Raw genomic sequence first — 55,048 nt, 5'->3', positions numbered from 1 at the left:
TGTCCGGCAAGCGCATCGTCGCCTATCCGGCCGCGATCCTTCGCAGCCTTGAGCGCCATGAGCATCAGCACGGCAAGCTGGCAGGTGAAGGCTTTCGTGGAGGCCACGCCGATTTCGGCGCCGGCAAGGATCGGCAGGGCCAGGTCGCTTTCCCGCGCGATCGAGCTCTCGGCCACGTTCACCACCGACACGATCCTCGCCTTGTCGCGGCAGTAGCGCAGTGCGGCCAGGGTGTCGGCTGTCTCGCCCGACTGGCTGACGAAGACCGCGAGCGTCCGTTCACTGAGCGGCGGCTCGCGGTAGCGGAACTCCGAGGCGATGTCGCACTCGGCCGGCAGGCGCGCCAGCTCCTCGAACCAGTAGCGCGCCGTCTGGCAGGCATAGAACGCGGTGCCGCAGGCGACGAGGACCACCCGGTCCACGTCGGTGAAGTCGATCTGAGGCATCGCGATGCCGTCGTCCTGCAGGTAGTGGTCGAGCGCCTCGCGGAGAACGGCGGGCTGCTCTGCAATCTCCTTGGCCATGAAGTGCCGGTGGCCGCCCTTCTCGATCCGACTGGCGTCGATCAGGACGCGGCGGACCGGGCGGTTTACGCGGTTGCCGTTCCGGTCGCGGATCTCGGCGCCGCCACGGTTCAGCACTGCGACGTCGCCCTCCTCCAGATAAGTGATCCGGTCGGTCAGTGGCGCGAGCGCGATTGCGTCGGAGCCAAGGAACATCTCTCCATCGCCCCAGCCAATCGCGAGGGGTGAGCCCTGTCGCGCCGCTACGATCAGGTCGTCCTCTCCCTCGAAGAGAAAGGCGAGCGCGAACGCGCCCTTGAGCCGCGCCAGCGCCGCAATCGCCGCCTCGTCCGGCTGCAGCCCCTGCGCCATGAGGTCCTGCGTCACCAGCGCCACGGTCTCGGTATCGGTCTGCGTGACCGTCTCGTAGCCCTTCTCGCGCATCTCGGCGCGGAGCTCGCGGAAGTTCTCGATGATGCCGTTGTGCACGACGGCGACTGGCCCCGCGCGATGCGGGTGGGCGTTCACCAAGGTTGGTCCGCCATGCGTCGCCCAGCGGGTGTGGCCTATTCCCGACTTCCCCGACAGCGGGTCGTGCACCAGCAGGTCGGACAGCTCCACCAGCTTGCCGACGGCGCGGCGTCGGTCGAGGCGGCCAGCATCCACGGTGGCGATGCCGGCGCTGTCGTAGCCGCGATACTCGAGCCGCTTCAGCGCCTCGACGAGCAGCGGCGCCGCCTCATGGTTGCCGAGCACTCCGACGATGCCGCACATCTCAGCTCTCCCTCGCGGCCCGAAGCCGCGCAAAGAAGCGGCGGGCGAAGTCCGGCTTGTTCAGCTGGCGTGCGCGACCGACGGCCATCGCGCCATCAGGGACGTCCGACGTCACGACGGAGCCCGTAGCGGTCATCGCGCCGTCGCCGACGCGCACCGGCGCGACCAGCATGGTATCCGAGCCGATGAAAACGTCCGCGCCGATCTCGGTGCGGTGCTTAAGCACGCCGTCGTAGTTGCAGGTGACCGTCCCCGCGCCGACGTTGGTGCGAGCGCCGATCGACGCGTCGCCGATATAGGTCAGGTGGTTCACCTTGGCGCCGTCGCCGATCTCGGCGTTCTTGATCTCGACGAAGTTGCCGACCCGCACGTCGTTCGACAGCTCCGCTCCCGGCCGCAGGCGGGCGTAGGGACCGACGATCGCGCCCGAGCCGACATGGCACCCTTCGAGGTGGCTGAAGGCGCGGATCGTTGCACCGGTCTCGACCGTGACGCCGGGTCCGAAGACGACATGTGGCTCGACCACCACGTCGCGCCCGATCACCGTGTCGTGCGAAAGGAACACCGTCTCGGGCGCCACCAGCGTCACGCCATCTTCCAGCGCCGTGGCCCGCGCCCGGTCCTGAAAAGCCGCCTCGGCCACGGCAAGATCACTGCGGCTGTTCACGCCCATCGTCTCCGCCTCGTCGCAGAAGACGGCCGTGGCGGTGAGGCCGCGGCGGCGGGCGGCGGCGACGATGTCGGTCAGGTAGTATTCGCCCGCCGCGTTGTCGTTGCCGACGTCGTCGATCAGGTCAAAGAGGACGCTCGCGTCGGCGGCGACGACGCCGCTGTTGCATAGCGTGATGGCGCGCTCGGTCTCGCTCGCGTCCTTCCACTCCACGATCCGCTCGAGCTGGTCTTCCTCGAGGATCAGACGCCCGTAGCGACCCGGATCGGCGGCGTGGAAGCCCAGCACGACCACATGGGCGCCGGCGCGACGCGCCTTGGTCATCCGTTCGAGTGTCTCCGGCCGGATGAACGGGGTATCGCCGTAGAGCACGATGGCGTCGCCGGTCGCGCCCGAGAGCGCCTCCCGCGCCTGGAGGACGGCGTGAGCGGTCCCGAGCTGCTCATCCTGTGTCACCACCTGGGGCGCAGGGTCGAGGTCGGCGACTGCCTTCTTCACCGCGTCGGCGCCATGACCCGCCACCAGCACCACACGCTCTGGCGCGAGCACGTCGCCCGCGCGGAGCGCGTGGACGAAGAGCGGCGCGCCTGCGACCGTGTGCAGCACCTTCGGCAGATCCGACTTCATGCGGGTGCCTTGACCGGCGGCCAGGACGATGAGGTGTGTCGGCATCCGAGAGACTGCTCCTTGTTGAGGAGGTGTTCTACCCGTAGGGCTCGGCCGCGCAAGCGGGCCGCCGTCACGAGTGGTTTCTCAGCGTTACAGGGAGGCGATGCGGATGCGGACGGTGATTTTCGATCTGGACGGCACGCTGGTGGACACGTCCGGCGATCTGATCGCCGCCGCGAACTTCTGCTTCCGCGAACTGGGGGCCGGCGACATGCTGGACCCGGCGCATGATGCGGCGACGGCTTTCCGTGGTGGTCGCGCGATGCTGCGCCTCGGATTCGAGCGCAGCGGGCGGGAGTGGACCGAGGCTGATGTCGACAGCTTCGTGCCGATCCTGCTCAAGTCCTACGAGGCGGAGATCTTGGTCCACAGCCGCCTCTATCCGGGCGTGGTCGCTGCGGTCGAGGCACTGAAACGAGCAGGCTACGCAACCGGCGTCTGCACCAACAAGCCGCAGAACCTGGCGGAGCTCCTGCTTGCGCGGCTCGACGTCCGGCGCCTCTTCGACGGTCTCGTCGGCGCCGACACGCTGCCTGTCCGCAAGCCCGATCCCGATGCTCTTCGCGAAACCGTGCGACGCTGCGGCGGCGACATCAATCGGACGGTCCTGATCGGCGACACCGACACGGACCGCAACACTGCAAAGGCAGCCGGAGTGCCCGCGATACTCGTGACCTTTGGCCCGCAGGGCGACGGAGTCGCTGCTCTCGGGCCCGAAGCCCTGCTGGCGCACTACGACGACCTGGAGCGGCTGGTCGGCGGCCTGATCGGCTGACCTACATGAAGCCCAGTTCGAGTCGCGCCTCGTCGGACATCATGTCCATGCCCCAGGGCGGATCCCACGTCAGCTCGACGTCCACCGTCTTGACGCCCGGCAGCGGCTCGACCGCCTCGGCGACCCAGCCGGGCATCTCGCCCGCGACCGGACAGCCGGGCGCCGTCAGGGTCATGACGATGACAACCTCGCCCTGCTGCGAGATGTCGACCGTATAGACGAGGCCGAGATCATATATGTTCACAGGAATCTCGGGGTCGTAGACGGTTCGGCACGCCTCAACCACGTTCTCGTAGAGCGGGTGTTCGGTGGTGGAGGGGCGGATGAGCGGCTGCCCTTCCAGTTTCTCTGAAGTTTCGATTTTCATGCGACAGCGCCTCGCTGCGTCCCGGATTTGTTGAGGAGGTTAATAAGGAATTGATGGCGGCGGGTAAACCCGGCTCAGGGCCTCGCCGCGCGACCCCGCCGGCTCGGCACCGGCCTGGCACGTCGCTCTATGTCGTCGTAGAGCCGGGCGGCGATGTTGCGTGCGGTCGTCTTCTCGACGCCTTCGAGCCCCGGCGACGAGTTCACCTCGAGCACCTTCGGACCGTCAGCGGAGCGGAGCATGTCCACTCCGGCCATGCCTAGACCAAAGGCGCGGGCAGCGCGAACAGCCGTCTCGCGCTCGACCCGGCTGATCCGCACGGGCTCGGCGGTACCGCCCTGATGCAGGTTCGATCGGAAGTCGCCGGCCGCCGCGACCCGGCGCATCGAGGCCGCCACCTTGCCACCGATCACGAGGCAGCGAATGTCTTCACCCGCCGCCTCCTTCACGAAATGCTGAACGAGGAAGTTGGCTCTGAGGCCGCGGAACGCCGAGATGACCGACTGCGCGGCCTTGCGTGTCTCCGCCAGAACCACGCCCTTGCCTTGCGTCGATTCGAGTAACTTGACGATCAGCGGCGCGCCTCCGACCAGGTGGATCAGGTTGTCGGTGTCCTTGGGGCTGTTGGCGAAGGCGGTGACCGGCATTCCGATCCGGTGGCGGGCGAGGATCTGGTGCGCCTGCAGCTTGTCGCGGCTGGCGGTGATGCCGTCCGAGCCGTTGACGCAGTAGGTGCCCAGCGTCTCGAACTGCCGGATGACAGCGGTTCCGTATGCTGTGACGCTGGCGCCGATGCGCGGGATCACGGCATCGTAGCTGGGCAGGCGCTTGCCGTCGTAGTGCACCTCGGGCGTAAGCGCGTCGATGATCATGTAGCAGCGCGTCGTGTCGATCACCTCGACGACATGGCCGCGCCGCTCGCCCTCGGCCACGATGCGGCGGGTCGAGTAGTTGTGGGCCTCGCGGCTGAGCACGGCGATGCGAAGCGCCCGTTCAGGGGCGACGTCGCGGACATCGGCGGAGTGGTAGACGTCATAGTCCAGCGGCTCCTGGCAGAAGCTCTCGCCCGGAGCGATCACCATGTCCTCGCCCAGCGCCTGCCGGCCGAGGAGCATCCGGTACGACATCGCGCCGCGATCGGTCAGCGTCACCTCGATGGGCCACCGTCGGTTGCCCACAGCGAGGTCGGTGACGATGACATACCGCAACTCGGTCTCACCGTTGGAGCTGGTAACCTCGCGGCGGTCGCGCACCTCGGCCGAGCATGGGATCACCACGTCGTCTCTGCCCGGGATCGGCTGGACCATGAAGCGGACGCGCGGACGCGAAGCGGGGCCGAAGGGCTCGATCTCGAAGGCGTGCAGCGCCGAGGTGCGCGCGCCGGTATCGACCTTGGCCTTGAGCGCCGGCAGGCCGAGGCCGGGCAGGCCGACCCATTCCTCCCAGCCGAGGCGAAAGGGGCTCAACTCGTCCATTTCGGCTCCTTGTCCGTGGCGGCGTTGTGGCCCAGAAGGGCGCGGGCCACGCTCAAGAGGACATATGGCCGAAGGTTTCAAGTTCGAACTCGCCGCGACCGACGGCAAGGCTAGGACCGGGATGATCTGCACGCCGCGAGGCGAGATACGGACGCCGGCCTTCATGCCGGTGGGCACGGCGGGGACCGTTAAGGCCATGTTGCCGGAGAGCGTCCGGGCGACCGGTGCGGACATCCTGCTGGGTAACACCTATCACCTGATGCTGCGCCCGACGGCCGAACGGGTGGAGCGGCTGGGCGGGCTGCACCGCTTCATGAACTGGCACCGGCCGATCCTGACGGACTCCGGCGGCTTTCAGGTGATGAGCCTCTCCGACCTGCGCAACCTCGACGAACGGGGCGTGCGGTTCCGCAGCCACGTCGACGGTAGCCTCCACGAGATCACGCCCGAGCGGTCGATGGAGATCCAGCGGATGCTGGGATCGGACATCGTCATGTGCTTCGACGAATGCACGTCGTGGCCAGCGGAGGAGTCGGCGGCGCGGGCGTCGATGGAGCTGTCGATGCGCTGGGCCGCGCGGTCGCGCGAGGCGTTCGGTGACCGGCCCGGACATGCGCTTTTCGGCATCCAGCAGGGCAGCCTCTATCACGATCAACGTGCCGAGAGTGCCGAGGCGCTGCGCGCGATCGGCTTCGACGGCTACGCCGTGGGCGGCCTGGCGGTCGGGGAGGGGCAGGAGGCGATGTTCTCGGTCCTGGACTACGCCCCGGACATGCTGCCGGCGGACCGGCCGCGCTACCTCATGGGGGTCGGCAAGCCGGACGACATCGTGGGGGCGGTGAAGCGCGGCATCGACATGATGGACTGCGTCCTGCCATCTCGCTCGGGGCGCACGGGGCAGGCCTTCACGCGGCGCGGCGTGGTCAACCTGAAAAACGCGCGGCACCGCGACGATCCGAGGCCCCTCGACGAGCAATGCAATTGCCCTGCCTGCCGGAACTACAGCCGCGCCTATCTGCACCACGTCTTTCGCGCCGGCGAGATGATTTCCGGAATGCTTCTGACGTCGCACAACATGCACTACTATCAGGAGCTGATGCAGGCGATGCGAGCGGCGATCTCCCGAGGCGCCTTCGACGCCTTCGAGACCGAGTTTCAAGCGATTCGCGCGGAAGGCGACCTGGAGCCGGTCTAGCAGGGTGCTGACGAAGGCGCCCCCGTGACACGTCGTTCCGGGTGGCGCGGCTTGGAGAGTGCCGGGGGTGGCGTCGGCAGTCTTGCGCGGGCGCCTCTCCGCTTCATGCGGCCAGGAGTCGGGGCAACCGCGCTAGGTTGTACGCCACGATGGTGAGCGTGAACCGGGCGCGGACCCGTTCCACGCCTCGAAGCATCGTCTGCGCCATGTCGCCGACGGTCTTTGCCCAGCCAAGGGCTCCTCGATCTTCTTCCGGCGCTTCTGCGAGGCGGCGTAACCGGCATGGCGCGTGGTGCGCCCGTCGATAGCCGAATGGCGCGCCTTCCGGGCAACGTGCGCGGTCACGCACATCCGGCGCAGGCCGGCGACGAAGTCGGCGCTGTCGAAGCCCTTGTCGGCGTCGAACGTGAGGCGCCGGGTGGAGCCCGGCGAAGGCCGGTCGATCATGTCGATCGCGCACGCCGTTCGGCGCGGCCGTTCGCCGGTGTCAGGTCGGCCTGCACGACCACGCCGTTCCGGCTCTCCATCAGGGTGTGGCCCATGAAGCAGAGCATCGCGCCCGCGCCGGGCGACTTCTTGAACAGCCGAGCGTCGGATTGGTTGTCGAGGCATGTGTCGCGTTGGACCGCTTCTCGCCTCGGAAGTCGACTTCGGCGTTGCGGGATCGAAGGGCGGCGCGGGTCATCGGCGGGTTCTCGGAGCTGGGCGGTTCGGAGGCGTCTTCGGGGCGAGCAGAGGGCGGTTCGTCAGGACCGCCGCCGGGCTAGTCGGGCGGGCTGCCCTCGGACCTCGGCTGGAAGCTCTGCATCGAGGCCCAGGCCTTGATCAGCGTGCCGTCGACTGAGAAGTGCTTGTCTGACAGGAGCGGCGCGACCTGTGCGTGAGCCAGGATTGCGGCCGGGACCTTGCGAGCGATGTCGGTGGTCACAAGCCGGTCGCGGTTCTTCGAGAACACCGTCGGCACCCACACCGCGTCGTCGATCCCCAACCCCACGAACCAGCGGAACAGCAGGTTGTACTGCATCTGCTCCATCAGCTGCCGCTCGGAGCGTACCGAGAACAGCATCTGGATCAGGCTGGCCCGCAACAGCCGCTCCGGCGCAATCGAAGGCCGACCCTCCCTGGCAAAGAGCCGGTCGAACTCTGCATCCATGCGGCCAGCGCGTCGTTGACGATCTCGCGGACCTTCCGCAGCGGGTGCCGCGACGGGATGCGCTCCTCCAGGTCCACGTAGCTGAACAGCGCGCCCGTCGTCTCGTCCGTCCCGCGCATAACCGCCCCCAGCCGCCAAGGTCCGGTGAATCATGTCTTTCATGGCGCGTAGAGGACCGAGTTCTTCAGCACCCTGCTAGTGGACGGCGGGCGCCGATGGCCCTATCTCTTGCGGCGTCGGACGTCCCGCGCCACATTCTTACCGAGGCGCTTGCGGTTGAAGGGCGGAGGGCAAGTTCCCACCTGATGAAGCCGAGAATGGAGGTGGACGTGGCCGCCCGGGCGTGGGGCCGGAGCCATCTCGCTGTTAAGGATAAGGCATGACCGAGCAAACCCCGCAGACACATCCCGTCCTGCCCCTGCGTGACATCGTGGTGTTCCCGCACATGATCGTGCCGCTCTTCGTCGGACGCGAGAAGTCGGTGCGCGCGCTGGAGGAGGTGATGTCGGACGACCGGCAGATCCTGCTTTCGAGCCAGATCGACCCGAGCGTCGACGATCCGACGCCAGACGGGATCTTCGGCGTCGGCGTACTGGCCAACGTGCTGCAGCTGCTCAAGTTGCCCGACGGCACAGTCAAGGTGCTGGTCGAGGGGCGCTCGCGCGTGAGGATCGATGGCTACGTCGAGAACGACCGCTTCTTCGAGGCGCGCGCCACCCCTCTCCACGAGACGGAGGGTGACGAGGCGACAATTCGGGCGCTGATCAAGTCGGTCGCGACCGAGTTCGAGCGCTATGCCAAGATCAAGAAGAACATCCCCGAGGAGGCGCTGTCGGCCGTCTCGGAGGCGCGCGATGCCAACAAGCTGGCCGACACCGTCGCCGGTCACCTCGGCGTGGACGTGGCGCAGAAGCAGGAGCTGCTGGAGACGCTGAGCGTGGCCGAGCGGCTGGAGAAGGTCTATGGCCTGATGCAGGGCGAGATGTCGGTCCTGCAGGTCGAGAAGAAGATCAAGACCCGCGTGAAGTCGCAGATGGAGCGCACCCAGCGCGAGTACTATTTGAACGAGCAGATGAAGGCCATCCAGAAGGAGCTCGGCGACGGCGAGGATGGCCAGAACGAGGTTCAGGAGCTCGAGAAGCGAATCTCCGAGACCAAGCTCTCGAAGGAGGCGCGCGAGAAGGCCGAGGCCGAGGTCAAGAAGCTGAAGTCGATGTCGCCGATGTCGGCCGAGGCGACGGTCGTCAGGAACTACCTCGACTGGATGCTGTCGATCCCGTGGGGCGTGAAGTCCCGCGTCAAGAAGGACCTGACCCGCGCCCAGAAGGTGCTGGATGACGACCACTACAGCCTCGAGAAGGTCAAGGAGCGGATCGTCGAGTACCTGGCGGTGCAGCAGCGCTCGAAGAAGCTGCGCGGCCCGATCCTCTGCCTCGTCGGCCCTCCGGGCGTCGGCAAGACCTCGCTCGGCAAGTCGGTGGCGAAGGCGACAGGGCGCGAGTTTATCCGCATCTCACTCGGCGGCGTCCGGGACGAGTCGGAGATCCGCGGCCACCGGCGGACCTACATCGGCTCGATGCCGGGCAAGATCGTCCAGTCGCTGAAGAAGGCGAAGACCACGAACCCGCTGATCCTCTTGGACGAGATCGATAAGATGGGGCAGGACTTCCGCGGCGATCCGGCCTCGGCGATGCTGGAGGTGCTCGACCCGGAGCAGAACTCGACCTTCGTCGACCACTATCTCGAGGTGGAGTACGACCTGTCGAACGTGATGTTCATCACCACGGCGAACTCGTACAATATGCCTTCGCCGCTCCTCGACCGGATGGAGATCATCACCCTCGCCGGCTACACCGAGGACGAGAAGACCGAAATAGCCAAGCGGCACCTGATCCCGAAGCAGGTGAAGAACCACGGCCTGAAGCCGCGAGAGTTCGATCTTTCGGACGAGGCCCTGCAGGAGATGATCCGCACCTACACCCGCGAGGCCGGCGTGCGGAACCTCGAGCGCGAGATTGCCAAGCTCTGCCGCAAGGCGGTGACGCAGATCGTGCGCCGGGACACCGATAAGGTCGTCATCACGGCCGAGAACCTCGGCGAGTTCCTCGGCGTAAAGAAGTTCCGCTACGGTCTTGCCGAGAAGGAGGACCAGATCGGCGCCGTCACGGGGCTCGCTTGGACGCAAGTTGGTGGCGACCTTCTGTCGATTGAGGCACTGCGGCTGCCGGGGAAAGGCCGGATGAAGACCACCGGCAAGCTCGGGGACGTGATGAAGGAGTCGATCGACGCGGCCTCGTCGTTCGTGCGCTCGATTGCGCCGTCAATCGGGGTGAAGCCGACGCAGTTCGACAAGATGGACATCCACGTCCACGTGCCAGAAGGTGCAACGCCCAAGGACGGGCCGTCGGCGGGCGTGGCGATGGTGACCTCCATAGTGTCGGTGCTGACGCAGATTCCGGTCCGCAAGGACATCGCGATGACTGGTGAGGTTACTCTCCGCGGCAACGTGCTGGCCATTGGCGGGCTCAAGGAGAAGCTGCTGGCTGCGCTGAGGGGCGGCATCAAGACCGTGCTGATCCCCGAGGAGAATGCCAAGGACCTGCCGGAGATCCCGGAGAACGTGAAGGCGGGGCTGAAAATCATCCCGGTCGACCACGTTCGCGACGTGCTGGACCACGCGCTGGTCCGACAGCCGGAGCCGATTGACTGGGACGAGGCGGCCGAAGAGGCCGCGGCCGCCAAGGCGTCGATGAAATCGTCCGAGGAGGGCTCGGCGACGACGGCGCACTAAGCCGGTTCGGCCTGGCCGAAAAAAAACAGCGCCGGCATTTGCCGGCGCTGTTTCGTTTTGCGCATTCAAAAGCCGGAGCAGGCCGACGTCCCGTCGCCGTCTTACTCGTCGGACTGGTCGACCTCGGTCGCCGGGACCTCATCGGCCTCCGGCTCATCCTCGTCCGCGGTCTGGCTCGCCAGGCCGGAAGGCGCAGAAAGGTTGGCGATGACGAAGTCTCGCTCGATCACCGCGCGGGCGCCTTGGGGAAGCGCGATCTTCGAGATCGTCAGCGTATCGCCGATCTGCATGCCTTCGACGGAAGCGGTGAGGTGGTCGGGAATGTCGCCCGCCGTCACCACCAGTTCGACCTCGGGCCGGACCATCGTCAAGACGCCGCCCTTGCGCAGACCGGGCGCCTTGTCGCGGTCGACGATCTCGACCGGGATGAAGAGGTTGATCTTGGACGTGCGGCGCAGACGCATGAAGTCGACATGCGTCGGCAGGTCCTTGACCACGTCGCGCTGCACGCCGCGGCAGATTACGCGGACGTCTTCCTGCCCCTCGATCTTTAGGTTGAAGAGCGTCGCGAGGAAGCGGCCCTTCTTGAGGCGCGTCAGCAGCTCGTTGAACGGAAGGTTGATCGACAGCGGGTCCTTGCCGCCGCCGTAGACGATGCCTGGAACGTAGCCCTCTCTGCGGGCTTGACGGGCGGCCCCCTTGCCTGTCCCCGTCCGTTCCAGGGCGATGAGATCAGGGATCTCGCCAGCCATGGTCAGTCTCTCCTATGGGCGGGCCGCCTCCAAGGGTGTCGGCCCGGGTTGAGCACGCGCCCATATCGCAACAGACACGGGATGTGAAGGGCGCAGTGCGCCTGACCGGCCGAGACGCGCCCCGGTGCCGGCCGAGCAATTTGAGGCGTATCGTCCGAACACGGGCGGGCCCCGACAACTCCGCGTTCAGAATTGGCACGACACTAGGTACGGAATGCAAAGCAACGGACCGACCTCGATGAATTTTGTGGAAATTCTGCTTCCCGGAACTCGGATCGCTTGTGTCGTGACCGCGGCTGTCGTCTGCCTGACGATGGCGCTGACGGTCGTGGTCCTGATGCATCACGCCGCCTCCAGCGAAGGCCGCGACCGCACCCGCTGGCAAGCGCTGATCGCTCTCTGCGCCGGCATCGGGGTCTGGACCACCCATTTCGTGGCGATCCTTGGGTATCGTCCGGACGCAGGGCTGATCTACGACGTCGGGACGACCGCGCTCTCGGTCCTGGCGAGCCTCTTCTTCGTGGGCGTGCCGCTCGCGATGGGAAGCTCCAGGCGCGCGCCGCGTGTGCGGGCGTCCTGGGGTGCGCTGACCGGCGTCGGCGTCGGAGGGATGCACTATACCGGCATGTCGGCGCTCGAGGGCTGCATCATCACGAACGATCCGGTGCTGATGGCCGTCGCGCTGTTCTCCGGTTGCGCGTGCTTTGCGCTCGCGCTGGGACTGCGAGGCGACCGCGTCGCTGTCGGGCGGGTCCTGCTCATCGTGAGCGGGGTCTGCGCTCTGCACTTCACCGCGATGGCCGGCGTCAGCCTCGAGATCTCGTCGGAGGTGACCGGCCGGACATTCGATACAGGGCCGCTCTCCGCCTTCGTCGCGCTCACATCCCTCGCGCTGTCGGTCTCGTCTTTCTTCGCGCTGGCCGCAGCACGAAGCCTGAGGGCGAAGCGGAACAAGGCGAGCAGGCGTGAGGCGCAGCAGAATCGCCTGCTGTCGATCGCGATGCGCAACATGTCGAATGGACTGGTCATGTACGGCACCGACGAACGCATCATCGCCCTCAACGATCAGGCGGTGACGATGATGCAGCTGAAGACCGGTCGGATCGGCGAGGGGAGCACCCTGACCGAGATGTTCCAAGCCATCGCCGAGGCTGAAAGGTGGTCCGAGGCGCGCCGGGACAATCGCATCCGCGCATTTCGGGAATACTTCAGCCGGACCGAGACAACGCGCTTCGAGGTCGAGATCGGAAGCGGCCAGGTGCTGCGCGTCTGTTGCCGTCCACTGGCCGAAGGCGGGGCCGTGCTGACCTACGACGATGTGACCGAGCGGCGCAATGCGGAGGCGGCGATGACGGAAATGGCCTGTCACGACGCACTGACTGGATTGCCCAACCGCCGTCGCTTCCAGGATCAGGTTGCCACGATGTTGCGGTCGGGGAGGGAGCGCTGGGTCATGATGCTCGACCTCGATCGTTTCAAGGCGATCAACGAGACGCTGGGTCACCATGTCGGGGACATGCTCCTGGTCAGCGTCAGCGATCGGCTCGTCGACGCCGGCCTCGACGGCAGGCTCTACCGGCTGGGCGGGGATGAGCTTGCGGTCCTGCCGGACAAAGAAGGTGGCGACTCCGAAGAGGTCGCTAAACTCATCGTTGGCTCGCTTGCGGCGCCGTTCACGGTGCACGGGCACAGCATCAGGATCAGTTGCAGTGCCGGGCTCGTCGTGGCCGAGGAGACGGACAACGCTGACATCCTGTTGCAGAAGGCAGACCTCGCTCTCTACCGGGCCAAGGCCAAGGGCCGGGACAGGGTGGAGCGCTATGAGGCGGGAATGATGGAAAAGGCGCAAGAGCGGCGCAACCTCGAGCTCGATCTGGCGCAGGCGACGGAGCGAGGCGAGTTCGTGATGCACTACCAGCCGATCTACGAACTTCCGTCGAAAACGCTGGCGGGATTCGAGGCGCTGGCTCGCTGGGAGCATCCCGTGCGCGGTCGCGTAGCACCCGCAGACTTCATCCCGCTGGCCGAGGAGAACGGGACGATCCACCACATCGGCAAATGGATCATCGACGAGACGTGTCGTCAGGCCGCCAGGTGGCCCGAGCACATCCGGATCGCGATGAACGTGTCCGCGGTCCAGATGCGTTCGCCCCGGATCGCCGACGACCTCGCGTCCGCGCTCGCCCGCCACGACGTGTGCCCGGGGCGGCTGGAGATCGAGCTGACCGAGACCGCGATGGTCGAGGATGGATGCGCAATCGCAGCTTCGCTCTGCCGTCTTCGCCGGCTCGGGGTCCGGATCGCGATGGACGACTTTGGAACGGGCTATTCCTCGCTCGCGCACCTGCGCGAGTTCGAACTAGACCGAATCAAGATCGACCGCAGCTTCGTCGCGGCGATCGAGCGTGATGCGGATGCGCGCGCGGTCGTTCGTGCCGTCACGTCGATGGCGCGCGAGATGTCCATCACCACAGTCGGCGAGGGCGTGGAGACGAGGGAGCAGCTGCAGCGGCTAATCGACCTCGGCTGCGATGCTGCACAAGGGTTTCTCTTGGGGCGCCCGGCCCTGGCGGCGGAAGCCGAACTGGTCATTGCCGCGCATCTTTTCGACAATGACGCGCGCGCGGACGCCGAGGCGGTCTCTGGCGGAGCCGTATTGAGAGCAGTGGTCGCCTGACCTTGACGTTCAGCTGTCGGCGACGCGTCGGAGCCACGCCCGGCCCCAAGGCGGCATGATTACCTGGCCATCGGGGAAGGCCATGGGGGCGACGGAAATGAGTTCGTCGTGGGCCTCGTTCGGGTCGATCCCCAGCACCTCGGCGGGAGTGCCCTGGTACTCCTCGGTGAAGTTGAAGACGCAGGTGACGGGCCGCATGTCCGCGGGACGACGGAGCGCGAAGAGGGCAGGGTTGGGCTGCTCCAGCACCGTTGTGGGAACGTGGCTGGCCAGCTCGGGCGTGGACTTGCGGACAGCCATCAGATGGCGGACGCCCGACAGCAGCCATGACCATGGCGGCTCACCGGCCTCGGCGAGCGCGACGCGGCGCCAGTCCATCGGCGGGCGGTGGGCCCAGCGGGCGTCATGTGCGAGCGCCGGATCGTCGAGGTAGGAGAGGTCGTTTAGGAGGCCGATCTCGTCGCCCATGTAGAGGAGGGGAACGCCGCCGAAGCTGGCGATCAGGGCGTGGCCGAGGAGGATGCGGTCGACGGCGGCGGAAACGGCGGCAGGGTCGTCGTGCAGGAGAGCGGCTTCCAGTCCGGCGAGCGAGGCGAAGCTGCCGCAGGTGCGGCGGTCGCCCGTCTCGGGGTTCGACTGGAAGTCGAAGCCGCGGGCGAAGGTGCCGGGGTGGGTTCCGTTGTAGAAGTTGGCGAGGAAGCCGCGGTGGCCGGGGCCCGTCATCGGCGGGAAACGCTCGGCGTCCTCCTCGGAGATGGCCCAGCCGATGTCGTCGTGGCAGCGGATGTAGGTGCCCCAGCAGGCACGGCGGAACGCCTGCGGGAAGTAATGCCCCAGGACATGGGTCATCAGCCGCGTGTCGCCGGAGGCGAGCGAGGACCAGAACTGTACCATCAGGTTGTTATGGTAGGCGAGGTTCGAGACGCGCCCCGTGTGCCGGCCGGAGCCGAGATAGGGGACGAGGTCCTTTGCGCCGACGATCGCCTCGGCCTTGTGGATGACGGCGGGGCAGGCGATGCGGGTGGAGGCGGCGATCGCCTGCAGGATGTCGTGAACCTCGGGAAGGTTCTGGCACTGTGTCCCGAGGCGCTTCCACATGAAGGCGACGGCATCGAGGCGGAACACTTCCACCCCGCGGTTGGCGAGCCAGAGGATGGTATCGAGGATCCGCAGGAAGACCTCCGGGTTCTCCCAGTTGAGGTCCCACTGGAACTCGTTGAACGTGGTCCAGACCCATTTGCCGAGGTCGCCGTAGTAGGTGAAATTGCCGGGGGCCTGGTTGGGGAAGACCTCGAGCAGCGTCTCCTCGTAGGCCTTTGGCACCTCGTCGGTGTCGTACATGCGGTAGAGCGCCTGGTGCTCCGCGTCGCCGGCGCGTGCCGCGACCGCCCAAGCGTGCTCCTTTGCGGTGTGGTTGAGGACGAGGTCGAGGCAGACGCTCATCCCTGCGCCACGCATCTGCCGGCACACCTCTTCGAACTCGGCCATGGTGCCGAGCTTCGGGTCGATCTGGCGGTAGTCCATGACCGCGTAGCCGCCGTCGCTATCGCCCGGTCGCGGCTTGAGGCAGGGCATCAGATGGACGTAGGTCACGCCGAGGCTGTGCAGGTAGGGTATGCGCGTGGGCAAATCCGAGAGGGCGCCGCAGAAGCGGTCGGTGTAGAAGACGTAGCCAACCATCTGCTCGCCGAGAAACCAGCCGGGGTTGAGGTCGCGGACAAGGTCCAGGTCGCGCAGGTCGTCGGGCCGCTCGTCCCAGTGCCGACGCAGGAGAGCGTGGACGCGGTCAAGGAGACCCGGTGTGTGGTAGAGCCGGCCGAGGGCGTCGGAGAGGTCGGGCCGGCCCCGCTGCCAGCGCAGGTCGAACAGTCGGTCGCTGAGGGCCGGGTCCGCGTCCGAGGCCGTCATGCCCAGTCGCCCTCGAAGTCCCGCGGAACGAGGAGGATGTTGCGGTCGAGCGTTCGCACGTCCTTGCGCCCGCAGAGCGCCATCGTGGTATCGAGCTCCTTGCGGATGATCTCGAGGGCGGTGGTCACGCCACGCTCGCCCATGGCGCCGAGGCCGTAGACCCAGGCGCGGCCGATCCAGGCGCCCTTCGCCCCCATCGCCAGCGCCTTGAGAACGTCCTGTCCCGAGCGGACGCCGCCGTCCATGTGAACCTCCACCCGGTCGCCGACCTCGCGTACGATCTGCGGCAGGGCGCGGATCGAGCTCAGAGCGCCGTCAAGCTGCCGACCGCCATGATTCGAGACGACGATGGCGTCGGCTCCGACTTCCGCGGCCATGCGCGCGTCCTCGGCGTCGAGAATGCCCTTCAGGACCAGCTTGCCGCCCCACATCTCCTTGATGCGGTGGACCTTGTTCCAGTCGAGCTGCGGGTCGAACTGCTCGCCGATCCAGGACATCAGCGAGGCGGGGTTCTCCACACCCTTCGCGTGGCCGACGATGTTGCCGAAGCTGCGCCGCCTGGTGCGCAGCATCTCGAGGCCCCAGCCCCACTTCGTGGACAGGTTCATCATCGCGGACCATGTGAGCTTCGGCGGTGCGGAGAGGCCGTTCTTGAGGTCGCGGTGCCTCTGGCCGAGGATCTGCAGGTCGAGCGTCAGGACGAGGGCGGAGCAGTTCGCCTTCTTCGCCCGCTCGATCAGGCGCGCGAGGAAGTCCTGGTCGCGCATCACGTAGAGCTGGAACCAGAAGGGCTGGCCAGTCTCGGCGGCCACGTCTTCGATCGAGCAAATCGACATGGTGGAGAGCGTGAAGGGCACGCCGAACCTATGGGCCGCGCGCGCGGCCTTGATCTCGCCGTCGGCGTTCTGCATCCCGGTCAGCCCGACGGGCGCAAGCGCCACCGGCATCGACACGTCCTGACCGATGATGGTGGTGCCGAGATTGCGGTTCTCCATGTCGACCGCCACGCGCTGGCGCAGGCGGATCCGGTCGAAGTCGGAAATGTTCTCGCGAAAGGTCTGCTCGGTCCACGAGCCCGACTCGCAATAGTCGTAGAACATCCGGGGCACCCGGCGCCGAAAGATGCGATGAAGATCCTCGATCTCGGTCACGACGGGCATTCGCGGATCCTCTCTGCAGGTCAATCCGGCTTAGCAACGGGTAGATGGCGTGACAATCCGGGACGCAGGACCATGCTTCTGACGGCAGGCCGTGAAGGATCGCCAATGAACATCGTGCTCATCGGAACGCTGGCGAGCCTCGGGGCGGGCCTGATGACGGGGGTCGGCGCGCTGCCGGCCCTCTTCGGACGGCGGATCACGCGGCGGACGAACGACGCGCTGCTTGGCTTCGCGGCGGGCGTGATGATCTCCGCGTCGTTCTTCTCGCTGATCATCCCCGGGCTCGAGTCCGCCGAGGCTGAGTACGGCGGCGTCCTGACATCTGCCCTCATCGCCAGTTGCGGAATCGCGCTTGGGGCGGCGACGGTCGCCGCTTTGAACGAGGCACTGCCGCACGAACACTTCATCAAGGGGCGCGAGGGGAGCGAGGCCGCAGCGCTCGCGCGCATCTGGCTCTTCGTGCTGGCGATCACGATCCACAACTTCCCCGAAGGCATCGCCGTGGGCGTGGGTTTCGGCAGCGGCTCGGTCGCTGACGGGATGCCGCTCGCGATCGGGATTGGCCTGCAGAACGCGCCCGAGGGACTGGCCGTGGCGGTCGCGCTGATCGGGCAGGGCTACAGCCGCGGCACCGCGTTTCTCGTGGCGCTGTCGACGGGACTGGTCGAGCCGCTCGGTGGCCTTGCCGGCGTTGCCGCAGTGTCGGTCTCGACGGTGCTGCTGCCGTGGGGGCTGACGTTCGCCGCAGGGGCGATGCTCTACGTCATCAGCCACGAGATCATCCCCGAGACCCACCGCCACGGGCATCAGAACCGGGCGACGACCGGCCTCGTCTTCGGGTTGATCCTGATGATGCTTCTCGACGTGACGCTGGGCTGACGGTCAGCGGCGCGTGGGCTTGCGGCTCCGCGTCGCGCGCGTGCGCTGCGGGCGCGCGGTGCCTTCGCCCTCGGGCTGGGCGAGCCCGAGTTGCTCGCGCAGGACACGCTGCTTCACCTCGCTGACCTCGCCGGGCTTCAGCTCGCCCAGGCGGAAGGGGCCGTAGCCCACGCGGATCAGCCGGTTCACCGTAAGACCGAGGGCCTCCATCGCGCGCCTGATCTCGCGATTGCGCCCCTCGCGCAGCGCTACCGTGAGCCAGGCATTCGCCCCCTGTTGCCGGTCGAGCGTGACGGTCATCGGGCGGAACCGCTCGCCGTCGACGGTCAGACCCTTTCGCAGAGGCTCGAAGAGCGAGTCCTCGGGTGAGCCGTGGATGCGGACGCGGTACTTCCGCGTCCAGCCCGTCTCCGGCAGTTCGAGCCGGCGCTTGACCGCGCCGTCGTTGGTGAGGAGGAGCAGGCCCTCGGAGTTGAGGTCCAGCCGTCCCACCGTCACGACGCGGGGCATCCCCTCGGGCAGTTCGTCGAATATCGTGCGCCGGCCCTTCTCGTCCCGCGCAGTGGTCACGAGACCTGCGGGCTTGTGGTAGAGCCAGAGGCGCGGCGGCTCGGCCTCGGCCAGCGGGTTACCGTCGACCGCCACCTTGTCGGCGGGCGTGACGTTCAGGGCAGGGCTCTCGATGCGCTTGCCGTTCACCGAGACGCGACCTTCGGCGATCATGCGCTCGGCATCGCGGCGGCTTGCCACGCCGGCGCGGGCCAGGACCTTGGCGATTCGCTCGCCTGCGGGTGTATCCGTCATCATGCCGCCATACTCCGGGCTGCGCGGGAGGGAAAGCGCCGCCGGTCAGCCCGCCAGCAAGGCCAGGGCTTCGCGGTGGATCCCCGGGTTCGCGGCCGCGATGACCTGCCCACCGCCGGCCGCGGACCCGCCGGACCAATCGGTGACGACCCCTCCCGCGGCCTCGATCACCGCGATGGGCGCGGCAATGTCGTGCGGCGCGAGGGCGGCCTCGATCACCAGGTCCACGTGCCCCGCGGCGACGAGCGCATAGGCGTAGCAGTCCATGCCGTAGCGCGTGAGGCGGGCCGCGGAGGCGACGCGCCGGAACGCTGCGCCCTCCTCGGCAGTGCCGACCTCAGGATAGGTGGTAAAGAGCGTTGCGGACGGCAGCGGGCGTGGCGGCCGGGTTCGCAGGCGCGCCGGGCCTCGCGGTCCGGTGAATGTCGCGCCAATAGGCGAGCCGACGAAGCGCTCGCCGATGTAAGGCTGGTCGATCAGCCCGATGAAGGGACCATTCGCGTCGGCGACGGCGATCAGCACGCCCCAAGTAGGCGTCCCCGCGAGGAAGCCGCGCGTGCCGTCGACGGGGTCCAGGATCCAGGTCAGGCCGCTCGATCCGGTGGTGGCTCCACCTTCTTCGCCCAGTACCGCATCCTCCGGCCGCCGCTCAGCGAGAATGCGCCGCATCTCCTCCTCGGCGGCGCGGTCGGCCGCCGTCACCGGATCGAAGGCGCGGACGCCCTTGTCGTCGACCTGCAGGTCCGGGGCGCGGAAATGCTGCAGGGTCCGGAGGCGCGCGGCATCGGCGAGCGCGTTTGCCACTGAGAGAAGTGTCCGGATCAGGTCTGGGTTGTGACGCATCGGTTCGCGCTACAGCGAGGCGAGGCGGCCATCAAGGCGCGCGAACTGCAGGGACGGCATCCTGAGGCATTCTGCGCTCAGGACGACGCTCCGGGGAGACGGCGTTCAGCCGTGGTCCCCGTTGCGCAGTCAGGCAGCGTCGCTAAGCACCCGGGCGAGTTCAAAGAGCCGCCGGCGCTGGTTCTCCGGGATAGAGTAGTACGACCGGATAAGCTCCAGCGCTTCCTTGTCGGCGAGGATATCGCCGCGGAGACCAGGTTCCACCTCGGCACCTTCGCTGTCGCTCAGGCCCTCGAAGAAAAAGGCGACCGGCACCTGCAGCGCGCTGGCGATGTCCCAGAGGCGCGAGGCGCTGATCCGGTTCATCCCCGTCTCGTACTTCTGAATCTGCTGAAATTTGATTCCGACACGCTCGGCAAGTTGCTGTTGCGTCATCCCGGTCATCCACCGGCGATGGCGCACCCGCTTGCCGACGTGCACATCAACTGGATGCTTCATCAATAGGCTCCCTACTACAACTACGAGCCTATATGCCTCCATGTGACACCACTTCGGCAACCTGTCCAAAAGTTAGGTTCAAGGTTGCGAAAAGGCTGCCAATTCCCGCTCTCGGCGACCACTTTGCGCGCTCAGCTAACAATTGTATCAATGTGAATTAGGGTCTTTCGCAGAATGATAACTCGCCTTATGCGTGTCGCGCGTTTTGCATCGCAAATTGCAACGAATCGTCGGCGAATCAGTGGTTGACGAAGGGCGCATGAGGGTCCTGCAGGTCGAGGCTACCGGCAAGGCGCCGGTACTGCGTAACATCGAGGCTCCGCGACCTGGCGCGGGGGAGCTCCTCATCGAGGTGCGTGCGTGCGGACTGAATTTCGCCGACCTCCTCCAGATCGATGGCGTCTACCAGGAGCGTCTGGAGCCGCCTTTCGTCTTGGGTCGCGAGCTGTCCGGCCTTGTCGCCGAATGCAGGGATGCCGACGGCTTCAGGGCCGGTGACAGGGTCGCCGCGCATGTGGGCTCGGGCGGTCTGGCCGAACTTGCCGCGGTGCCGGCGGAGCGCTGCCTGAAGCTACCCTCGTCCATGCCGTTCGAGCAGGCGGCCGCCTTCCAGGTCACCTATGGCACGAGCCATCTCGCGCTCGTCCGCCGCGCGCAACTGCAATCGGGCGAGACGCTGCTGGTGCTGGGCGCGGCTGGTGGGGTGGGGCTGACCGCTGTAGAGATCGGTCGCAACCTCGGGGCTACGGTCATTGCCGTAGCGCGTGGCCGGGAGCGTCTCGAGGTGGCGCGGCGTGCGGGAGCGCATCATCTGCTGGATCGCGACACGGCGGACGTGCGGCAGGCGGTGATCGAATTCGGCGGTGCGGATGTCGTGTACGACCCGGTGGGAGGCGAGATGTTCGCGGCAGCCCTTCGCGCCTGCCGTCCGGAGGCGCGCTACCTGCTGGTCGGCTTTGCCGGCGGCGTGCCGGAGGTCAGGCCGAACCACCTGCTGGTCAAGAACGCCAGCGTCATTGGCCACTACTGGGGCGGCTATCTCAAGTTTCGCCCGGACGTCCTGACCGGCAGCCTGCGCGAGCTCCTCGACTGGTACGAGAGGGGGCAAATCCACCCGCATGTGGGAACGACGCTGCCTCTCGACCGTGCTCTCGAGGGGCTCGAAATGCTCAGGCGGCGCACCTCCACGGGCAAGGTCGTGATCCTGCCCTAGTACTCAGCTCTTGAAGGCATGGCGAAGCAGCGCGGCGAGCTGCGCGGCTGGCTTGCCGGCCACGTAATCCGAGACGTAGAGGTTGATCTTCTTCGAGGTCAGCTCGGGCAGCGCACCGCCGTGCTGGATGCGTTCGGTGTGAGGCACCTGCGTCCCCTCGAGCAGCGCACAGACAGCCAGGTCGGCGCTCACGCTCGCCTCCACTGTCCGGCTGCTGTCGGACTCCACGGCCATTTCCCAAGGGATGCCTGCCGCGTCGAGCGCGCGCTGCACCCCGTGGCGAAAGATGCAGTTGTGCTCGAAGGCGAGGCGCAGCGGGCGCTGCCGCCAGGTACCGCCGCCGGGGGCGCCGATCCAGATCAGGGGCTTCTCGATCAGGGTTTCGCCGCCCGCATCGCAATCATCCTCGGTCGTGAGGATCAGGTCGCATTGTCCACGGTCGAAGAGTCCCTTCAGCCTGCGGGTGTAAGACGACATCAGGTTTACCCGCACGCGCGGATAATCCGCGGAAAAGCTGTGCAGGACCGACGGGATGGCGGGATAGACGATGTCATGCGGCACGCCGAGGACGATCTCGCCCTCGAACTCCTGATGTGTCAGGCGCGCGTAGACCTCATCGTTCAGGTCCAGCATCCGCCGCGCATACCCCAGCAACTGATCGCCTGCGCCGGTGAGGGCAACAGTGCGCGAGGACCGGTCGATGAGGGAGAGGCCCGTGGCTTCCTCCAGCCGCTTGAGCTGCATCGATACGGCAGACTGCGTCAGGTTGAGAAGACTTGACGCCCGCGTCACGCCGCCGGCATCCGCGACCGCGACGAAGGAGCGCAGGGCTGTGAGATCCAGGTTCCGAGGCACATCATTCTCCGTGATGGATCACGTCATGAACATTCGTTTTCAATATTGAACAAAGGCACCATAAATATCAAGACGCGTGATGCGATTTGCTCCCGCGATCAGCAAGCGGAAAGGTCCAATTCATGTCCACGATTGCCATGCACGTTTCGCGCCGCCGCCGGTTCGGCATTTTCCGGCGTGTGCTTGCGGCGCTCGCGCTGCGCCGCAGCCGTCAGACGCTGGCCGGTGCCGATGACCATATCCTCCGTGACGTCGGTTTGACACGTGCCGAGGCCGAGGCCGAAGCCGCGCGCCCCATCTGGGACATCCCTGCCTGGTGGCGCGCCTGATGCCGCGACCGTTTCGCACGCCTCACATGGTGCAAGTGCGCTTGAACTAAAGGCCGCCCTCGCCGATATTGCTAGCGAGAGCGGCCTCCGCCTGTCGGTTGCCGCAAGGGGATTCTTCTGGAGGCGACACATGGCTGAGTATCAGACGGTTCGGGCCGGTGCCGGTGCCCGCGCGGCGCGGATCGACGAGGGCCTTCGCGCCCACATGAACAAGGTCTACGGCACGATGTCGGTGGGGATGCTGGTCACGGCGGGTGTCGCCTGGGCCATCGGATCTTCGCCTGAACTTCTGTCCATCTTCCGCGACCCGGTCACTTTGCAGCCAAACATCCTCGGCTGGGCCGCGATGTTCGCGCCGCTGATCATGGTTTTCGCCTTCGGCGCGGCCATCAACCGGCTTTCCGCGGCGGGCGCGCAGCTCTTCTTCTACGCGTTTGCGGCCGTCATGGGCTTGTCGATAAGCTGGATTTTCGCTGCCTTCACCGACATCTCGATCGCGCAGACCTTCCTGGTGACCGCCATCGCCTTCGCGGGGCTCAGTCTCTGGGGCTACACGACGAAGCGCGACATCTCGGGCTGGGGTGCCTTCCTGATCATGGGTCTGATCGGGCTGATCGTCGCTTCTATCGTGAACATCTTCATCGCCTCGGCGGCGCTGCACTTCGCGGTGTCGGTGATCGGCGTGCTGATCTTCGCGGCGCTGACCGCCTACGACACGCAGCGGATCAAGACCGATTACGTCGCGCACGTCCAGTCGATGGACCAAGAGTGGTTGAACAAGTCCGCGATCATGGGGGCACTGAGCCTCTACCTGGACTTCATCAACCTGTTCATGTTCCTGCTTCAGTTCATGGGCAATCGCGAATAATCGCGTTTACTGCGATCGGACTGGAAGGCGCTCCGGGAAACCGGGGCGCTTTTTTTTCATTAGGGATCAGAGGCGACGTATCATGCGGATCGCCGGGAACACGATCCCAGCGCCGAGAGGCACGTCGATGCGATCCAGCTCGCGAAAACCGCAGGCGGCGTAGAAGGGGCGGGCGGTCCGCGTGCTGTGGCACTCCAGCGTGCGCGCGCCGGACGCCGCCGCGTCTGCGATGATCCTTTCGATCAGCGTCCGGCCGATGCCCTCTCGGGTGCGGCGGTGATCGGTGACGAGATGTCGGACATGTGCCGTCTTGCTGCGGGTCGGCCCAACCGGCGCTGCGCGGGTCCATCCGCCACCGCCCACAATGTCGCCGTCGGATTGCACGACATAGTATGTCCCTGAGGCAAGGAGGCGCGGGTTGGCCCGTGCGATGACCGGCACGGCGGTGACCATGATCGACGGCGGATAGTCGTTCTTCAGCAAAGCCGGATAGCTTCGCGCGAACATGGTGTCGAGCGTCTGCAGGTCGTTGGGTCTCGCGACCCTCACGGTCAGTGTGGCCGCCATTCCACCATAGAGCAGACACAAAAAGGGCCGCGCAAGCGGCGCGACCCTCGGAAAGTCCGGCTCGGCGGAAAGCTACTTGATCTTGCCTTCCTTGTACTCCACGTGCCGGCGCGCGACCGGGTCGTACTTCTTGATCGTCATCTTCTCGGTCATTGTGCGGGCGTTCTTCTTCGTCACGTAGAAGTGCCCGGTGTCCGCCGTCGAGTTCAGGCGGATCTTGATCGTGGTCGGCTTGGCCATGCTGCCCTCTCCTCGAGTGGTAGGAACGGCGCGTCGGCCGCCCGAACTGAAACTGGAAGTCCGCCTTTTAAGCCCGGACCGTCGGCTGTCAACCTGAAATGCCGGCCTGCGGGTCGAGCGTCACCAGGATGGTCGTCACCTCGCCCGAAGTCTCGGCCAGGGGCGTGGCAGCCGCGTCCCAGACGCTTCCGTCCCGCGCGACAAGCCGCGAGCGTGCGTTCTCGCCGCGGAGAGAACGAAGCAGGGTATTGCGCAGCGACGGCTCGGCCTCCGGCAAGAAGAGGTCCGACCAGGACAGCGCCCCCCTGAACGCCTGCGGCACGAGCCGCACGAGCGCGGCATGGTTCGCAAAGGTGATACGGCCTTCCGCATTGATGAGCAGGATGGGATCCGCTCGATCCCGCAACAGGGCCAGCGTGACGTCCATCACCTGGTCGGTCTGAGTACTTCCGCTTCCGTCGGCCATGGCTCCTCCGGTGTGGGCCAGTTTGCCCGGACTGCGACGGCGATCTTGCCGCCAACTCGCCACAAGTCAACCATGACGAGAGTCCGTGCGCAGCTACGGCTCTGTTACGTGCGGATGGCCTGTAAGCCGGATTCTGTTCCGGGGTCGCCCCCTTCGGTGACCATTCATCTGGCCCCGCCGTCGCCGACGGGGTCGAGCTGCCAACCCGGATCTCTCGGGCCGAAGCCGCCCTGCCCAAACGGGCACGAGATCCCTATTCGACATTGCTCCCGGTGGGGCTTGCCGTGCCGGTCCGGTTGCCCGTCCCGCGGTGGGCTCTTGCCCCACCGTTTCACCCTTGCCCTGCATGCAGGGCGGACTGTTCTCTGTGGCGCTTTCCCTCGAGTTTCCCCGGCCGGGCGTTACCCGGCACCGTTGCTTCGTGAAGTCCGGACTTTCCTCGACGCGCCTGGCGCGCCGCGGTCACCCGGCCATCCGCACGGCGCCAGAGCTATGCCGCCTTGTCCCAGCGGTCAATCGGGAACCGCCTTGCAAGGTCGAAGGCGAGCCCGGCGTCAACCGCATCGGCCGGACCCGACGCTCCGGGCCGAAACCGCAGACGGAAAGCCTCGAGTCTAAGTTGCGGCGACACGAAGGCAGGATAGCCGAAGCGCAGCAGCGCAGCGTCGGTGCCGCTAGGTTCGTCCTCGCCCGCCTCCGGCCAGACGGAGAGGCCGGCGTGCGCTAGGCCGCGCCAGTCGAAAAGCGGGCCAGGATCGCACTTCCGGCCCGGAGCCATGTCGGAATGCCCAATGACGCGGGCAGGGTGAATGTCGCGACGCGCCATGATGTCCCTCAGTAGGCGCGTGAGCGCCTCCATCAGCGGAGCCGGATATTGACTGCCGTCGCCCTCGAGCTCGATCCCGATGGAGCGCGAGTTGACGTCCGTCACCGCGCCCCAAGATCCCATTCCCGCGTGCCAGGCGCGGAGTTCCTCGTCGACCAGATGGAAGGCCTCGCCGCGCCGGTCGATGAGCCAGTGCGACGAGACCGCGGCCGCAGGGTCGCACAGACGCTCGAGCGCCGCATCGCGCTCCATCGCGGTGTAGTGCAGGACGATCAGGTCGGGGCGTACGCCGCCGCGGCGCGGTCCGTGGTTCGGCGAAGGCCGGTGGATCATCCGGCGCGGGCGTTGCGGAACGGTCTCGGATCCCAGTAGCAGGCGAAGCCGTCGCCGTCGGGGTCTAGGCCCATCCGGTCACGCTGGGGGCCGCCGGCGTCGAGGAACGCCTGCTGCGCAAGGTCGGGCGACGCATAGCGGGCGCAATTGCGCGTGAAGCGGGCCTGCTGATTGAAACCGGTGCGGCTGTAGATCCGCTCGCCCGGCTGGTTGGACGTCGAAAGGGCATACGCGACGATATTCGCGCCAGTGTCCGCCGGGCGCTCGGGCAGCGGCTCTGGTGGCAGTACACGATAGGCCTCGCGCTGCGCCTCGATCCGTTCGCGGTCCGACTCGATGCTCTCGCGCGAAGACACTGCGGCAAAGTCCTGTTCGTCGGAGATGACGGGGCTGCCGCCCGGCGTCGCCACCGGCTCGGGTGCCCCCGTCACGATTGCGCTGCTGCCCGGCGATGGTGATGCCACCGAAATGCCTGCAGCCGCCAGTTCGTCAACTGTGATGACCGGCTCCGACGTCGGCTGGACGATCACCGGGTTGGCGGTCCCGCGCAATTCGGCCTCGCGCTGGGCATCGTATTCGTCGAAACCGACGCCGCGCGTGGTCGGTCCGGCAGCGCAGGCCGCCAGTGCCAGCAATGAAGTCATGGCCAGATAGCGCATCGTCACCCTCCCGAGCGTCACCACCATTTGCCTGGCTTGTGCCCGAAATCCGCCGCCCGCTCCAGCGCGAACGCGGCGTCGAGCAGATCCGCCTCCTGCCAGGGCCGCCCGATGAGCTGCAGGCCAAGCGGAAGTCCGCTGCGGTCGAGCCCCGTTGGGACCGATATACCCGGAAGGCCGGCGAGGTTCACCGTCACCGTGAACACATCGTTGAGATACATCTGAACCGGGTCCGCGTCCGCCATCGACCCCAGCTCGAACGCGGCGGAGGGGGTGGCTGGCGTGAGGATCGCGTCCACGCCCTGTGCGAACGCCTCCTCGAAGTCCCGCTTGATGAGCGTTCGGACCCGGCGCGCGCGGTTGTAATAGGCGTCGTAGAACCCGGCGGAGAGGACATAGGTCCCGACCATGACCCGCCGCTTGACCTCATCGCCGAAGCCCTCGGCGCGCGTTTTCTCGTACATCTCGAGCACGCCGTCGCCCTGCGAGAGCTTGGCGCGCCGCCCGTAACGGACCCCGTCGTAGCGAGCGAGATTCGAGGAGGCTTCGGCCGGCGCGATCACGTAGTAGGCCGGCAGCGCATATTTCGTGTGCGGCAGCGAGATGTCCACGATCCTGGCGCCAGCGTCCTCGAGCATCCGGCGCCCGTCCTCCCAGAGCGCCTCGATCTCGTCCGGCATCCCCTCCATCCGGTATTCGCGCGGGATGCCGATTGTTTTGCTGCGGATGTCGCCCGTCAGCGCCGCTTCGAAGTCCGGCACCGGCAGGTCGGCAGAGGTCGAGTCCATCGGGTCATGCCCCGCCATCGCGCCGAGCAGGATGGCGGCGTCGCGCACTGACTTCGCCATCGGACCGGCCTGGTCGAGCGACGAGGCGAAGGCGATGATGCCCCAGCGCGAGCAGCGGCCGTAGGTCGGCTTGATCCCGACGATGCCGGTGAAGGCCGCGGGCTGCCGGATCGAGCCGCCGGTATCGGTGCCCGTCGCGCCGAGGCAGAGATCGGCCGCCACCGCCGCGGCCGAGCCACCCGACGAGCCGCCGGGCGTCAGCGCCGCCTCGTCGTTGCCGCGCCGCCAGGGGTTCACCACGTTGCCGTAGGTCGACGTCTCATTCGACGAGCCCATCGCGAACTCGTCCATGTTGAGCTTGCCGAGCATGACCGCGCCCTGCTCGAAGAGCTGCCGCGTGACGGTCGACTCGTACTCGGGCCGGAAGCCGTCGAGGATGCGGCTGCCCGCCTGGCTCGGCACCCCCTCGGTGCAGAAGAGATCCTTGATCCCGAGCGGAATGCCACACAGGTCGGGCGCGTTGCCGGCGGCGAGGCGGGCGTCGGCCTCCTTGGCCTGGGCGAGCGCGATCTCGGGCGTCTTGTGGGCGAAGGCATTCAGCGCGTCCGCACCTTCGACCGCCTGCAGGCAGGCCGCCGTCAGCTCGACCGCAGTGATCTCGCCCCCACGCAGCTTGTCGCGCGCCTCGGCAATGGTGAGCTGGTTCAGGCTCATTCGACCACCTTCGGCACGGCAAAGAAGCCCTCGCGCGCGTCGGGCGCGTTCGACAGGATCCGTTCCGCATAGCCACCCGCGGTGATCTCGTCCGGCCGGCGCTTCAGGCGCATCGGCGTGACGCTCGTCATCGGCTCGACGCCGTCGACGTCCACCTCGTTCAGCTGCTCGATGAAGCCGAGGATGGTGTTGAACTCGTCCGCCAGCGCCGGCAGATCCTCGTCCGACACCGCTATCCGTGCGAGATGCGCGACCCGCCGCGCCGTCTCCAGGTCGATCGACATGCTGCCTCCGTTCAGGTGCGCCTGCGTCTAGCGCGCGCTCCGCGCCCCTTCAAGCGCGTGCCGCCGATAGACTTCGATCATCATAGCCGAGCATCAGCGCGTTGATGAGATGCCAGGCGAAATGGGTTCCGAGCGGCAGCTGCTGGCAAAGCCGCAGGTCCGCCGAACGAAGCAGGAGCGAGAGCGCGAGGAGAATTGCTCCCGCCGCCAGGCCCGCCGCCGTGGCCCAGGAGTCGGGACCTATTTGTTCGCAATAGCCGTCGGTTTGCGGCGTCCAGTCCATGACAGCGCCCGCAGGTTCGCTAGGATGCGGTTGAAAAAGCTAAGGAGGACGCAATGAAAATCACGTGGCTGGGTCATTCTGCCTTCCGGATCGAGATCGGCGGGCAGATCCTGCTGATCGACCCGTGGCTGCACGGCAACCCGGTGTTCCCGGACGAGCGGCACGGCGAGGCGGTGCAGGGGGCGACGCACATCCTGGTGACGCACGGCCACGCCGACCACGCCTCCGAGGTGCCGGCGCTGGCGGCGGAACTGGGCATCCCGGTCCTCGGCATCTTCGACCTGATGGGCTTCTGGCAGAAGGAGCACGGGATCGACGTCGTAGGCTTCAACAAGGGCGGGACCGTCAGCCTGAACGGCGTGACGGTGACGATGGTGAACGCCGTTCATTCCTCGTCGGTCGCCGGAGAGACGGGGCCGCGCTACACCGGGGCCGAGGCGGGCTACATGATCTCGGGCGAGGGCCACACCATCTACGTCTCGGGAGACACCGACATCATGGCCGACATGCAGTGGATGGGCGAGCTGCACGCGCCCGACATCGGGATCCTTTGCGCCGGCGGACACTTCACCATGGACATGGCGCGGGCGGCCTGGGCGGCGAAGCGGTACTTCGACTTTCGCACGGTGATCCCCTGCCACTATCGCACGTTCGGCGCGCTGGAGCAGTCGGCCGAGCGCCTGGTCGACGGCCTGCCGGACGTCGACGTCCGCACGCCCGAAGTGATGGAAACGGTGGAGATCTAGCCGTCCATTCGCCCTAGGAGGCAGCCGCTCTCCGGCTCGACTCCGCCGGTGAGCGCGCCTCGGAGGCGATCGTCCGCCAGCCGTGCCGGATCGTGGAAGGTGGCGCAGAGGCTGAAGTCGCGGTCGCTCCGTCGCTCGTACCGGATCGCGCTGCCGTCGAAGGGGTCGGTCAGGATGTCTGTGCCGACGCTCCGGCCGCCGCACCAGTCGCGCAGTGTCTCCGGGCTCAGCTCGGCCGGAAGGGCCACATCGGGGCGGTCGCACCTCAGCGTCGCCGCGATGTCGTGCAGCCGGTCCAGCCGCGCCTCGTCCTCCCGCTCCATTCGCGCGTCTCGCGGACCGCCCACCAGCGCCAGGCCGACGCCCACCGCCGCCGCCGAGAGGAGGGCCGTGCCCGCCCAGAGCACGCGCCGCACGCTGTCGCGCCGCCGGCCGCCGGCCCTCATCTCTCCGCGTCCCCGGTGTCGCCGAGATAGTGCAGGAATACGACGGCCGAGACCAACGCGACGGCAGCGACCTTGAGCGCGAACCGCATCGTCAGCTCGCCGTCCAGGAACCGGTAGATCAGCGCGACAAGGTCGCCGAGAAACACGCAGGCCGACAGGAACAGTGCGAGGTAGGTCAGCGCGTGCCGAACCGCCGAGCGCCGCCGGCCCGGGTCGGCCGCCACGCGCCGCGCCTCCCACCACGTGAGCCCCGCATAAAGCGGCCCTGCGACGATTAGCATCGCCACCGCCCACCGCAGCTGCGTCGCCACCCAAGGAGTGCGGTCGAGCGGGTCCTCGACCGTCAGGTCGATGATCGCGTGCAGGAGCTGGATAAGGTGGTAGGCGCCGAAGACCAGCGCCAGCAGGATCAGCATGTAGACGAAGGCGTCGCGCGACGAGACATAGCTCGTAGGCTGCGGCACCGGCGGCACGAAGGCGGTGTCGGACCAGGCGGCGAGGGCACCGCGCACCTCGCCCTCGGACCAGCCGGCCTCGACCAGCGCACGCGCCACCTCGTCCCGGCTCCGCCCGGCGAGCAGCGCCTCGCGCACGAAATCCTGCAAGCGGTCGCGTCTGGCCATGTCACCTCCGTTGCGACACCGGACACCGGACACCGGAGCGCGGCGGTTGTCGAGCTTCACCTGCGCCCGGAAAAGAACGCTCGCAGAAGGCGCGCCGCGGCGTCGGCTCCGATGCCGTCGTAGACCTCCGGGGCATGATGCGCTTGGGGATGCGTGAAGACGCGGGCGCCGTGCGCCACGCCTCCCGACTTGGGATCTGCCGCACCGTAGTAAAGTCGCGCGATCCGGGCGGCCGAGATCGCCGCGGCGCACATCGCGCAGGGCTCCAGCGTGACGTAGAGGTCGCATCCGGTCAGCCGTTCGGACCCGAGCACTCGGCACGCCTCGCGGATCGCCAGGAGCTCGGCATGCGCGGTCGGATCCGCCATCTCTCGCGTCCGATTCCCCGCTCGCGCCAAGATGCTGCCATTGCGTGCCACCACGGCGCCGACAGGCACCTCGCCCCGCGCCGCCGCGGCCTCCGCCTCCGCCAGCGCGGCATCCATGTGGCTGCGGAACGTCACCGCGTCACACCGGCTCTCCCAGTGACCGCGCCAGGCTGCGGAAGAGGCCGATGTAGCCGCGCCCGATTTCGTCTGACCAGTCGAGTGCCAGTCCCACGACCATCCACGCGACGGCCAGCGGGATCGTCACCGCCAGCGCCGCGACGAGGCCGATCAGCAGGCTGCCCAGTAGCCGACCGCCGATCCAGTCCTCACCGCTCGCGTAATGACGCCAGATCCACTCCCGCGGCTCTCGCCCGACGAAGCCAACCAGACTGAAGCTCGCGAGCACGATGTGGACGTATGTCGGCAGCAGCGTCGAAAAGGCCATCGCGTAGAGCCAGTAGTAGTCCGCATCCATGGCCGCCGCGCCATCGAAGACCGGCTCCAGCGGATAGAAGCTCGGCCCGACCCACCGGTTGAGAAACGCGACGGTGGCGGTGAGTGCGCATCCCAGAGCCGCAAGGATTACAAGGGCGGAGACGACATCTGCGAGGCCGTAGAGCGCCGCCCTCCAACCCCGGGTCCGCCCGCGGCTCAGCAGCGTGAGTGTCCATCCGTAGGAGACGTAGTCAAAGAGCGCGTTGATGAGGGGAAAGACGCCGAGGAAGAGAAGGACGACCTGCGCGTAGTCGGGCACGACGCCGGTCGGGCGCATCGGCACGAGCGCGAGAAGCATCGCGCCGGCCAGGATGCCGATCATGAGCAGGTAGGCAAGCACGCCGCGCCTGCGCAGCACCAGAGGCTCGGCGCAGTGTGGGCTGAACACGACGAGGAGCGCGAGTAGGCCCAGCGCGAAGAAGGCCGACTGCGAGGCGACGCTGCCGGCGACGACGATCGCGATTGTGGTCCCCAGAAGGCCGAACCCGTGCTGCGCGGCGATGAACGCGAAGATGACGCCCCAGCCCATGGCAAAGGCGCCCGCTCCGGCAAACGTGTTGATGAAGATGATTGCCGGCGACATGAACAGTACGAAGCCGAGCGGAGGTCCGAGCCAGAGCCAGTCGTCCCGCCGGACCCTGCGCAGCGCCGCTCGCCAAAGGCGCTCGCTCAGCATCAACGTGGCGATCACCAGCGCAGCTGCGACCGCGGCGCGTTCCCACCACGCAGCCGGGCCGAAGAGCACGATGTCGCCGAAGTAGATCGCATCGCCAAACCAGATCCACTGCAGGAAGGCGCAGGCGATCGGGTAGACAAGTGCGAGCCGCAACGCGAAGTCCAGCACCGGCCAGCCCCAGGGGTTTCGCGCGGTCGCCTCGGCATCCCGCTCGGAGGCTGCGGTGAACGTCAGGCGGCGCCACAGCTCGCGTCGAGTGCCGTCGCGCGCCGCGACCTGCGGTCTGGCCGCGTTCGACAGGCGGCTCAGGGCCGCCTGCATGGTGCGCGCGTAAATGCTCGCGCCCTGCAGGCGCTGGAGCTGGCGGTAGATCCATGCGCGCGAGCCCTCGGAGTCCACGCTGCGGTCGCACACATGCTCGACATAGGCCCAGACGCCGAGGAACACGACGGCGAGGAGCGGCAGCGGCAGACTGGTGAGGATGCCGAAGAGGGCGGACATTCAGAAATTTGGTTCTGCGAAATGTTCGGCCATTTTCGGTACCGCAAGAGCTTGGGTCAACTGCGGACCCGCCGGCCGCCGACCCAGACCGAGCGTACTGCCCGATCGTCGCCCATCATGATGGTTGGGAAGAGCGCCTCCCAGACGTCTCCCGCGCGGGCGGCGCGCTGGGCGATGGCGGGGGTGGAGGCGAGGTCCAGCACGACGAGGTCGGCGGACAGTCCCGGCGCAATGCGCCCCAGGCGGCCCTCCAGCCCAAGCGCGCGCGCCGAGCCCACGGTCGCCAGCCACAACAGCTCGGCCGGGTGCAGCGGGCGGCCGCGGAGCTGTCCGATCTCGTAGGCCGCGGCCATCGTGCGTAGCATGGAGAATGACGAGCCGCCGCCTGTGTCGGTGGCCAGCCCCACCGTCAGCCCCCGGTCGCGCAGACCCATGTCGAAGAGGCCCGAGCCGATGAACGTGTTCGATGTCGGACAGTGCGCCACCGCGGCGCCCATCTCGTGCAGCCGGTCGCGCTCGCGCGCCGTCAGGTGGATTGAATGGCCGTAGATCCCGCGGCGCCCGAGCAGGGCCGCCGCCTCGTAGGTCTCGAGGTAGTCCTGCGCCTCGGGGAAGAGCTCGCGCACCCAGCCGATCTCGTCGGTCTGCTCGGAGAGGTGGGTCTGCATCGCGCAGTCCGGCCGCTCGGACCAGAGCGCCCCGAGCGCCTGGAGCTGCTCGCGGCTGGAGGTGGGCGAGAAGCGGGGCGTGATGGCATAGGTGGCGCGGCCGCGGCCGTGCCATGCGTCGAGGAGGCGCTTGCTGTCGTCGTAGGCGCGCTGCGGCGTGTCGCAGAGGTCCGCCGGCGCGTTGCGGTCCATGCAGGTCTTGCCGGCGACAATGGCCATGCTGCGCGCCTCGGCCGCCTCGAAAATAGCGTCGACGCTGCCGGGATGGATCGTGCAGAAGGACGCGACGCAGGTCGTGCCGTTGTCGAGCAGCAGGTCGAGGTATCGGCCCGCCACCTCGGCGGCGTAGGCGGGGTCTGCGAACCGCATCTCCTCCGGGAAGGTGTAGGTGTTCAGCCAGTCGATCAACCGCTTGCCCCAGCTCGCCACGATTCCGGTCTGAGGATAGTGGGCATGGCAGTCGACGAAGCCGGCGGAGACGAGCGCGTCGCCAAAGTCCGCGACCTCGGCCTCGGGTGCCTGCGCCCGCAGGTCAGCGGCCGTTCCCACCGCCGCGATCAGCTCGCCGCGGACCAGCAGCGCCTCGTCCACGCGCGCCGCGCCCGGTCCCTCGACGAACGGGTCCGCCTTATAGCGCAGCACGCGGCCGAGGATCAGGGTCTCGTCTGGCATGCTCTTCCTCGGGCTTTGCGGACTGGCAGAGCCTAGGGCAGGGCGCCTGACTGGTAAATCCGTGCTGGGCCTGTCCAGACGCTCTGCGCCGGCCTAGTGTCCGCGCAAGATCCCACGTCACGAGGGCCAGATGAGCGAAGCTGACGAGAGCGTGGACGAGAACCTGGGCGAATCCTATGCGCTCGACGCGAGGCGGGTGTCCTCGGTGCGCGAGGCGGTCCACGAGGGCGATGCCGAGCGGCTGACCGAGCTGATGGCGCCGCTGCACGCGGCCGACATCGCGGACCTGCTCGAACAGATCGACGGTGACGAGCGGCACCGGCTGGTCACGCTCTACGGCCGCGAGTTCGACGGCGAGATCCTGTCCGAGCTGGGCGAGGGTATCCGCGAGGAGGTGGTCGCCGCGCTGCACCCCGACGTCCTGACCGAGGCGGTGCGCGAGCTCGAATCGGACGACGTGGTCGACTTGATCGAGAGCCTCGACGAGCCGCAGCAGGAGACGATCCTCCAGGCGCTTGAGGCGTTCGACCGGGTGGCGGTCGAGCGGGCGCTGACCTACCCCGAATACTCTGCCGGCCGCATGATGCAGCGCGAGGTGGTGACCGCGCCGGAGCACTGGCGCGTGGGCGACGCCATCGACTTCCTGCGCGCGCACGGCGACTTGCCGGACCAGTTCTACCACGTGATCCTGGTCGACCCGGCGATCCGGCCAGTCGGCTACGTCACCCTTGGCAAGCTGATGAGCTCGCGCCGGCACGTAAAGCTTGCAGACATCACCGAGGAGAGCTTTCGCACCTTCCGCGCCGAGGAGCCGGAGGGGGATGTTGCCTATGCCTTCAACCAGTACCACCTGATCTCGGCGCCGGTGGTGGACGAGGGCGGCCGGCTGATCGGCATCATCACGATCGACGACGCGATGAGCGTGCTCGACGAGGAGACCGAGGAGGACCTGCGCCTGCTGGCCGGCGTCGGCGACGAGAGCCTCAACGACAACACGCTTGAAATCGTGCGGAGGCGATTTCCGTGGCTGGCGGTGAACCTCGGCACCGCAATCCTGGCGTCGCTGGTGATCGCGCAGTTCGAGGCGGCCATTGCCGCGATCGTGGCGCTGGCGGTGCTGATGCCGATCATCGCCTCGATGGGCGGCAACGCGGCGACGCAGTCGCTGACGGTGGCGGTGCGCGCGCTGGCGACCCGCGATCTGACGGGCTCGAACGCTCTGCGGGTCATGCGGCGCGAGATCATGGCGGGCCTGCTAAACGGCGTCGCCTTCGCCGTCATCATGGGCATCATCGGGATCATCTGGTTCGGCTCGCCCATGCTGGGCGCCGTGATCGGGGCCGCGATGGTCATCAACCTGATCGTCGCGGCACTGGCGGGCATCGCTATCCCGCTGGGGCTGGAGAAGAGCGGCATCGACCCGGCGCTCGCCTCTGGCACCTTCGTGACAACGGTGACGGACGTAATTGGGTTCTTCGCGTTCCTGGGGCTCGCGAGCGTTTTGCTGCTGTGACCGGGAGCGCGTGATGAAAGCGGGGCTGAGAGAGCGGGCGGCGGCGGCGCGAGACGCCGCGCACCGAATGGTTGATTCCGAAGTCGCGCGGTGGCACCTGACCGAGGCGCTCGCGCCTTGGCGCCGACGGCCGCTGGCGGGCTATCTGCCGATCCGGTCAGAGATCGACCCGCGGCCGGTGATGGCGGCGTGGCCGGGGCCGGTCGGTGTGCCGGAGATCGTGGCGAAGGGGGCGCCGCTGCGCTTTGTGCGCTGGCACCCGGAGGCGGAGCTGCAGACGGGGACCTTCGCAGTGGACGTGCCCGTTGGAGCCGAGGAGCTGGTGCCGGAGGTGCTGATCGTGCCGCTGCTCGCCTTCGATGGGATCGGCGGCCGGCTCGGCTATGGCGGCGGGTTCTACGATCGTACGCTCGCCGCGCTGCGCCGCGCTGGAGACGTTATCGCGATCGGCTTCGCCTATGCGGCGCAGGAGTTCGATGAGGTGCCGCTTGAGCCGACCGACATCATGCTGGATGCGGTCGTGACGGAGCAGGGAATCCGCTGGTTCCCGCGCTGATGGCGAGGACGACCGGCACGAAGCGCGGCCCCACCCGCCCACCCGCCACGCCTCGTGCCGGTCGCCCGTCGTCTCGGGCGGGCGGCATTGTGGCTGCGGGCGGATTTCCGTAACGGTGCCGGCATGAAACTTCTCTTTCTCGGCGATGTGGTCGGACGGGCAGGGCGCACGGCGGTGCGCGACCGCCTGCCGGCGATCCGGGCGGCGCGCCGGCTGGATTTCGTGGTGGTCAACGGCGAGAACGCCACTGGCGGCGCCGGCCTTTCGCCGGATCACGCGCGGATCCTGCTGGAGGCCGGCGCCGACGTCGTGACGCTGGGCGACCACGCCTTCGACCAGCGCGACATGCTGCAGTTCGTCGAGAGCGAGCCGCGCGTCCTGCGGCCGCTCAACTATGCCAAGGCGGCGCCGGGACGCGGCGCGCGGGTCTACGACGCTCCCGGCGGGCGCAAGGTGCTGGTGGCTCAGGCGCTGGGGCAGGTGTTCATGAAGCGGCCCTTCGACGACCCGTTCTCGGCCCTCGATCCGGTGCTGAAGCAGCATCCGCGCGGCGGTCTGGTGCAGGCGAGCCTGGTGGATTTCCACTGCGAGGCGACGAGCGAGAAGAACGCGATGGGCTGGTACTGCGACGGGCGTGCGAGTTTGGTCGTGGGCACCCACACCCACGTGCCCACGGCCGACGCGCGCGTCCTGCCGGGCGGAACAGCGTATCAGACGGATGCCGGGATGTGCGGCGACTATGCGTCGATCATCGGCATGGACCGGGAGGAGCCGCTGCGCCGCTTCCTTACCGGCATGTCAAAAGGCCGTTTCGCGCCGGCGGAGGGTGCGGCGACGCTCTGCGGGCTGCTCGTCGAAACCGACGACCGCACCGGGCGCGCGACCTCGGTTGAGGTCTTTCGCGACGAGCCTCCGATTGCGGACCGGGAGGCTCTGCCGTCCTGATCCGCAGCGAGAGAAGTATTCCGCCTCTCGCGGAGGCAGGCGCGCAGCCTGCGCCCGCGGACTCCGCACGAAATCGCGGCAGCCAGCGAACGTCCGGACGCCGCTCGTGCGCCGAACTTGCCGTGGCGCGATATCGCCGTGATGATGAAGCGCGCTGCGCCACCGGGACAGGGACGCAATGATCGACATCCTCGGCCCAGACGCCAAGGCCCTTGCCGCGATCGTCGTCATCCTCGTGATGCTGGGTCTCTTCGTGAGCGAGCGCTATCCGGCCGAAGTCGTGGCCATCGCAGGAGCCGCATCGATGTTCACGCTGGGCATCCTGCCTTACGAGGCGGCACTGGAGGTCCTGTCGAACCCTGCACCCTGGACCATCGCCTCGATGTTTTTGGTGATGGGGGGGCTGGTGCGAACCGGCTCGTTGCAGTGGCTGACTCGTCAGGCCGAGGCGCAGGCGGGAAAGCGGCCGATCCGCACGCTGACCGTCAGCCTGGGCTGCGTTGCTGTCGCCTCGGCATTCATGAACAACACGCCCGTCGTGGTGGTGATGATCCCGGTCTTCGTCCAGCTGGCGAGCCGAATGGGCGTCTCGCCATCGAAGCTCCTGATGCCGCTGAGCTACGCCGCGATCCTGGGCGGGACCGTCACGCTGCTGGGTACGTCGACCAACCTGCTGGTCGACGGGGTCGCGCGCTCGCAGGGCCTGCCGGCTTTCACGATCTTCGAGATAGCGCCGCTGGGCGCGGTCCAGGTGGCGATCGGCGCGCTCTACCTGACGCTCATCGGACGGCACCTGCTGCCGGAGCGTCAGTCGCTGGGGCAGATGCTGGGGGACCGGCAGCGGATGCGGTACTTCACCGAGGTCGCGGTTCCCGAGGGGTCGGGCCTGATCGGACAGGCGCCGCGGGATGCGGATCTCTTCCGGCGCGACGGTCTGCGGGTGATCGACGTGCTGAGGGGGGACGAGTCGCTCAGGCGCGACATGGATGCCGTGCGACTTCAGGCCGGCGACCGGGTGGTGCTGCGGACAGAAATGTCGGAGCTGCTGGGCCTGCAGCAGAACCGCGATGTGCGCTCGGTCGACAAGTTGTCGTCGGTGGCCACGGAGACCGTCGAGGTGCTCATCACACCCGGCTGTCGGATGATCGGGCGATCGCTCGGGGCGATGCGGCTCAGGCGGCGCTATGGCGTCTATCCGCTGGCGGTGCACCGGCGGAATCAGAACCTTGGCCGGCAGCTCGACGACGTGATCGTGCATGTCGGAGACACTCTCCTGCTGGAGGGGGCGTCGCCGGACATCCAGCGGCTGGCGCAGGACATGGACCTCGTCAACGTGGCGCGACCTTCGGCCCAGGCTTTCCGCCGCGACCGCGCGCCGATCGCGGTGGGAGCGCTGGCGGGGGTGGTGATCCTGGCGGCCTTTCAGGTGGCGCCGATCCTGGCGCTGGCGGTGCTGGCCGTGACGGTGATCCTGCTGACGCGCTGCATCGACGCCGAGGAGGCCTTCGGCTTCGTGGAGGGCCGGCTGCTGGCGCTGATCTTCGCGATGCTGGCGGTGGGGGCAGGGTTGTCTTCGTCGGGCGCCGTGGAGCTACTGGTGAACCTGGTCTACCCGCTGCTCGACACGCTGCCGCCCGTGTTGGTGATCTTTTGCGTCTACGTGCTGGCCTCGACCCTGACGGAGCTTGTTTCGAACAACGCGGTCGGCGTGATCCTGACGCCCATTGTCATTCAGCTGGGGCTGGCACTTGGGCTCGATCCGCGCCCGCTGGTGGTTGCAGTGATGTTCGCGGCGTCGGCGGCGTTCTCGACGCCGATCGGCTACCAGACGAACATGATGGTGTATGGACCTGGCGGCTACCGTTTCACTGACTTCATCAGAGTCGGCGTGCCGCTGAACCTGATCCTAGGCGTCACGGCATCGCTGATGATCCCGCTGATCTGGCCGGTCTGACGCCCGGCGCTCGGCATCTTTTCGCTGCGCCGCCGGACTCCTGACGGAACGTCGTCGGCTCATCGCGAATTGTGCGACAAGATGATATACGAGGAGAGTTCCCATGCATCGCAATGTCACCGCGATCTATCGCACGCGCGAGACGGCGGACCTGGTGCGGCGCGAACTGGAGGCGCTCGGCATCGCTGGGCGCCATGTGCACGTAGTTCCGGATCGCGAGGTGCCGGTGGCAAGCACCGGCGTCCGAGACGACGTTACCTACACGGATCAGTTGCACGGGCTGCACTTGCCCGATGAGGACCTGCGGACCTACCAGCACAGTGTCCGGCGCGGCGACTATGTCGTCTCGGTCGAGGTCGAGGAGGCGCAGGTGGGCCGGGTGCAGGAAATCATGCGCCGGCCCGAGAGCGAGGCCTACAACCTGGACACCCGCGAAGGCGAGTTCCGCCACGAGCAGGCAATTGCCTACAGCGCGGGAGACCGCCCGTACAACGAAGACTACCTGGCGAGCCGCGATCCCGCCTATGCGGATCCCTTCTCGCGCACCTACCGGCGCAACGCGCCACTGCCCTACGTCTGATCGCTCAACGAGGAGACCCCTAGACATGGCTGATTATCGCGACCCGAAAGTGACGACGACCAGAAAGAGCGGCGCGAGCCGGTGGATCTGGATCGCTCTTGCAGTCCTCGTCGTCCTTCTGTTGCTGTGGTGGCTGTTCACCCCGTCGGCCGACCCGGTCGCGACGGACGCAGTCGTGGGCGAAGAACCCGCAGCGGTGGAAATCGAACCGGCGGCCCCCGCAAACTGAACGAGCGAGAGGGGCCTGACTGGCCCCTCTCGCGCTCCCGCGGGGACCGGATGCCGCTCTTGCGGGGCGGCAGGCGCCTGCACTATAGCGTGCACGATTTCTACACCTGTCGAATGGGAACGAGGCGCCGATGGCTGGTCATTCCAAGTGGGCGAACATCCAACATCGCAAGGGGCGCCAGGACGCTGCGCGGTCAAAGCTGTTTTCCAAGCTCTCCAAGGAGATCACCGTTGCCGCCAAGATGGGTGATCCCGATCCCGACAAGAACCCGCGCCTGCGCCTGGCAGTGAAGGAGGCCAAGTCGAACTCCGTCCCCAAGGACGTCATCGACCGCGCCATCAAGAAGAGCCAAGCCGGCGAAGGTGACAACTACGAGGAGATCCGCTACGAGGGCTATGGCCCGAACGGAGTGGCGATCATCGTCGAGGCGATGACCGACAATCGAAACCGGACCGCCTCGAATGTTCGCTCTACCTTCGGCAAGCACGGCGGCAATTTGGGCGAGACGGGCTCCGTGGCGTTCATGTTCGACCGCAAGGGCCAAGTGACCTATGCCCTCTCGGCGGGTGACGCCGACGACGTGATGATGGCCGCTATCGAGGCGGGCGCCGAGGACGTAGAATCGTCCGAGGAAGGGCATGTCGTCTGGTGCGCCGACACCCATCTGGGCGAAGTCTCGGCCAAGCTCGAGGAACAGCTCGGCGAGAGCGAGAGCGCCAAGCTCGTCTGGAAGCCGCAGACGACGACCGAACTCGGCATGGAGGATACGCAGAAGCTCCTCCGCCTGATTGACGCGCTCGAGGACGACGATGACGTCCAGAACGTAACTGCGAACTTCGAGGTCTCTGACGAGGTGATGGCGGAACTATCTGCCTGAGCCTCAGCCCTCCCGGTCGATCTTGGTCGACAGGTGGATGAGGCTCTCGGAGGCCCGCACGCCAGGCAATTCCCCGATCGCGTCCAGTACGCTGTCGATCTGGGCCGGTGACGGCGCCGAGAGCTGGACGAGCAGGTCGAAGCGGCCCGAGCAGGTACTTGCCCGCTCGACCTCCGGAATGGACCGCAGACGCGTGACGAGGGTCGCCTGCGCCCGCGGCTCGACCGTCAGGAGGACGCTGGCCTTGATGCGGCCGGCGCGCGCCGCCTCGCCCAGCCGCACCGTATAGCCGGCGATCGTCCCGTTGGTTTCCAGCCGCTCCAGCCGGGCCTGCACGGTCGAGCGCGCGACCTTCAGGCGGCGCGCAAGCGTGGAGAGCGGCATCCGCGCATCGCCCGCCAGGAGCGAGATCAGGGCTCGGTCGAGGTCGTCCATCGCTCCTCCGTCGCTCGCGCGCAACACTTGGCTATTTGCCCGGCTGCGTCATCATTATGACGATAAATTCGCGCATTTATACCCTTTCGATCGGTAGATACGCGCTGCATATGGCGGACACTGAACCGGGCAAGGGCGGTGCCGCCGCACCCCAGCCGGATAGCGAAACGCGCAAGCGTCTCCCTAACCGGACTCCCGGGACAAGAGGTGGCTGCGCCCCAGTTGGCAAGGAGCAGCAGCCATGGGGCTTGATAACACTTTCTGGGCGAAGCCCGCCGACTATGTCCGCGCCCTCGAGCCCGAGGAGCCGGTCCTGTTCTTCTCGCCTGCGATCCTGCAGGCGACGGCGAGGCGCTTCCTCGAGGGCTTTCCCGGCCTCGTGACCTATGCTGTCAAGTCGAACCCCGACGCTGTCGTGATCCAGAACCTGGATGCGGCGGGCATCCGCGGCTACGACGTGGCCTCGATCTACGAGATCGAGCTGATCCGCACCGTCGCCCCCGGCGCCGCCATGCACTACAACAACCCCGTCCGCAGCCGGAACGAGATCGCACGCGCGGTCGAGCTGGGCGTGCGGTCATTCAGCGTCGACTCCGGCAGCGAACTCGCCAAGCTGGGCGGTCTGGTGCCGGCGGGGGCCGAGATCAGCGTCCGCTTCAAGCTGCCTGTGAAAGGCGCGGCCTACGACTTCGGCGCGAAGTTCGGCACGACCGCGGAGCATGCCGCGATCCTGCTGGCCGAGGTCGAGCAGATGGGCTTCGTGCCCTCACTGACCTTCCACCCCGGCACCCAGTGCACCGACCCGCAGGCGTGGGATGCCTACATCCGCACCGCCGCGCGCATCGCGCAGGACGCTGGCGTCCGCCTGGCGCGGCTCAACGTCGGCGGCGGCTTCCCGGCGCACCGCGTCCGGGGCGACATGCCGCGGCTCGACGACATCTTCCGCCTGATCGACCGCGTGACGGGCGAGGCTTTCGGGACCGAGCGCCCGGACCTCGTCTGCGAGCCCGGCCGCGGCATGGTGGCCGAGGCCTTCAGCCTCGCCACGCAGGTTCGCGCGATCCGCGATGATGCGCACGTCTTCCTCAACGACGGCGTCTATGGCGGGCTTGCAGAACTGCCGCTGATCGGCCTGATCGACCGGGTTGATGTGCGCGACAGCGAGGGCCGTGCCCGCTCCGGCGCCGCCCGAGACCGCATCGTCTTCGGCCCCACCTGCGACAGCGTCGACCGCCTGCCGGGCACGCTGCCGCTGCCGGCCGATATGGAAGAGGGTGACTACGTCGTCTTTCACGGCATGGGCGCCTATTCGACCGCAACCGTGACTCGGTTCAATGGCTTCGGCGTGCTGCGCATGGCCACGGTCCTGTCGCTGACCGACTGAACGTCCACCGCTGGACAGCCTTGCCGGGGCGGCTAGTGTGCCGCGGCAAGGGGCTCCGGAGGCGGTATGGAAAAGTTCGGCAAGGCGCAGGCGGTCAGGCGGGTCGAGGACGTGCGACTTCTGACCGGGGCGGGTCGATATGTCGACGATATTGCGCCCCGGGGAGCGCTTCATGCCTTCGTCTTCCGCTCTCCGGTGGCGCATGCCCGTATCGTCGAGCTCGAAGTCGAGGAGGCGCGCGCGGCGCCGGGTGTCCAACTTGTCCTGACGCTCGAAGACCTGCTGGTGGATGGCGTCGATCCGCACATCTCGGCCACCGTCGCAACCAACCGCGACGGCAGCAAGGGCGCCCAGCCGCGGCGGCCGGCTCTCGCGCGCGACCGAGTGCGATACGTGGGCGAGGCGCTCGCCGTCGTGGTCGCTGACACTCTTGCACAGGCGCGGGATGCCGCCGACTTGATCCTTTTCGACAGCGACGATCTCGAGCCGCATGTCGAAGCGGCGCCGGGCGGCCCTGCCATCCATGATGAAGCGCGGGACAACGTCGCTTTCGATTGGGCCATGGGCGACGAGGCAGCGACCACCCTTGCGTTCGAGGCGGCCGCGCATACGGTCCGGCTCGAGGTGCCGGACAACAGAGTCATCGTGAACGCGATGGAGCCTCGCGGCTGCTTTGCCGAGTGGGACGGCGAGCGGCTGCACTTCTGCGTCAACGGCCAGGGCGTCTGGGGCGACAAGACCCTGATCGCGAAGAGCCTCGGCCTCGATGCAGAGCAGGTGCGGGTGACGAACCCCGACGTGGGCGGTGGTTTTGGCATGAAGGGCGCACCGTACCCCGAGCACATCTTCATCCCCGCGGCGGCGCGAAGGCTCGGCCGGCCGGTGCGCTGGATGTCCGACCGGACCGAGGCCATGCTGACCGACAACCAGGGACGTGACCTGGTCAGCACCTGCGAGCTGGCCTTCAATACTGACCTTCGGATCACCGCCTATCGCGTCGACACGCTCAGCAACCTCGGCGCCTACAACAGCCAGTTCGGGCAGCTGATCCAGTCCGTGCTCTTTGCCAAGGTTCTGACCGGTCCCTACGACATCCGCACCACATGGCACCGGGTGCGCGGCATCTACACCAACACGGTCTGCGTCGACGCCTACCGCGGCGCCGGGCGACCCGAGGCGATCTACGCGCTCGAGCGCCTGATGGATCGTGCCGCGCGCGAGTTAGGCGTGGACCCGTGGGAGCTGCGGCGCCGCAACTTCATCGCGCGCGACGCCTTCCCCTACCGCTCCGCGAGCGGCGAGCTCTACGACGTCGGCGACTTCCACCGCGTGCTGGACCGAGTCGAGCGCGAGGCTGACAGAGCGGGCTTCGCGGCGCGGCGGGAGGCGTCGCACAGGGCAGGGCGGCTGCGCGGCATGGGCCTTTGCTATTACATCGAGTCGATCCTCGGCTCGCCCGAAGAGGACGTCCGTGTCGTCTTCAACGAGGACGGCAGCGCCACGATCTACGTCGGCACGCAGTCCAACGGACAGGGGCACGAGACGGTCTTCGCGCAGTTCTTGAGCGACCAGACCGGCATTCCCGCGGAGCGCATCCAGGTGGTGCAGGGCGACAGCGATCTGGTCGCGAAGGGCGGCGGGACAGGCGGCTCGCGCTCGGTCACGGTGCAGAACAACGTGACGCTCGCGGCGGTCGAGACGATGGTGAGCGGGTTCCGCGATTTTCTCGCCTCCGAGCATGATGCCGCTCCGGACGCGGTGCGATTTGACGACGAGCGCTTTCGCATCGCTGGGTCGAACGTGACGCCCACGATGCTGGAGGTCGCGGCCCTGGCACGAGAGCGGGGGCGGGAGGATCTGCTGACGATCTACCAGCGCGCGACGCTGCCGGGCCGGTCCTATCCCAACGGCGCCCACGTGGCCGAGGTCGAGGTGGATCCCGAGACCGGGCACGTCGCCCTCGTGCGCTACACCGTCACCGACGATTTCGGCAACCTCATCAACCCGATGCTGGCCGAGGGCCAGGTGCACGGCGGCGTCGCGCAGGGCGTGGGTCAAGCACTGGCCGAGTTCGCGACCTACGACGAGAGCGGCCAGCTCCTGACCGCGACGTTCATGGACTACGCCATGCCGCGCGCCGAGGACCTGCCGATGATCGCGTTCACCACCGAGCCGGTGCCGTCGACGGCCAACCCGATGGGCATGAAGGGCTGCGGCGAGGCCGGAACCGTGGGCGCGATCGCGGCGGTCGCCAACGCGGTGCAGGACGCGCTCTGGGACCGCGGCGTGCGCCGGGTCGACATGCCCTTCACCCCCCACCGTGTCTGGCGGATGCTGACCGACGCGGCCACTGCCGCCGAGTAGGGGAGGCGCGGAGCGCCGACCAAGCGGCTCGGGCTGATCAGAGTGCGGAGGGGCGCCCCCGAGCTTGGGTGGTGCTGCGGTTGCGGCGGGGCGGTCTATCTCGAAAGCCCCGGCCGATGACAGTGCGGCGGGCGACATCGCCAAGGCGCCCTCCCGGGGGAGGGGTCGGGCGTGGCCCGGCTGGTCGCCCGAGCCAAGGTGAATGTCAGAGTTGCCGAAACTTTCCCTTGTTCTCGGGAAGTTGGAAGAGGCCTCGTTCGGCTAATTTTCTCTGCTGAACCATGCCATCCCAGTGCCAAAGTATGACTGCGGCCTGCGCCCCGACTGATTTCTTTTGGAGCGCAGGAGACAGATAAAAGGCGAGCAGTCTGTTTCGGAGGATTGCGGCCCTCTCCGCCTTCTTGCGCGAGTTTTGAAGATCTTTTGAAATGATGATCCAGTCTCCGCCAGATCCCAATCGATCGAAATACTCAATGTCGTCTATTCGGACGGAGAAGATGTCTCTAAGTGCGTGCGCGGAGTGACCGTCGATCTTGATAATCTCATTTAACGCGCGAGCAATGGCCGGCGGCATGTTGTGGTCAAATAGGACTTTGACCATCCGCCTGCTCTATTGCTGCTCCAAGCTACTCTCGTACTGTATTGCGCCTCGAACAGCTTTCGCAGGGATCTCGTATAGCTTAGAAAGATACCCGACACTGTGAGAGGACTCATGCTCTCGATAGAGCGTGGAAGTGCTGATACTGAAGTCGTCGAGGATTGGCTCGCCAAAGTGTCGCTGCGGGTCGATGATAATCTGCGCAAACCCTTTTGGTCGCCAACGAGCCGCGATGTCCCTGTCATATTCAATGTCGCTGAGGGACTGCTTGATGATCTCTTTGAACACTTTCTGACCGGGGCGTTTCTTGGATAGACTAATGAAATCAGCATCGCTCTCAGCTGCTTCGAGTAGGAGTTCGGTTCCATCCACTTTGAATTTCTCGTGAAGTAGAGGCCGCGCTAGCCCAAGTCGCTCTTCGGCGAAGTCGATTGCGAACCTAATAGCTTGAAGTGAGATGCCGACATTTCGCATTGCGGAAATTATGCGCAACTCGACCAAGTCAGAGAAGCTGATCTCTGTCGAGTCCTCAAGAAAGCGATAATAGCCGGTGATTACCGGCCGGTTTTTCTTATTGCCGCGTGTCCATCTCAGTACATCTCGCTGAGAACTGCCGATCAACCGGGCAGCTTCTCTGGGCGTGTACACGCCTTGGCCGAGTAGCTGCTGGCTATCTAGCGGCACGCGGACTCCTCCCCTTTCTTCCCATCTCTAGTGGGCACTGGCGCCCTTGGGAACCACGAACTCATCTCTTCCGCCGCTTCACGTTCCCGCCCCGTTGCCCCGGCCTGCCGGCGGTTGACCGGCCGCTGCCCTTGACCGCCGCCTCGCTTGCGGCCTCGACGGCGCTCTGGCGCGCCAGCGGGTCGTCCGACACCGCGAGGTCCACCGCCTCGAGGCGCTTGATCTCGTCGCGGAGGCGGGCGGCTTCCTCGAACTCGAGGTTCTCGGCGGCCTTCCGCATGTCGGTGCGGAGGCCGTCGAGGACCGCCTGGAGGTTGCCGCCGTGGAGGGGCTTGTCGATCTTGGCGGTGACGCGGTTCATGTCGACGTCGCCCTTGTAGAGGCCGGCGAGGATGTCCTCGACGTTCTTCTTGATCGTCGCGGGGGTGATCCCGTGGGCCTCGTTGTAGGCGAGCTGCTTCTCCCGCCTCCGGTCGGTCTCGCGCATGGCGCGCTCCATCGAGCCGGTGATGCGGTCGGCGTACATGATGACGCGGCCCTCGGCGTTACGGGCGGCGCGGCCGACGGTCTGGATGAGGGAGGTCTCGGAGCGGAGGAACCCCTCCTTGTCGGCGTCGAGGATGGCGACGAGGCCGCATTCGGGGATGTCGAGCCCCTCGCGCAACAGGTTGATGCCGACGAGGACGTCGAAGGCGCCGAGGCGGAGGTCGCGCAGGATCTCGATCCGCTCGATCGTGTCGATGTCTGAGTGCATGTAGCGGACCTTGATGCCCTGCTCGTGCAGGTACTCGGTCAGGTCCTCGGCCATGCGTTTGGTGAGCACGGTGCAGAGGGTGCGGAAGCCCTTCTGCGCGGTCTGGCGGATCTCGTCGAGGAGGTCGTCGACCTGCATCTTGACCGGCCGGACCTCGATCGCGGGGTCGATGAGGCCGGTGGGGCGGATCACCTGCTCGGTGAAGACGCCGCCGGTCTGTTCCAGCTCCCACGCGGCGGGGGTGGCGGAGACGAAGACCGATTGCGGGCGCATCGCGTCCCACTCCTCGAACTTGAGCGGGCGGTTGTCCATGCAGGAAGGCAGGCGGAAGCCGTGCTCGGCCAGGGTGAACTTGCGGCGGTAGTCGCCGCGGTACATGCCGCCGATCTGCGGGACGGAGACGTGGCTCTCGTCGGCGAAGACGATGGCGTTGTCGGGGATGAACTCGAAGAGCGTGGGGGGCGGCTCGCCGGGGGCGCGGCCGGTGAGGTAGCGGGAGTAGTTCTCGATGCCATTGCAGACGCCGGTGGCCTCGAGCATCTCGAGGTCGAAATTTGTGCGCTGCTCGAGGCGCTGGGCCTCCAGCAGCTTGCCCTCGGAGACGAGCTGGTCGAGGCGCTGGCGCAGCTCCACCTTGATCTTGTCGATGGCTTGCTTGAGCGTCGGCCGAGGCGTCACGTAGTGGCTGTTGGCGTAGACGCGAACCTTGTCCATCTCGGCGGTCTTCGCGCCGGTGAGCGGGTCGAACTCTGTAATGCCTTCGAGCTCCTCGCCGAAGAACGAGAAGCGCCAGGCGCGGTCTTCCATGTGGGCGGGCCAGAGCTCAAGGCTGTCGCCGCGGACGCGGAAGGAGCCGCGCTGGAACGCCTGGTCGTTGCGGCGGTACTGCTGCGCGATGAGGTCGGCCATCACCTTGCGCTGGTCGTAGTCGTTGCCTGCAATCAGGTCCTGGGTCATCGCCGAGTAGGTCTCGACCGAGCCGATGCCGTAGATGCACGAGACAGAGGCCACGATGATGACATCATCGCGTTCCAGCAGCGCCCGGGTGGCCGAGTGGCGCATCCGGTCGATCTGCTCGTTTATCTGGCTCTCCTTCTCGATGTAGGTGTCGGAGCGCGGGACGTACGCCTCCGGCTGGTAGTAGTCGTAGTAGGAAACGAAATACTCGACCGAGTTCTCGGGGAAGAACTGCTTGAACTCGCCGTAGAGCTGAGCGGCCAGCGTCTTGTTCGGGGCGAGGATGATGGCCGGGCGCTGCGTCTCCTCGATGACCTTGGCCATGGTGTAGGTCTTGCCGGTGCCGGTGGCGCCGAGGAGGACCTGGTTCTGCTCGCCGTCAAGCACACCTTGAGCGAGCTCGGCGATCGCGGCCGGCTGATCCCCCGCGGGCAAAAAGTCCGTCACCATGCGAAAGCGCTTGCCGCCCTCCAGCTTTTCCCGACGCCGTGACTCGCGGGCGGGGGCGTGCAGCATGGGTTGAGACATCGGCTTTCCTCCGGCAACAGGGACCAACTTGTCTGCCGCCGCTCCCGGATCAAGAGGCTCGGCCCGGGGCTCCCGAAATACAACCTAAAGGCTATTGCGACGGTCGGCTATATCGGTCTAAAGTTGATTTGCAAGCAGCAGTGCTGGCTGCCGATCGTCGCGCACACACACCCACCCCTCGCTCCCTCGCGCCTCGATCGGCAGCCTTCGCTGCCTTGCGCCCGTTTGTCATTTCTCGCATAAATGCCGCGACCTGAACGAGGTATCGGACCATGCGCGCCCGGATTTATCGCCCTTCGAAGACTGCCATGTCGTCCGGTGTCGCCGGCACGCGGAAGTGGGTACTCGACTTCATCCCTGAGACGCCGCGCCAGGTCGACCCGCTGATGGGCTGGACGAGCTCCAGCGATACGCAGCCTCAGGTGCGCCTGAAGTTCAACAGCAAGGAAGCGGCGCTTGACTACGCGCAGGAACACGGCATCGACGCGGTGGTGCTGCAGCCGAAGCAGCGCCGCGCCAATGTTCGGCCGCGTGGCTACGGTGAGAACTTCGCGACCGACCGGCGCGGCGCCTGGACCCACTGAAGGCGCGGCACGCAAACGGGCGGCGATCCGCACCGCCGCCCGCTTTCAGGCCTAGCGTCAAAGCTGTGCGTCAGGAGCCTTCGCGACTGATTACACCACAGGCGATGCGATCGCCGGATTCGCCGGACGGCTGCGACTGGTAGTCGTCGGCACCGGAATGGATGACAACTGCCGCGCCGTCGTCGTCGAACACGAGGTCGTCGCTGAGCGGAAGGTTCGACTTGAATGCCTCCAATGCCAGGACGCCGTCGTCCTGGACGTGCGCGTTCGGCAGGTCGCCCGGATGCGGACCGCCCTCGACGAGGACTCCGTGCTGGGCGTCGCCAGCGAGGTGGCCGCCGGCCGACGAGAAATCTTCGGCAGAGCAGTCGCCGGTCTCGTGGACGTGGACACCGTGAATGCCGGTCGATATGCCGGTCGCCTGAACGACAACCCACGTCAGGCCGCTCGCGGTTTCGTAGAACGTCGCGTTGCCGATCTCGGCGCCTTCACGGTTTTGAAGGGGCGCCTGCGCTGTCGGGGTGGACTGGGCGTATGCGCTGCCGGCAATCGTTGCTGCGGCAAGCGTAGACAGAAGATATTTCATTTCGGACCTCCTCTTTCGAGCGGACCAACGAAGCACCTAAACCGCCGTTCCCTAGCAGCTTCTCTTTCCGGGGTTGAGACGTTTTCACCTTGATTTCTGCGGCTCCATCGGGTCACCCCTCCCACCGTCAGGCCCCGTAGCTCAACTGGACAGAGCAGCCGACTTCTAATCGGCAGGTTGAGGGTTCGAGTCCTTCCGGGGTCGCCAGACACCTCCTGCGGAGCGCGGTGGCTCTGGCCGCGTGCGCTGCGGAGGCGGCATCCCGAAGGACGCCGCCATGCCGGTCACTCCCCCAGCGCGATGCCCTCGCGCCGCGGATCCGCGCCGCCGGTGAGGCCGCTCTCCCCGAGGGCTATTGCGTGCAGACCGGAGGTGAGGTCGGCCACCGAGGTCTCGAAGCCCGCTTCCTGCAGCGCCCCCTCGAGCTCGGCCGCCGGCGTGCCCTGTTCCAGGTCGAATGTGCCGAAGCGGTTGACGAGGTGTCCCATCGACACCGCCTCCTGCACGTTCATGCCCCAGTCCATGTGCGCGACGATCGCCTGCGCGACATAGCCGATGATCCGGCTCCCTCCGGGCGAGCCCACGACCAGCACCGGCGCGTCGTCCCGCATCACGATGGTCGGCGCCATTGATGAGCGCGGCCGCTTGCCCGGCTCGACCCGGTTGGCAATTGGCCGCCCGTCGTCATGCGTCTCGAAGCTGAAGTCGGTCAGCTCGTTGTTGAGCAGGAAGCCGCCCGCGGTGAAGAGGCGCGAGCCGAAGCCGTTCTCGATCGTAGTGGTCATCGAGAGCGCGTTGCCATCGGCGTCGACGATCGAGATGTGGGAGGTCGAGGGGAATTCGAGCGAGGCGTCGTCGCCCCAGAGCGCGGCGTGGCTCCATTCGGGCTGTCCCGGCTCGACCGTCGGCAGCGCCATGTCCGGGTTGAGGAGCTGCGCCCGCGTCGACAGGTATTCCTCCGCGACCAGGCCCTCCGTCGGCATCGGCACGAAGTCGCTGTCCGCCATGTAGCGTCCGCGGTCCGCGAAGGCGAGGCGCGAGGCGTCGCCGATCAGCGTCCAGGCCTGCGGGCTGAACGGCTCCATGCCGGCGAGGTCGAAGCCGTCAAGCATCCCCAGGATCTGCCCCACCGTCAACGCGCCGGAGGAGGGCGGCCCCATACCGCAGACCTGCGCCTCGTTGTAGGGCACGCAGACCGCCGGCCGCTCCACCACCTCGTAGAGTGCGAGGTCGGTCAGCGACAGGAGGCCGGCGTTGAAGTCCTCGCCCTGCACCGTGCCCCGCACCGTGTCGACGATGTCCTGCGCGATCTGCCCGGTGTAGAAGGCGCGCACGCCGTCCTCGGCGATGGCGCGCAGCGTGTCGGCGTAGGCCGCGTTGACGAGCGTGTCGCCGGCCTGGATCGGCTCACCACCGGGATAGAAGTAGTTCCGCGTCGTCTCGAAGCGCGGCAGGCGGTCGTCCGGTTCCTCGGCGACCAGCCCCGCCAGGCGCGGCGATACAGTGAAGCCGCTGTCGGCCAGCTCGATCGCGTCGGCGAAGAGGCTGGACCATTCCTGGTTGCCCCAGCGCGCATGCGCCTCGGCCAGCAGCATCGGCGTTCCGGGCGTCCCCACCGAGCGACCGCCGACGACCGCGTCGTAGAAGTCGAGCGGTTCACCGCTCTCATCCAGGAAATACTGCGGCGACGCGTCGATGGGGGCTTTTTCACGCCCGTCGAGCGTCGTGAGTTCGCCGCTATCGGCGTCGTACCAGACGAGGAAGGCGCCGCCGCCGAGGCCCGACGATTGCGGCTCGACCAGTCCCAGGACAGATTGCACCGCAACCATAGCGTCGGCCGCCGTTCCTCCGGCGCGCAGGACGCGGGCGCCGGCCTCGACGGCGAGCGGATTGGCCGCGGCGACCATCCAGTCCTGCGCCTCGACCGGACGACCTGCTTCCTTGGCCTCAACCGCTGCCTGAGCTTCCGGGGAAAGCCCCGCTATCGTGCCGGTCGCGGTGCCTTCGGTGGTGATCGCGTCCGCCGCCTGCTGAGCCCAAGCGGGCGAGGTAATGAGCGCTGCGATGAGCAGCGTCGCATGCGCGACGCGGTGCGGATCTGGCATGGCGGTTCCTCCCTGAGATGTGCCCGCCGATCATGGACGCTTCGCTGCTTGGCGCAAGCGCTTGCGCTCGCGGCGCGGGAAGCCGCCATGCCACCTGCGCCTGACGGCTGTGGTACGGAGCCGCCGCCGAATGCGTTCGCGGCCAAGTGGCTCGAGGCCCCGAGGCCGCGCACCCCCCATGGTCCTGCGGTCTGGACCGCGACGCGCTCCTCTGCGACCGTCGCCGCCGACGCGTGGAGGGGAAGGGCGCATGACGGACGGCGGTCAGGACCGAACGCTTCGGCCGATCCCGCCGGTGCCGGCGGGTCGGGCGGTGGGACTGCTTGGCGGCTCCTTCGATCCGCCGCACGAGGGGCACCTCCACATCACACGCGCCGCGCTGAAGCGGTTTCGCCTGTCGCAGGTCTGGTGGCTCGTCAGCCCTGGCAACCCGCTGAAGCGGAATGGTCCTGCGCCGCTCGCCCGGCGAGTGGAAGCGGCGCGCGCCATGCTCGACGACCCGCGCGTCGTCGTCACCGACCTCGAGGCGCACCTCGGCACCCGTTACACCGCGGACACGCTGCGCACGCTGCGGCGCCTGCGCTCGCGCGCCCGCTTCGTCTGGCTGATGGGCGCCGACAATCTTGCGCAGCTGCACCGCTGGGACGACTGGACCGGGATCATGCGGACGGTCCCGATCGGTGTCCTCGCCCGTCCGGGCTCGAGCCTGCGCGCGGGGCTCTCGCCCGCCGCGCGACGCTTCGCGCGTCATCGTCTGCCGCCGGAGGAGAGCGGACGTCTCGCATGGACGGACCCGCCGGCCTGGTGCTTCCTGCCGCTGCCGCTCGTCTCCGCGTCCTCCACCGCGATCCGTGCCCGCGGCGACTGGCCGGGAATGACACAAGGGTGAACAGCGCGCCGGCTTGCCCGGCCGGGGTCTGTGGCGCTAGACCAATGCGATGAACGCTGGCCGCTATACCCGGCGCTGGCTGCTCGGCGCCCTCGCCTCCGGAGCTGCGGGATCCGCACTTGCAGGCGCGCCGGCCGTGTCGTTGCGCCCGCACCCCCGCGGGCTCGGGACGGTGCCGGTGCCGCGGCCGACCGCGCGGCTTCTCGCGGAAACTGCAGCTCTGCCAGGCGACATCTCGTTCGTCGTGGCCGACGTGCGCAGCGGCGAGGTGATCGAAAGCCTCAACCCGGTCCTGCGCCAGCCGCCAGCCAGCACAGCCAAGGTCCTCACTGCGCTCTACGCGCTCGACACGCTCGGGGCCGGGCACCGGTTCGCGACGCGTCTTCTGGCCGGCGGCCCAGTGACCAGAGGGCGGCTGCAGGGTGACCTGATCCTTGCGGGCGGCGGCGATCCCACGCTCGACACCGACGCCCTCGCGACGCTCGCCCGCAAGCTGAGGGAAGCCGGCGTGACGGAGGTGACCGGCCGCTTCCTGCTGCACCTCGACACGCTGCCGCTTATCCCGCAGATCGATTCCGAGCAGCCGCCGCACGTCGGCTACAATCCGGCGGTGGCGGGTCTCAACCTCAACTACAACCGCGTGCACTTCGAATGGGCGCGGAGCGAAGGCGGCTACGACGTCACGCTCGACGCCCGATCCGATGCCTTCAGCCCGCGCGTCTCCACCTCGCGGATGCAGGTCGTGGACCGGCGCGCGCCGATCTACACCTATCGCCGCGGCGAGGGTGTGGACGAATGGACCGTGGCGCGGGCGGCGCTGGGCGGTGGCGGCGCGCGCTGGCTCCCAGTCCGGCGGCCCGACCTCTACGCGGCCGAGGTCTTTCAGGTGCTGGCCCGCTCGAACGGCATCGTTCTGGACCGGGCCGAGGTTCTGGATGCGCCGCTCTCCGGCGCCGAAATCGCGCGCGTCGAGAGCGCCCCGCTGCAGGCCATCCTGCGCGAGATGCTGCTCTACTCGACGAACCTCACCGCCGAGGTCGTGGGGCTGACGGCCAGCGCCGCGCGAGGGCCCGTGCCGTCCTCGCTTGCAGCGTCGGCGGCCCGGATGAACGATTGGATCGGGACCGGCCTCGGCGGGCGCCAGCCGGCGCTGGTGGACCATTCGGGCCTTGGCGGCGCGTCGCGCATCGCCGCGGCCGACATGGTGGCAGCGCTGGTGCGGGTGGGGCGCTCAGCGCCGCTCGCGCCGCTGCTCAAGAGCGTTCCGGTCGAGGCGGACGTGCCAATGTCCGTCGTGGCGAAGACCGGGACGCTGAACTTCGTCAGCGCGCTGGCCGGCTATCTCACCTGTCCCGACGGACGAGAGCTTGCCTTCGCCATCCTTACCTCGGACCTCGACCGCCGCGAGAGCCTGAGTATGGAGGAGCGGGAGCGGCCGAGGGGCGGTCGCGCGTGGAGCGCGGCCTCGCGAGGCCTTCAGCGGAACTTACTCGCCAACTGGGGCGCGCGCCTTGGCGACCGCTCCGGCTGACGCGGCACGTAATCATGGGATCATGTGTCGTGCGCGCGCAGATCGCTCGATGGCGGCAGCATGCAGCCGGTCGATCTTGAGCTCGTAACGGATCTCTTCGAGCAAGCGCAGCTCGATCTCGCCCAGCCTGCCGTCGGACACGGCGACGTCGCAGGCGAGGGCATAGGCCGTCTCATAGAGCCGCTCGGGCAGCGCGCGGCGGACCGTCTCGAAGAGGCTGTCGAGCCCGTCCTCCTCGGCGAAGTGGTCGAAGACGACGCTGCTGACGTCCGGCATCCGATTCTGGTCATAATTAGCGAAGGCCGGCAGGTGGTTCACGATCCGCTCGATCGTGACCAGCTCGGGCGTGCGAATGCGCTCGTCCGAGGCCGAGACCGCCATCATCACCGCGATCAGGCCGTCCTGCGGCGTCATGTTCTCTTCGAAATCGGACAAGGTACACCTCCGAGCATTCGCGGCGGACATTATTGACGGCGCCGGACGCGGGCAATAGTTGGCGGCGTCCCGAAGGAGAATGCGATGAGTGACCTGCGCGACGCCGCGATGCAGTCGAAGGCCTGGCCGTTCGAGGAGGCGCGCCGCGTGCTCAAGCGGTACGAGAAGGCGCCGCCGGAAAAGGGCTACGTTCTCTTCGAAACCGGCTACGGCCCCTCCGGCCTGCCGCACATCGGCACGTTCGGCGAGGTGCAGCGCACGACGATGGTGCGTCGGGCGTTCGAGATCATCTCCGACATCCCGACGAAGCTCCTCTGTTTCTCCGACGACATGGACGGCCTCCGCAAGGTGCCGACCAACGTCCCGAACCGCGAGCGGACGGCGGAGGACCTGCACCTGCCGCTGACCAAGGTGCGGGACCCGTTCGACGAGTACGAGAGCTTCGGCCACCACAACAACGCGCGCCTCCGCGCCTTTCTCGACTCGTTCGGCTTCGAGTACGAGTTCGCGTCCTCGACCGACTACTACCGCGAGGGGCGCTTCGACGAGATGCTGCTGCGCGTGCTCGAGCGGTTCGACGAGGTGATGGCGATCATGCTGCCCTCGCTCGGCGGGGTGGAGGCCAGCCGGCGCGAGACCTATTCGCCGTTTCTGCCGGTCAGCCCCAAGACCGGCCGCGTGCTGCAGGTGCCAACGCTGGAGCGCAACGTCGCCAAGGGCACCATCGTCTACGAGGAGCCGGATGGCGAGCGGATGGAGGTCCCCGTCACCGGCGGCCACGTCAAGCTGCAGTGGAAGCCCGACTGGGGGATGCGCTGGGCGGCGCTGGGCGTCGACTACGAGATGTACGGCAAGGACCTGATCCCGTCCGCCGAGCTCTCGGCGCGGATCTGCAAGGCGCTTGGACGGCCGGCGCCAGAGCTCTACAATTACGAGCTGTTCCTGGATGCCGAGGGGCAGAAGATCTCTAAATCCAAGGGCAATGGCCTGAGCATGGAGGAGTGGCTGACCTACGCCAGCCCCGAATCCTTGGGCTACTTCATGTTC

General features: G+C 67.3%; 53 protein-coding genes, 1 tRNA gene, 1 other RNA gene and 1 pseudogene (2 of these 56 only partly in view). 23 read left to right on the top strand and 33 right to left on the bottom strand.

Translation table 11 applies throughout. The annotated features are described in order from the left end of the window. Positions 1–1,277, bottom strand: partial view of a glutamine--fructose-6-phosphate transaminase (isomerizing) gene (glmS, locus tag JM664_RS12680; protein ID WP_227420291.1) — the 5' portion only. It extends 532 nt beyond the left edge of the window; only the first 1,277 of its 1,809 coding nucleotides appear in the window; its start codon is at positions 1,275–1,277; its stop codon lies beyond the left edge, outside the window. A 1-nt stretch (position 1,278) separates the two neighbouring features. After that, a complete protein-coding gene (gene glmU, locus JM664_RS12675) occupies positions 1,279–2,619 on the bottom strand; it encodes a bifunctional UDP-N-acetylglucosamine diphosphorylase/glucosamine-1-phosphate N-acetyltransferase GlmU (RefSeq protein ID WP_227420290.1) in 1,341 nt (446 codons plus the stop codon). 106 nt (positions 2,620–2,725) lie between these two features. Between glmU and JM664_RS12670 the strand changes: the two genes are divergently transcribed. Then, positions 2,726–3,391 carry an HAD-IA family hydrolase gene (locus JM664_RS12670; RefSeq protein ID WP_227420289.1) on the top strand — a complete coding sequence of 222 codons (666 nt, stop codon included), beginning with the start codon at positions 2,726–2,728 and terminating at the stop codon, positions 3,389–3,391. Position 3,392: 1 nt separating this feature from the next. Here JM664_RS12670 and JM664_RS12665 read toward each other — a convergent pair whose 3' ends face one another. Together JM664_RS12665 and rimK are read right to left on the bottom strand one after the other, a co-directional pair. After that, the gene (locus JM664_RS12665) at positions 3,393–3,758 is read right to left on the bottom strand and encodes an SUF system Fe-S cluster assembly protein (protein WP_227420288.1); all 366 of its coding nucleotides are present in this window, start codon (positions 3,756–3,758) and stop codon (positions 3,393–3,395) included. A gap of 74 nt (positions 3,759–3,832) precedes the next feature. Continuing rightward, the gene (gene rimK / locus JM664_RS12660; RefSeq protein WP_227420287.1) at positions 3,833–5,233 is read right to left on the bottom strand and encodes a 30S ribosomal protein S6--L-glutamate ligase; all 1,401 of its coding nucleotides are present in this window, start codon (positions 5,231–5,233) and stop codon (positions 3,833–3,835) included. Positions 5,234–5,297: 64 nt separating this feature from the next. Between rimK and tgt the strand changes: the two genes are divergently transcribed. Next, positions 5,298–6,428 (top strand): tRNA guanosine(34) transglycosylase Tgt, encoded by a 1,131-nt coding sequence (tgt, locus tag JM664_RS12655; RefSeq protein ID WP_227420286.1) that lies wholly within the window; start codon positions 5,298–5,300, stop codon positions 6,426–6,428. Between the two features lie 103 nt (positions 6,429–6,531). Here the strand turns inward: tgt and JM664_RS12650 are convergent. Next, positions 6,532–7,700, bottom strand: a pseudogene (locus tag JM664_RS12650) (IS5 family transposase). 260 nt (positions 7,701–7,960) lie between these two features. On the opposite strand from JM664_RS12650, the gene lon reads away from it, so the two are divergent. Then, positions 7,961–10,372, top strand: coding sequence for an endopeptidase La (lon, locus tag JM664_RS12645; RefSeq protein WP_227420285.1), 2,412 nt, complete (start codon positions 7,961–7,963; stop codon positions 10,370–10,372). A gap of 101 nt (positions 10,373–10,473) precedes the next feature. Here lon and JM664_RS12640 read toward each other — a convergent pair whose 3' ends face one another. Then, the gene (locus JM664_RS12640; protein ID WP_227420284.1) at positions 10,474–11,124 is read right to left on the bottom strand and encodes a 50S ribosomal protein L25/general stress protein Ctc; all 651 of its coding nucleotides are present in this window, start codon (positions 11,122–11,124) and stop codon (positions 10,474–10,476) included. A 286-nt stretch (positions 11,125–11,410) separates the two neighbouring features. On the opposite strand from JM664_RS12640, the gene JM664_RS12635 reads away from it, so the two are divergent. Continuing rightward, positions 11,411–13,801 carry an EAL domain-containing protein gene (locus tag JM664_RS12635; protein ID WP_227420283.1) on the top strand — a complete coding sequence of 797 codons (2,391 nt, stop codon included), beginning with the start codon at positions 11,411–11,413 and terminating at the stop codon, positions 13,799–13,801. Positions 13,802–13,810: 9 nt separating this feature from the next. Here JM664_RS12635 and JM664_RS12630 read toward each other — a convergent pair whose 3' ends face one another. Beyond that, positions 13,811–15,709, bottom strand: coding sequence for an alpha-amylase family protein (locus tag JM664_RS12630; RefSeq protein ID WP_227420282.1), 1,899 nt, complete (start codon positions 15,707–15,709; stop codon positions 13,811–13,813). Beyond that, entirely contained in the window at positions 15,706–16,869 is a 1,164-nt protein-coding gene (locus tag JM664_RS12625) for an alpha-hydroxy acid oxidase (protein ID WP_227420281.1), read from the bottom strand. Before JM664_RS12625 ends, JM664_RS12630 begins: the two co-directional genes overlap by 4 nt. A gap of 105 nt (positions 16,870–16,974) precedes the next feature. Here JM664_RS12625 and JM664_RS12620 point away from each other — a divergent pair, with 105 nt between their 5' ends. Beyond that, positions 16,975–17,748, top strand: a complete 774-nt coding sequence (locus JM664_RS12620; protein ID WP_227420280.1) for a ZIP family metal transporter — start codon at positions 16,975–16,977, stop codon at positions 17,746–17,748. 3 nt (positions 17,749–17,751) lie between these two features. Here JM664_RS12620 and JM664_RS12615 read toward each other — a convergent pair whose 3' ends face one another. From JM664_RS12615 to JM664_RS12605, 3 genes are all read right to left on the bottom strand, one after another. Continuing rightward, positions 17,752–18,552, bottom strand: a complete 801-nt coding sequence (locus JM664_RS12615) for a pseudouridine synthase (RefSeq protein ID WP_319637533.1) — start codon at positions 18,550–18,552, stop codon at positions 17,752–17,754. Positions 18,553–18,597: 45 nt separating this feature from the next. Further along, a complete protein-coding gene (locus tag JM664_RS12610) occupies positions 18,598–19,395 on the bottom strand; it encodes an inositol monophosphatase family protein (RefSeq protein WP_227420278.1) in 798 nt (265 codons plus the stop codon). A 129-nt stretch (positions 19,396–19,524) separates the two neighbouring features. Next, complete coding sequence (locus tag JM664_RS12605; protein WP_227420454.1) at positions 19,525–19,893, bottom strand: helix-turn-helix domain-containing protein; 369 nt, start codon at positions 19,891–19,893, stop codon at positions 19,525–19,527. 259 nt (positions 19,894–20,152) lie between these two features. Between JM664_RS12605 and JM664_RS12600 the strand changes: the two genes are divergently transcribed. Next, the gene (locus JM664_RS12600; protein ID WP_227420277.1) at positions 20,153–21,106 is read left to right on the top strand and encodes an NADPH:quinone oxidoreductase family protein; all 954 of its coding nucleotides are present in this window, start codon (positions 20,153–20,155) and stop codon (positions 21,104–21,106) included. Between the two features lie 3 nt (positions 21,107–21,109). Here JM664_RS12600 and JM664_RS12595 read toward each other — a convergent pair whose 3' ends face one another. Continuing rightward, a complete protein-coding gene (locus JM664_RS12595) occupies positions 21,110–21,961 on the bottom strand; it encodes a LysR family transcriptional regulator (protein WP_227420276.1) in 852 nt (283 codons plus the stop codon). Between the two features lie 122 nt (positions 21,962–22,083). Here JM664_RS12595 and JM664_RS12590 point away from each other — a divergent pair, with 122 nt between their 5' ends. Beyond that, a complete protein-coding gene (locus JM664_RS12590) occupies positions 22,084–22,290 on the top strand; it encodes a DUF1127 domain-containing protein (RefSeq protein ID WP_227420275.1) in 207 nt (68 codons plus the stop codon). A gap of 130 nt (positions 22,291–22,420) precedes the next feature. Beyond that, positions 22,421–23,158 carry a Bax inhibitor-1/YccA family protein gene (locus tag JM664_RS12585; protein ID WP_227420274.1) on the top strand — a complete coding sequence of 246 codons (738 nt, stop codon included), beginning with the start codon at positions 22,421–22,423 and terminating at the stop codon, positions 23,156–23,158. Positions 23,159–23,224: 66 nt separating this feature from the next. On the opposite strand, the gene JM664_RS12580 is transcribed toward JM664_RS12585, so the two are convergent. The 9 genes from JM664_RS12580 to JM664_RS12540 all read right to left on the bottom strand — a co-directional run bounded on the left by JM664_RS12580 (position 23,225) and on the right by JM664_RS12540 (position 28,318). Then, on the bottom strand, positions 23,225–23,725 hold the full coding sequence (locus JM664_RS12580) for a GNAT family N-acetyltransferase (RefSeq protein WP_227420273.1): 501 nt from the start codon (positions 23,723–23,725) through the stop codon (positions 23,225–23,227). A 72-nt stretch (positions 23,726–23,797) separates the two neighbouring features. Beyond that, positions 23,798–23,965 (bottom strand): 50S ribosomal protein L33, encoded by a 168-nt coding sequence (gene rpmG / locus JM664_RS12575; RefSeq protein ID WP_227420272.1) that lies wholly within the window; start codon positions 23,963–23,965, stop codon positions 23,798–23,800. 88 nt (positions 23,966–24,053) lie between these two features. Next, on the bottom strand, positions 24,054–24,431 hold the full coding sequence (locus tag JM664_RS12570) for a PAS domain-containing protein (protein ID WP_227420271.1): 378 nt from the start codon (positions 24,429–24,431) through the stop codon (positions 24,054–24,056). Positions 24,432–24,537: 106 nt separating this feature from the next. Further along, positions 24,538–24,909: RNase P RNA component class A (rnpB, locus tag JM664_RS12565), an RNA gene on the bottom strand. Positions 24,910–24,921: 12 nt separating this feature from the next. Continuing rightward, positions 24,922–25,590 carry an N-acetylmuramoyl-L-alanine amidase gene (locus JM664_RS12560; RefSeq protein ID WP_227420270.1) on the bottom strand — a complete coding sequence of 223 codons (669 nt, stop codon included), beginning with the start codon at positions 25,588–25,590 and terminating at the stop codon, positions 24,922–24,924. Further along, on the bottom strand, positions 25,587–26,249 hold the full coding sequence (locus tag JM664_RS12555; RefSeq protein WP_227420269.1) for a hypothetical protein: 663 nt from the start codon (positions 26,247–26,249) through the stop codon (positions 25,587–25,589). Before JM664_RS12555 ends, JM664_RS12560 begins: the two co-directional genes overlap by 4 nt. A gap of 17 nt (positions 26,250–26,266) precedes the next feature. Further along, the gene (gene gatA, locus JM664_RS12550) at positions 26,267–27,751 is read right to left on the bottom strand and encodes an Asp-tRNA(Asn)/Glu-tRNA(Gln) amidotransferase subunit GatA (RefSeq protein WP_227420268.1); all 1,485 of its coding nucleotides are present in this window, start codon (positions 27,749–27,751) and stop codon (positions 26,267–26,269) included. Beyond that, on the bottom strand, positions 27,748–28,035 hold the full coding sequence (gene gatC, locus JM664_RS12545) for an Asp-tRNA(Asn)/Glu-tRNA(Gln) amidotransferase subunit GatC (protein ID WP_227420267.1): 288 nt from the start codon (positions 28,033–28,035) through the stop codon (positions 27,748–27,750). The genes gatA and gatC overlap by 4 nt, the downstream gene beginning before the upstream one ends. Before the next feature lie 49 nt (positions 28,036–28,084). Then, positions 28,085–28,318 (bottom strand): hypothetical protein, encoded by a 234-nt coding sequence (locus JM664_RS12540; RefSeq protein ID WP_227420266.1) that lies wholly within the window; start codon positions 28,316–28,318, stop codon positions 28,085–28,087. Between the two features lie 53 nt (positions 28,319–28,371). On the opposite strand from JM664_RS12540, the gene JM664_RS12535 reads away from it, so the two are divergent. Beyond that, positions 28,372–29,064 (top strand): metal-dependent hydrolase, encoded by a 693-nt coding sequence (locus tag JM664_RS12535; RefSeq protein WP_227420265.1) that lies wholly within the window; start codon positions 28,372–28,374, stop codon positions 29,062–29,064. On the opposite strand, the gene JM664_RS12530 is transcribed toward JM664_RS12535, so the two are convergent. The 5 genes from JM664_RS12530 to guaD are packed head-to-tail and all read right to left on the bottom strand — an operon-like array spanning position 29,061 to position 33,513. Next, a complete protein-coding gene (locus JM664_RS12530; RefSeq protein WP_227420264.1) occupies positions 29,061–29,510 on the bottom strand; it encodes a hypothetical protein in 450 nt (149 codons plus the stop codon). The two genes, JM664_RS12535 and JM664_RS12530, sit on opposite strands and share 4 nt — an antisense overlap. Continuing rightward, the gene (locus JM664_RS12525) at positions 29,507–30,133 is read right to left on the bottom strand and encodes a DUF5671 domain-containing protein (protein ID WP_227420263.1); all 627 of its coding nucleotides are present in this window, start codon (positions 30,131–30,133) and stop codon (positions 29,507–29,509) included. Before JM664_RS12525 ends, JM664_RS12530 begins: the two co-directional genes overlap by 4 nt. Before the next feature lie 56 nt (positions 30,134–30,189). Beyond that, positions 30,190–30,636 (bottom strand): nucleoside deaminase, encoded by a 447-nt coding sequence (locus tag JM664_RS12520; RefSeq protein ID WP_227420262.1) that lies wholly within the window; start codon positions 30,634–30,636, stop codon positions 30,190–30,192. Between the two features lie 4 nt (positions 30,637–30,640). After that, positions 30,641–32,173, bottom strand: a complete 1,533-nt coding sequence (locus JM664_RS12515; RefSeq protein WP_227420261.1) for a hypothetical protein — start codon at positions 32,171–32,173, stop codon at positions 30,641–30,643. A 56-nt stretch (positions 32,174–32,229) separates the two neighbouring features. Next, a complete protein-coding gene (gene guaD / locus JM664_RS12510; protein WP_227420260.1) occupies positions 32,230–33,513 on the bottom strand; it encodes a guanine deaminase in 1,284 nt (427 codons plus the stop codon). Positions 33,514–33,643: 130 nt separating this feature from the next. Between guaD and mgtE the strand changes: the two genes are divergently transcribed. The 7 genes from mgtE (at position 33,644) to JM664_RS12475 (ending at position 40,167) form a co-directional block, all read left to right on the top strand. Then, positions 33,644–35,026: a magnesium transporter gene (gene mgtE / locus JM664_RS12505; protein WP_227420259.1), complete on the top strand. Its 1,383-nt coding sequence runs from the start codon at positions 33,644–33,646 to the stop codon at positions 35,024–35,026. A gap of 13 nt (positions 35,027–35,039) precedes the next feature. Next, entirely contained in the window at positions 35,040–35,582 is a 543-nt protein-coding gene (locus JM664_RS12500; RefSeq protein ID WP_227420258.1) for a 5-formyltetrahydrofolate cyclo-ligase, read from the top strand. Positions 35,583–35,705: 123 nt separating this feature from the next. Next, a complete protein-coding gene (locus JM664_RS12495; protein ID WP_227420257.1) occupies positions 35,706–36,527 on the top strand; it encodes a TIGR00282 family metallophosphoesterase in 822 nt (273 codons plus the stop codon). Between the two features lie 178 nt (positions 36,528–36,705). Further along, on the top strand, positions 36,706–38,481 hold the full coding sequence (locus JM664_RS12490; RefSeq protein ID WP_227420256.1) for an SLC13 family permease: 1,776 nt from the start codon (positions 36,706–36,708) through the stop codon (positions 38,479–38,481). Between the two features lie 103 nt (positions 38,482–38,584). Then, positions 38,585–39,061, top strand: coding sequence for a hypothetical protein (locus JM664_RS12485; protein WP_227420255.1), 477 nt, complete (start codon positions 38,585–38,587; stop codon positions 39,059–39,061). A 25-nt stretch (positions 39,062–39,086) separates the two neighbouring features. Further along, on the top strand, positions 39,087–39,290 hold the full coding sequence (locus JM664_RS12480; protein ID WP_227420254.1) for a hypothetical protein: 204 nt from the start codon (positions 39,087–39,089) through the stop codon (positions 39,288–39,290). A gap of 130 nt (positions 39,291–39,420) precedes the next feature. Continuing rightward, the gene (locus JM664_RS12475) at positions 39,421–40,167 is read left to right on the top strand and encodes a YebC/PmpR family DNA-binding transcriptional regulator (protein WP_227420253.1); all 747 of its coding nucleotides are present in this window, start codon (positions 39,421–39,423) and stop codon (positions 40,165–40,167) included. 3 nt (positions 40,168–40,170) lie between these two features. Here the strand turns inward: JM664_RS12475 and JM664_RS12470 are convergent, their stop codons facing one another. Continuing rightward, positions 40,171–40,602: an Lrp/AsnC family transcriptional regulator gene (locus JM664_RS12470; protein ID WP_227420252.1), complete on the bottom strand. Its 432-nt coding sequence runs from the start codon at positions 40,600–40,602 to the stop codon at positions 40,171–40,173. 241 nt (positions 40,603–40,843) lie between these two features. Here JM664_RS12470 and JM664_RS12465 point away from each other — a divergent pair, with 241 nt between their 5' ends. Continuing rightward, on the top strand, positions 40,844–41,986 hold the full coding sequence (locus JM664_RS12465; RefSeq protein WP_227420251.1) for a type III PLP-dependent enzyme: 1,143 nt from the start codon (positions 40,844–40,846) through the stop codon (positions 41,984–41,986). A 66-nt stretch (positions 41,987–42,052) separates the two neighbouring features. Beyond that, positions 42,053–44,350 (top strand): xanthine dehydrogenase family protein molybdopterin-binding subunit, encoded by a 2,298-nt coding sequence (locus JM664_RS12460; protein ID WP_227420250.1) that lies wholly within the window; start codon positions 42,053–42,055, stop codon positions 44,348–44,350. 205 nt (positions 44,351–44,555) lie between these two features. Here JM664_RS12460 and JM664_RS12455 read toward each other — a convergent pair whose 3' ends face one another. The 3 genes from JM664_RS12455 to uvrB form a co-directional block, all read right to left on the bottom strand. Next, positions 44,556–44,951: a PIN-like domain-containing protein gene (locus JM664_RS12455; RefSeq protein ID WP_227420249.1), complete on the bottom strand. Its 396-nt coding sequence runs from the start codon at positions 44,949–44,951 to the stop codon at positions 44,556–44,558. A 9-nt stretch (positions 44,952–44,960) separates the two neighbouring features. After that, positions 44,961–45,632, bottom strand: a complete 672-nt coding sequence (locus JM664_RS12450) for a helix-turn-helix domain-containing protein (RefSeq protein ID WP_227420248.1) — start codon at positions 45,630–45,632, stop codon at positions 44,961–44,963. Positions 45,633–45,693: 61 nt separating this feature from the next. Beyond that, on the bottom strand, positions 45,694–47,871 hold the full coding sequence (uvrB, locus tag JM664_RS12445) for an excinuclease ABC subunit UvrB (RefSeq protein ID WP_319637532.1): 2,178 nt from the start codon (positions 47,869–47,871) through the stop codon (positions 45,694–45,696). Positions 47,872–48,143: 272 nt separating this feature from the next. On the opposite strand from uvrB, the gene JM664_RS12440 reads away from it, so the two are divergent. Further along, complete coding sequence (locus JM664_RS12440; protein ID WP_227420247.1) at positions 48,144–48,455, top strand: ETC complex I subunit; 312 nt, start codon at positions 48,144–48,146, stop codon at positions 48,453–48,455. A 70-nt stretch (positions 48,456–48,525) separates the two neighbouring features. On the opposite strand, the gene JM664_RS12435 is transcribed toward JM664_RS12440, so the two are convergent. Next, the gene (locus JM664_RS12435; RefSeq protein WP_227420246.1) at positions 48,526–49,041 is read right to left on the bottom strand and encodes a superoxide dismutase family protein; all 516 of its coding nucleotides are present in this window, start codon (positions 49,039–49,041) and stop codon (positions 48,526–48,528) included. 130 nt (positions 49,042–49,171) lie between these two features. On the opposite strand from JM664_RS12435, the gene JM664_RS12430 reads away from it, so the two are divergent. After that, positions 49,172–49,248 (top strand) — tRNA-Arg (locus JM664_RS12430). Between the two features lie 77 nt (positions 49,249–49,325). On the opposite strand, the gene ggt is transcribed toward JM664_RS12430, so the two are convergent. Beyond that, on the bottom strand, positions 49,326–51,146 hold the full coding sequence (gene ggt, locus JM664_RS12425; RefSeq protein WP_227420245.1) for a gamma-glutamyltransferase: 1,821 nt from the start codon (positions 51,144–51,146) through the stop codon (positions 49,326–49,328). Between the two features lie 250 nt (positions 51,147–51,396). Between ggt and JM664_RS12420 the strand changes: the two genes are divergently transcribed. Continuing rightward, a complete protein-coding gene (locus JM664_RS12420; protein WP_227420244.1) occupies positions 51,397–52,035 on the top strand; it encodes a nicotinate-nucleotide adenylyltransferase in 639 nt (212 codons plus the stop codon). A gap of 49 nt (positions 52,036–52,084) precedes the next feature. After that, a complete protein-coding gene (gene dacB, locus JM664_RS12415) occupies positions 52,085–53,566 on the top strand; it encodes a D-alanyl-D-alanine carboxypeptidase/D-alanyl-D-alanine endopeptidase (protein ID WP_227420243.1) in 1,482 nt (493 codons plus the stop codon). Positions 53,567–53,578: 12 nt separating this feature from the next. On the opposite strand, the gene JM664_RS12410 is transcribed toward dacB, so the two are convergent. Next, a complete protein-coding gene (locus JM664_RS12410; protein WP_227420242.1) occupies positions 53,579–54,031 on the bottom strand; it encodes a tellurite resistance TerB family protein in 453 nt (150 codons plus the stop codon). Positions 54,032–54,085: 54 nt separating this feature from the next. On the opposite strand from JM664_RS12410, the gene JM664_RS12405 reads away from it, so the two are divergent. Beyond that, positions 54,086–55,048 carry the 5' portion of a lysine--tRNA ligase gene (locus JM664_RS12405; RefSeq protein WP_227420241.1) on the top strand. It continues 615 nt past the right edge of the window, so the window shows 963 of its 1,578 coding nt (coding positions 1–963); it begins with the start codon at positions 54,086–54,088; the stop codon falls past the right edge of the window.

Source organism: Roseitranquillus sediminis (assembly GCF_016918935.1).
Taxonomy (GTDB): Bacteria; Pseudomonadota; Alphaproteobacteria; order Rhodobacterales; family Rhodobacteraceae; genus Roseitranquillus; species Roseitranquillus sediminis.
This window is presented reverse-complemented; position numbering and strand designations above follow the sequence as displayed.

Excerpts from the sequence above, each read along its gene's own strand:
- glmU (WP_227420290.1), bottom strand. The coding sequence starts at position 2,619 with ATGCCGACACACCTCATCGTCCTGGCCGCCGGTCAAGGCACCCGCATG.
- JM664_RS12670 (WP_227420289.1), top strand. The coding sequence starts at position 2,726 with ATGCGGACGGTGATTTTCGATCTGGACGGCACGCTGGTGGACACGTCC.
- JM664_RS12665 (WP_227420288.1), bottom strand. The coding sequence starts at position 3,758 with ATGAAAATCGAAACTTCAGAGAAACTGGAAGGGCAGCCGCTCATCCGC.
- rimK (WP_227420287.1), bottom strand. The coding sequence starts at position 5,233 with ATGGACGAGTTGAGCCCCTTTCGCCTCGGCTGGGAGGAATGGGTCGGC.
- tgt (WP_227420286.1), top strand. The coding sequence starts at position 5,298 with ATGGCCGAAGGTTTCAAGTTCGAACTCGCCGCGACCGACGGCAAGGCT.
- lon (WP_227420285.1), top strand. The coding sequence starts at position 7,961 with ATGACCGAGCAAACCCCGCAGACACATCCCGTCCTGCCCCTGCGTGAC.
- JM664_RS12640 (WP_227420284.1), bottom strand. The coding sequence starts at position 11,124 with ATGGCTGGCGAGATCCCTGATCTCATCGCCCTGGAACGGACGGGGACA.
- JM664_RS12630 (WP_227420282.1), bottom strand. The coding sequence starts at position 15,709 with ATGACGGCCTCGGACGCGGACCCGGCCCTCAGCGACCGACTGTTCGAC.
- JM664_RS12625 (WP_227420281.1), bottom strand. The coding sequence starts at position 16,869 with ATGCCCGTCGTGACCGAGATCGAGGATCTTCATCGCATCTTTCGGCGC.
- JM664_RS12620 (WP_227420280.1), top strand. The coding sequence starts at position 16,975 with ATGAACATCGTGCTCATCGGAACGCTGGCGAGCCTCGGGGCGGGCCTG.
- JM664_RS12615 (WP_319637533.1), bottom strand. The coding sequence starts at position 18,552 with ATGACGGATACACCCGCAGGCGAGCGAATCGCCAAGGTCCTGGCCCGC.
- JM664_RS12610 (WP_227420278.1), bottom strand. The coding sequence starts at position 19,395 with ATGCGTCACAACCCAGACCTGATCCGGACACTTCTCTCAGTGGCAAAC.
- JM664_RS12605 (WP_227420454.1), bottom strand. The coding sequence starts at position 19,893 with ATGAAGCATCCAGTTGATGTGCACGTCGGCAAGCGGGTGCGCCATCGC.
- JM664_RS12600 (WP_227420277.1), top strand. The coding sequence starts at position 20,153 with ATGAGGGTCCTGCAGGTCGAGGCTACCGGCAAGGCGCCGGTACTGCGT.
- JM664_RS12590 (WP_227420275.1), top strand. The coding sequence starts at position 22,084 with ATGTCCACGATTGCCATGCACGTTTCGCGCCGCCGCCGGTTCGGCATT.
- JM664_RS12585 (WP_227420274.1), top strand. The coding sequence starts at position 22,421 with ATGGCTGAGTATCAGACGGTTCGGGCCGGTGCCGGTGCCCGCGCGGCG.
- JM664_RS12580 (WP_227420273.1), bottom strand. The coding sequence starts at position 23,725 with ATGGCGGCCACACTGACCGTGAGGGTCGCGAGACCCAACGACCTGCAG.
- rpmG (WP_227420272.1), bottom strand. The coding sequence starts at position 23,965 with ATGGCCAAGCCGACCACGATCAAGATCCGCCTGAACTCGACGGCGGAC.
- JM664_RS12570 (WP_227420271.1), bottom strand. The coding sequence starts at position 24,431 with ATGGCCGACGGAAGCGGAAGTACTCAGACCGACCAGGTGATGGACGTC.
- JM664_RS12560 (WP_227420270.1), bottom strand. The coding sequence starts at position 25,590 with ATGATCCACCGGCCTTCGCCGAACCACGGACCGCGCCGCGGCGGCGTA.
- JM664_RS12555 (WP_227420269.1), bottom strand. The coding sequence starts at position 26,249 with ATGCGCTATCTGGCCATGACTTCATTGCTGGCACTGGCGGCCTGCGCT.
- gatA (WP_227420268.1), bottom strand. The coding sequence starts at position 27,751 with ATGAGCCTGAACCAGCTCACCATTGCCGAGGCGCGCGACAAGCTGCGT.
- gatC (WP_227420267.1), bottom strand. The coding sequence starts at position 28,035 with ATGTCGATCGACCTGGAGACGGCGCGGCGGGTCGCGCATCTCGCACGG.
- JM664_RS12540 (WP_227420266.1), bottom strand. The coding sequence starts at position 28,318 with ATGGACTGGACGCCGCAAACCGACGGCTATTGCGAACAAATAGGTCCC.
- JM664_RS12535 (WP_227420265.1), top strand. The coding sequence starts at position 28,372 with ATGAAAATCACGTGGCTGGGTCATTCTGCCTTCCGGATCGAGATCGGC.
- JM664_RS12530 (WP_227420264.1), bottom strand. The coding sequence starts at position 29,510 with ATGAGGGCCGGCGGCCGGCGGCGCGACAGCGTGCGGCGCGTGCTCTGG.
- JM664_RS12525 (WP_227420263.1), bottom strand. The coding sequence starts at position 30,133 with ATGGCCAGACGCGACCGCTTGCAGGATTTCGTGCGCGAGGCGCTGCTC.
- JM664_RS12515 (WP_227420261.1), bottom strand. The coding sequence starts at position 32,173 with ATGTCCGCCCTCTTCGGCATCCTCACCAGTCTGCCGCTGCCGCTCCTC.
- guaD (WP_227420260.1), bottom strand. The coding sequence starts at position 33,513 with ATGCCAGACGAGACCCTGATCCTCGGCCGCGTGCTGCGCTATAAGGCG.
- mgtE (WP_227420259.1), top strand. The coding sequence starts at position 33,644 with ATGAGCGAAGCTGACGAGAGCGTGGACGAGAACCTGGGCGAATCCTAT.
- JM664_RS12500 (WP_227420258.1), top strand. The coding sequence starts at position 35,040 with ATGAAAGCGGGGCTGAGAGAGCGGGCGGCGGCGGCGCGAGACGCCGCG.
- JM664_RS12495 (WP_227420257.1), top strand. The coding sequence starts at position 35,706 with ATGAAACTTCTCTTTCTCGGCGATGTGGTCGGACGGGCAGGGCGCACG.
- JM664_RS12490 (WP_227420256.1), top strand. The coding sequence starts at position 36,706 with ATGATCGACATCCTCGGCCCAGACGCCAAGGCCCTTGCCGCGATCGTC.
- JM664_RS12485 (WP_227420255.1), top strand. The coding sequence starts at position 38,585 with ATGCATCGCAATGTCACCGCGATCTATCGCACGCGCGAGACGGCGGAC.
- JM664_RS12480 (WP_227420254.1), top strand. The coding sequence starts at position 39,087 with ATGGCTGATTATCGCGACCCGAAAGTGACGACGACCAGAAAGAGCGGC.
- JM664_RS12475 (WP_227420253.1), top strand. The coding sequence starts at position 39,421 with ATGGCTGGTCATTCCAAGTGGGCGAACATCCAACATCGCAAGGGGCGC.
- JM664_RS12470 (WP_227420252.1), bottom strand. The coding sequence starts at position 40,602 with ATGGACGACCTCGACCGAGCCCTGATCTCGCTCCTGGCGGGCGATGCG.
- JM664_RS12465 (WP_227420251.1), top strand. The coding sequence starts at position 40,844 with ATGGGGCTTGATAACACTTTCTGGGCGAAGCCCGCCGACTATGTCCGC.
- JM664_RS12460 (WP_227420250.1), top strand. The coding sequence starts at position 42,053 with ATGGAAAAGTTCGGCAAGGCGCAGGCGGTCAGGCGGGTCGAGGACGTG.
- JM664_RS12455 (WP_227420249.1), bottom strand. The coding sequence starts at position 44,951 with ATGGTCAAAGTCCTATTTGACCACAACATGCCGCCGGCCATTGCTCGC.
- uvrB (WP_319637532.1), bottom strand. The coding sequence starts at position 47,871 with ATGTCTCAACCCATGCTGCACGCCCCCGCCCGCGAGTCACGGCGTCGG.
- JM664_RS12440 (WP_227420247.1), top strand. The coding sequence starts at position 48,144 with ATGCGCGCCCGGATTTATCGCCCTTCGAAGACTGCCATGTCGTCCGGT.
- JM664_RS12435 (WP_227420246.1), bottom strand. The coding sequence starts at position 49,041 with ATGAAATATCTTCTGTCTACGCTTGCCGCAGCAACGATTGCCGGCAGC.
- ggt (WP_227420245.1), bottom strand. The coding sequence starts at position 51,146 with ATGCCAGATCCGCACCGCGTCGCGCATGCGACGCTGCTCATCGCAGCG.
- JM664_RS12420 (WP_227420244.1), top strand. The coding sequence starts at position 51,397 with ATGACGGACGGCGGTCAGGACCGAACGCTTCGGCCGATCCCGCCGGTG.
- dacB (WP_227420243.1), top strand. The coding sequence starts at position 52,085 with ATGAACGCTGGCCGCTATACCCGGCGCTGGCTGCTCGGCGCCCTCGCC.
- JM664_RS12410 (WP_227420242.1), bottom strand. The coding sequence starts at position 54,031 with ATGTCCGCCGCGAATGCTCGGAGGTGTACCTTGTCCGATTTCGAAGAG.